The following is a 57,671-nucleotide window of genomic DNA, read 5'->3' on the forward strand; positions in this document are numbered from 1 at the left end:
CACCAGTCCGAATCAAAACACCGACGAACTAATGCACCAGATCGAGGGTATGTTCGTCTAACGTGCGAAGTCAAGTAACTAGACAGTGCCGCGGGGACTAAAATGGTAGAATTCTGAGAAAATTCTTATCTTGTTATACTCCAAAAACCAATCTAAGTGCTCGAAAAGGAGGCATACTGCCCGCGATGTGAAAAAGAACAGCCAGTGGTTAAGACGGTAAGCTGGCAGTCAGATATGTGTCGAGTGTGTAGTACGCCGATTGAGACTGAGTGAATTGACCCTTCTGCTTCAGGAATAAAATAATGGAGGGATTAATCTAAAGCGAAGAATGGATCAGGGTGATGGCTCCAGATCCGGTGATGTCAAAGCACCCTCGCTACATGCAATCATTAAACATTCTGTGGTAAATGCTTTGTGGCAGATTAAGTGAAAAAGTTAAGTGTATTCGAAATATAGTAAGTATGTAAATATTACATAAAGCAATAATCGTTCAGTTTAGAAATATCGTTGTATTGTGAGTCAAAGAGATCATACCTAGTCTCTCCCTTTCAACTTGATATGGGATTTAGTAAACCGGCTCGAGTCAAGCCCGAGACACTCGGCCTCAAAATGGAGGCAATTTTTCACGGGAGAGTAGCTTTGAAGTACTTTGGGATACTTCTTATAAATGCTGTGTGCCTGGATCGGTGTGGCACAGCTCCATGATACGAGATATTTGCTACATCGATTTTCCTCAAGTATGGGCACACAGCAATTGACATTCTCCCAGCGCTCAAGCGCGAGGATTACTCTGTGGGTGGTCTGTAATGCCAACTTCTCCAATTGTGACATCTATGTCTTTCACTCCAGATGAACATCGCTCTGTAACGAGATCATCTTGAACACAGCGAACACGTGCGATTAGTACCCAAAAATAGCCACCACGATAATTACTGAATATATCTATATTAAAATAAAATGGTCTGTAAACACAGGGAGAGAAGGGTCAAGTCAGTTCATCCATCTCTTAGCGCGTCGAAATCACCAAGGCATATTCGCTCTGTCAAAAGACAGCAATTACCTGCCCTGTTCCAATGGCAAACAAAATGACTCCAATGATGAACAGTAAGTGATTCATCGTGATTTGTGATCGTGTGATCTCCATGTGAAATCAAACCACGATACAACCTATTGTTATGCGTATCCTGATCAAGAAGAGCAGGTTACTAGTCCCCTTGAGTGTGAAAACTTGTAGCCGATATACTCGAATCCAATAGTTGGTAAAGGAGTTCAATCACATCCGGGATGATATCTTGATACGGTGGTATCTCTGGTTCAGATTCATGTTCCTCAGTTACGGTCATTGATCGCTTCGACTATTGGCTCATCTGTAGTTTGGGTTTCGTATTTCTACTGTGGAAGAACTACTCATATCCCAGAGATTATTTTATTAATACCCAATTTTCACTTTTAGTATTGACAGTACCAAAATTACATCTTACTGTGAAATTTTCTCTCCGTCGCATAATCTGTTCTAAGTTCAAGCAATCTACAACTACTCAGTGCGAATCAGGAGCTGTCTCACTGCTATCGAGATGGTTAGGCGTTCAAATATCGGAAAGTATATCAGAGTGGGTGTAAGTAATTGAATAACAACATAACCGTGAGTAGTTTACTACAAACACAACTGAGACGGCTTAGCAGAGGTGGTGAAGATGTCGTTCTCTGATCGGCTAGGTGCGGGAATCATCAAGCACAGTCGGCTACTTATTGTAGCACTGCTTGTTTTTTCATTGATTCTCGGATCGGGTGCGTCGATGGTAGGACAATCATCTTCTCTGGATTCGTTTCAAAGCGATAGCAGCCAAGCAGCAAAGGCCCAGAGTTATATCAACGAAAATTTTTCAACGAGATCAAACAACACAACGAGCGTTCAAGTAATTGTTCGGGATAACAATACGCTATCAAAAAGATCTCTCCAAAACCAGATCAAATTACAGCGAAGACTGAGGAATAACAGCACAGTAAACGAGACTCTTACAGATGAGTCACCAACAATCGGTATTGCAAATATTCTCGCTTCGACGGTTTTTCAGCTAGATAAGGCTCAAGAACTCAAATCGAAGGCTGATGACCTCCAGCAACGACGAGAAAACCTCACAGAGTGGGGCAAGCAACTTCAAAATCGCTCTGAGCAGCTTAACGAGAGCAAGAAGGAACTTCAGCAACGGGGCGAACGTCTGAAAGAACGCGGTGAGGAGTTACAGGCACATGGCGAAAAGATCCAGCAACGGTCTGACGAACTCAACGAGAGTAAAGAAAAACTTCAACAGCGTGGAGAAACGCTCAAGGAAGCAGGTGAAAGCCTCCAGCAACGCGCACAACAGCTTCAACAGCGGTCCGATGACTTCAACGAGAGCAAAGCACAACTACAAGCAAAAGGCCAGGAACTCCAAGAACGAGCTCAACAGCTCAATGAAAGCAAAGCACAACTGCAGGCAGAGGGTCAAGAACTGCAAGAACGGGCCCAACAGCTCAATGAGAGCAAAGCTCAGTTGCAAGAGCGTGGCCAAGAGCTCCAACAGCGCGCACAAGAACTCAATCACAGTCGGGCTGAACTCGAACAGCGCAGAGCAGAGTTACAAGAGCGTGCCGACGAATTGAATCAGACACAGCAAGAACTGATCGTACGCGGTCAAGAGCTGGAAGAACGACAGGCTACGATTGAGGAGGCTCATCAAAACGGGACTCTGAATGACACGGAATACCAACAACAGCTTGCTTCCCTCCGCGAAAAACAAGCCGAATTAGAATCTAACCGAGCTCAGCTCGAGAATGAATCAATTGCTCTCCAACAGGATCAACAGGAGCTCACCGAAGATGCTCAACAGCTTGAGCAGCAGGCAACCGAACTCAAATCAGACCAAGCAGAGCTCAAAGAGCAATCTGAGCAACTTAAGCAGAAAGGTGAACAGCTGCAAGCTGATCAAGCAGAACTCAAAGAGCAATCTGAGCAACTCGAGCAGAAAGGCGAACAGCTGCAGGCAGACCAGGCTGAGCTCAAAGAGCAATCTGAGCAATTGAAACAAGAAGGTAAAGAATTACAGGAAGCCTCTATCGAGCTCAAACAGGATAAAGAAGACCTGCAGGCGAAGCAGGCCGAGCTCAAAGAGGACTCTCAAGAGCTCAAAGAGCGTGGCCAACAACTCAAAAAAGATTCTCAGCAACTCCAAGCAGAGTCTGAAAAACTGAAAAAAGCTCAGACGGAATTGGAGAATGATTCTGAACAACTCAAAGAAGAGGGTAAACTGCTTCAGAACCAGTTCGAAGAGTTTGAAGAGGCTCAAAAATCCCTAAAAGAGGATGGTCAAGAGCTCAAGAACGACCAACAAAAGCTCCAGAACGGAACCAATTTTACGCTTTCCAAACAACTGGCGATTCTTAAATCCCATAATCAGTCGGAGATCGATAACGCGACTACGACTGTTCTCGCAGAAAACGCCAGCTTTGGTGGTTCCAGTGCTGGTGGCAGTGGTGCTTTCGCGTTCATGCCAACCAGCTATAAAGCTGGCAGCACAGATTCAAATGCGACGATGATCATTGTCTCCCAAAAGGGAGGAAGCAGTACCAGTAGCCAGTCGGCAAGCGATCGGATCATGAATTCGCAGCTTGTTATACAGACGATCGCACATGAACAATTCGACACGAAGCAATCAAATGCGCTTGTCTTCGGTACCGGTATTATCTCTGATGAAACCCAGCGCTCGATGAGCGACAGTATTCTGATTGTCGGCCCTCTGGCGGTGATCTTCGTTCTCGGTGTGCTGATATTTGCCTATCGGGATCTTCTCGATATCATCTTGGGGCTCTTCGGTATCGCCCTCGTCCTCGTTTGGACGTTCGGCTTTATGGGCTGGGCAGGTATTAACTTCAATCAGATCTTCATCGCAGTGCCGGTGTTACTCATCGGGCTGTCGATTGACTATGCTATTCACGTCTTTATGCGACATCGTGAAGAGCGAGACCGCACTGAGGGCGTGACAGCATCGATGAGAGATACGTTATCGAGTCTGGGTATCGCGTTGATCCTGGTGACCGTTACTGCAGTAATCGGGTTTCTTTCGAACCTTGTTAGTGACGTACCCCCGATTCGGCAGTTTGGTATCGTGAGTTCGGTTGGAATTACGGCCGCACTCATCATCTTCGGTGTACTGATTCCGGGTATTAAAATCGAGCTCGATTCATTCTTAGAAGCTCGTGGTTGGGATCGGCAAAAGAGGGCCTTTGGGACCGGCGGTGGACGGCTTGGTGCGATACTCGCCGGGGGTGCGACAGCAGCTCGCAAAGCACCACGTATCGTACTTGCTATCGCCGTAATTCTCACCGTTCTTGGTGGCGTTGGCGCATCACAGGTCGACACAAGCTTCTCACAAGAAGACTTCCTGGCGAGCAATCCTTCAGGAGTAATGACCGAGTTACCAGAGCCATTCGCTCCGGGTGAGTATACAGTGAAGTCTTCACTGGAATATGTGAACAACAACTTCCTCCGTCAGGACTCGAATGCGGAGATACTGATACGTGGGGACATAACACAGCCAACGACACTCAAAACAGTCGAAAAGGCGGAAAATGAGGCAGCGAAAAAAGACTCGACAGTTGTTCTATCGAATGGAGAGCCGGACATCCAGAGTCCGCTATCGGTTATGCAGTCAGTCGCAAAGGAGAACGAATCGTTCAAAACAACATTCGAGAATGCAGATACCAACGGGGATAATGTCCCTGACCGTAACCTGAAATCAGTATATGACAGTCTATTTACGGTTGCACCAGACCAAGCGAAAGGTGTCCTCTACCGGACAGATGGCGGTCAGTACAAAGCAATCCATATGACGGTCTCAATTAAGGGCAGTGCTAGTGATGATGCCGTCAGCAAACAGATGAAAACCGTTGCAGGTACTATCGAACAAAGTAGTAATCTCAGCTCAGTCGCAACGGGCCAGTCGATCATCTTCAAGATCGTTCAAGATCAGCTGCTCAACTCTGTCATCGAGAGTCTCTTGATCACACTTGGTGCAACATTCGTCTTCCTGATGATCACATACTACTTCCTGCATGGGAGTGCGACGCTTGGGTTCATCACGATGCTCCCAGTGGCGTTCAGTGTCTCTTGGATCCTTGGAACGATGTTCGTCCTCGGGATCCCGTTCAACGTGATCACCGGGCTAATCACCAGTCTCACAGTAGGACTGGGCATCGCCTACAGTATTCATCTCAGTGAGCGCTATATCCACGAACTCGACGAGCAGGCGTCCGTGTGGGTTGCGATGCGTAAGAGTGTCACTGGGACTGGAGGGGCACTTCTCGGCAGTGCGGCGACGACCGTTGGTGGCTTTGGTGTCCTTGCGTTCGCCATTTTGCCACCACTCCAGCAGTTCGGCATCATTACAGGGCTTACTATCATCTACTCGTTCCTAGCGAGTGTCTTTGTGCTTCCAAGTCTTCTTGCCCTCTGGACCCGGTATTTGGGTCCCGGTGGTGCAACGACTTCTGAATCGGCAGATAAATCCACTATCGACGATGTAGGTGTAACAAATGACTAACCCAACACAGGCTGATGCGGCTGCCGCACTTCAGCGGCTTGGACTCTCAAAGTATGAAGCATTAGTCTTCTGTGCTCTGCAACCGATCGAAAAGGCGACTGCAAGTGAAATCGCGAATAATAGCGATGTGCCTCGCTCACAAGTGTATGGCGCTGCTGAAGGGTTGGAAGACTCAGGACTCGTGGATGTTCAGCAGTCCAGTCCACAACAATTCCGGGCAGTGGGGCTTGATGAGGCACGTGCACATTTACAGGCACAACTCGAACGTGAGCAAGATCGTGCGTTTGATGCACTCAGTTCCCTGCAACAACAACCGATCGACGAAGCTGAAACCCAAGAGGATATCTGGACAATCAAGGGTCAAAAGACGATTAGTGATCGTGTCGCTCAACTCATCAGCAGTGCGAACCAGCGGATTATTTTTGCCGCTCGCGAACCGTCAATGGTAACCAAGGATATAACTGATGCACTTCGATGCGCGAAAGCTGCAAATGTTGACATTCTCATTACAAGTGGAAACCCAGCCGTTTGTGAGCTCTTTGAAGACCGAAATCTGGAAGCGCATCACACCTCGATCAAGCCTAAAGATGGGACTGACGATCGGAGCGGACGAGTTCTAGCAATCGACTCAAATATTATCCTGATGAGTGTCCTTGTCCCAGCCCAGCGGGATGAGACGCAGAACGAAGTTGCCTTCTGGAGTGATGGTACGGGGTTTGCGAGTATCTTGATCAGCCTTCTGGAGACTTGGTTTTCGAAATTCATCGAGGCGTGACATCCTCCCCGCCGTTAACGGTGGGGGAAAATCGCATTGAATTCTAGGTGCAATAGTGGAAAAAGATATACGAGCAAAGAACCGATGGCTACCCATGTCTAATAGATTCACGACTGAATGGCTCCATCTCACCGATGACGAAACCATTCTTTGGAAAGGTCATCCCAGTCTCTATCTAAGCGCTCCATCGATTATCATAAGTCTGTTACTTGTAGTCGGCGGTATTGGATTGATGGCGTGGCTCCCACGTGATTCAATTATCTGGTGGATTGGTCCTATCCTCTCTATCGGAGGAATAATCTTCCTTGGATTCACGTATCTCCGCTGGCGAAGCCAATGGTACGTGTTGACAACGGAAGAGGTATACAAGAAAAGCGGGCTGCTATCGACAGATGTGGTGCAGATTCGTCTTGGGCGTATTCAGAACACGACCTTTTCACAATCATTCCTCGAGAAATTGCTCGCACATGGCGATGTGACGATTTATACGTCCGGCAGTAGTACGATTGATCTTGTATTCAAGGATATTCCAGAGCCTCAAACCGTCAATCGTCTCCTTACTGAACAGCTTGATCAGGTTAATTAACTCCGGATCAAGCCCGGTCTTCTCGCTTCAAAAGCGTCTGCTAGGGGACAGGATCGCAGTCAAGAAAAAGTTTGAGGCGTGGACGAATTAGAAATGTCACAAGTCTGCCAGCTGTGAATCGACTCGGGGCATTCTCCTTGCACTTCTGTAAAGAAACAGTTCGTCGCGAGGACTCGTTGACGTGCCCGGGTGGTTTCAAGGTACACGCTGATTTGGTGGCATCGGAATCCTTTCTGAAACGGCAGAATGAACAGCGAGTCAGAAAATTATCCACCTCCACGACCTAACGGACGTGGAATCTCCTTTGGGGTATCGGCCAGCGTCCTTCGAGGTTTCAACCCGTACTTTCACAGGAACCTGCGATACAACGAGGGAACCTTACAATTTGACTCCCGTGATAGGATTGTGGCCCGGTCAAACAGGCCTCATCTCAGACCGAGTCATCGGCATACGTGTGTTCTCTGGTATGACTCACTCCCTAGGAGTAGCAGATAAAAACGGGCAGTACGGAAGCGCATACGTACCGATGTGCGAGATCTGCCCTGGCCATCGATGACGGTGTGTCGGCCTGGCCTATCGTTCAATCTTCGCCTGAAGCAAAGGTCTGCACTACAATCTCTTGTCAACATCCGATAGCCATGAGAAATCGAACACGTTCTAACGAATGGTCCCCGAGAACTTCCTAGTAGGCCAACGACAACGAGACACCACTACAGAATGACTGTTTTTCTGTATCAATACATTTATCCGACAGTATTGACGGAATCACTGGTATCGGAGCATATCTTCGATCGCGAGTTGAAGATACAGAGTAATCCGAGAATACGGTTTCACAGCTTTATCTACAGAAGGTAGTGACAGGGAGTCCGTTCGTTCTATCGGGATTGAAAAGTGGAGCAGGAGACGGTAGTATAGAATCAGCGCTCCGAATACCACTCCATTTTTCTGTTGTCCTTCTTGTGCTGTCCGTTATTCTCGACCACCTCTTCTAGCTCCACGATGCGCTGTTGAAGTTCGTCAATCTCCTCGGTAAGCGTGCTAACTGTTTCGCCGAGAGCCCCAATTACTTTCCGCGTTTCGGTCTCAATACCCCGTGTCGCTTGAATCTCGTTCAACTGCTGAAGTAATTCCTCATGTGAGTCTGCCATAGGATGAGTTTGAATAGGACTGGTACAAACCCTTTGATGTGATATTCATGAATAAACAACCACGGATCGGGTGACCGGCGGCTTTTCTAATTCCTTCAGTTCAACACCCCGTGCTTCGCAGTATGCACGGATGAGGTCGGACGGTTTACGCTGCGCACCGACCCGCACAGGCTCCAACCTCACCGATGGCTGGGTTTTGCGAGTGCGGTAATTATCGTCCTGTTCATCGTCACTCGATATACGCCGAACGCCACGCCATGCAACGTTCACGCTCGCGTTCCGGTCGGAATGGTCCTGTTGAAGCGAACAGTCGTCGTTCAGGCACGTGAACCGGCCTTTCCGACGAGTACCACGTTCACTTGTTCGTACAAGTGGACCCGTCTCACAGTCCTTTAGAAGTCGCCAAGCAATTCAAGGGGTACTGGGGAAAGACGATACTGGAATGACACCCTGAGCTGAAAGAGGCATACTTCTGGGGGAGTGGTCTGTGGAAAGACGGCTACTACGTCGGAACAACCGGAGATATTTCGGATGATGTAGTACAACGGTATATCGACGAAACCCATCACGCATGAATGGACGAATCAGTGTACGCGATTCACCCACGGGTCAGGTAACCCGTGGAACTCTCGCTATATTTTCTTTAGAAACCACGCAGACAGCGCTCATTTGGTACAAGGACTCGTGAGGGTGCCTTCCAAACTCCCTCACGAAATGTCGAGTAAGCTAATGTCTTCGTGATCTACCCGACAATAGGTTGTCATGGGCAAATAGTTAAATCTTTTGTGGTCTCGGTAAGGTTGACTGTGAGTTTCAACTCGATCTGTTGCTTTTCTGTTTTTATTTGTCCGTAGGAGGCACTCCAAAGAATGGACAATTATTTGCCAATATCTGGGTTTATACTCACACAATGTTCGTGAGTGGTTGCCCTCACTAAATACCGGGATGGTTAGGCAGATCAGACTTCTCCCGACGACAATGACTCTGGACTGGATTATAATACCGGTTTGCATATTGGCAAAACACAGTCCACATGACCGTGATCCGGATTTTCTCTTGCCCCACGCGGCCTGAACGAAACCGCAATTGAGATCCGTTACGTGGGAACTTTATTCTTCGTCCCTACTTTTTGAGGAATATCGAGATAGGACCAGATGTATACACTAATCGTGTATGTCCTGTTTTATACTCGGATAGTCATAGTTCTACGACAATATTATCCTGAACAGCGCAAACGCACTCGATTGGCAACTGGAAGAAACCATCCTCATCTGAAACTATTTCTATCTCCTCCTGATCGATTTCACTATCTGGTATTGTCAGAAAATTCAAAACCGTTCCCGTTTTTGTATTTGTTGTAATATCAGAAACTTCTCCAATAATGGTGCCTTGCGTTTCAACTACTGTCTTCCCAATTAAATTCATGGCGAAAACCTCTGTCATTCACTCCGAATATTAAAAGTACTAGTACAAGTAATCCCCACATCCACTTTTCTGTTATGAATTCTGACAAGTGCCAAGGCTACAATATTGGTGAAGTCGAAAGCACCACATATCCGAGGACGATCCTCCACGGAATCAAAGAAACGCTCAATTACCTTGCCTTCCTTCTGTAGACGAACGGCGACCCCTGTGCGAGCGTCACGTCGAGACTCGCTCCCCCGTTGGACCGTCTGTAGGTGACGGACCAATCGCCGTAGTTGGCGACCTCGACCAGAACACCGTCACCGATGCGCGTATGAGAAATCCTGAGGTCAGGTGCGATGGGACCACCGCTGGCATCTGGCGAGGAAACCAACTCGGCGAAATCGTCGGTCCGCTCGCCCCAGGTGAAAGGAGCATCATCGACCTGCCAATCGTCGGGATATGTCACAGCGAGTGAATCAGATTCATTCACGAGGTCATCAACAAGTTTGCGGACACCACCTGTCTCGACCTCGCCAACATCGACACCGAGTCCCAGCACCTCCATATTCCGCTTCAAGCGAAGTCAAAAAGGTGGTACGCTCGTAGGTGGCTTACTTCGGTGGTGCGCCACCGACGGCGTGCATGTACTCGTCGATTTTCTTCGCTATCCTCTCTGCAAACGCATCGGTGTTAATATCTGAATCCAGTTCGAGCAGTTCGACTTCGTCGGGGTGTTCCCTTATTGACTCGAAGAGTCCTGCATCCGCGTCCGGGTCGTCGAAGTCTTCGCCCTCGACGTCAAGCATGGAACCCCACCGAGCGGTAACGCAAGCGTCGTTGGGCCGGATGCGTCGTTGAGTTTCTCAGGACGATTCGTCCAAGTTCGCCGTTCTCCTCGGCAGTGGTCTGCATCAGCGTTATCTGTGGATTATGGATGTGGAACTGTCGCCCTTCGAATTCCTCAGGGACTGAATCAGGAAGCCCGAAGTTGACCATATCGAGGGTACCCGTGGAGACGACTTGTGGGATTCCAACGTCTCCTGCCGCTTCAAGACGCTCTGGACCGGCGTTCAACACACCACCGACCAGTTCGTCTGTCCACTCGGTCGTGGTGACGAGCCTCAACGCGGATAGCCACTAAGCCCATGACGCTCACTGTCCGTCAGCGACGAGAAAGTTGTCTGCGGCTGCTTGCAAGAGCGACAGTCGACTTGCGATTCAATGTTTGCACGCCCAATCATAATCTATATCAATAGACATCCAAGGGAAAGGGAATCCCATTGCAGATATTGATATGCTCCCGCGCCGAAAGACGCGGGAATCCACGAAGTAGATAGTAAGCTTGCGCGTTTCCCCAGGAGCGACGGACGCTTTCGCGTCCTCCCTCACTGGTTCCCGTCCAATTATGACCAAGGATGTGGCATTGCGCCCGTTAAACCTGTAAAGGGGTATTCGTGCTCAGCGATGATTTGTCAGACTCGCGTTTCAAGCGCGAACACCCCAGGCCGTGACTGTAAATTCGAGTTCTTCATACTGGGGACTTTCTTGACTTGTTAACGATGAATCAATTAGGACAGAGCGTAGTCGTGACTCGACAGATGGTCTCCACAGGGCACATAAGAGGGGCCATACGCCCCACAGGGAACGGAAAAACGAGGATAGTCGACAGAGATGCTGATCGATAGTACCGTCAAACTCTTTGTGGTCGACAGCTCTCCGGTTAGTCGCTCATGCCTTCGCTGTTGGTGGACTGAACGTCGTCGAGAACGGTCGGTTGATCCACATTGTCCTCGGGATAGTAGCACGCAGCCATGTGGTCTTCCTCACGAGCCTCGTCGAGGCCGGGTTCCTCGCGTCGGCACTCCTCGGACGCTTTGGGACACCGAGGGGCGAACGTACATCCTGTCGGGAGGTCGACGGGGTTCGGCGGTTCCCCGTCGAGAAGTACCCGCGTCCGGTCGATGGAGGGGTCTTTCGCAGGTGTCGCCGACAGAAGCGAGTTCGTGTAGGGGTGTTTCGGCTTGTCGGCGATACGGTCGACGTCCCCCGTCTCGACGAAGCGACCGAGATACATGATTCCCAGTCGGTCGGAGACCTGAACGAGACTGGCCAAGTCGTGAGAGATGTAGATGATTCCGATGTCCTCCGTATCGGCGAGTCGTCGGAGCAGATTGAGGAGGTTGACCTTGAGTGAGACGTCCAACATCGAAGCGGGTTCGTCGCAGATGAGGAAGTCGGGGTCGACGATGAGCGCCCGAGCGATTGCGACGCGTTGACGTTGCCCCCCAGACAGTTCGTGTGGATACTGGTCGAGGAACTTCGTTGCGGGCGTCAAGCCGACCGTTTCGAGCGTCTCCGTGATCGCCTCGATCTTCTCGTCGGTTCGATAGTCGTGGATGGTGAGCGGTTCACCGACGAGGTCGCGGACGGTCTGTCGAGGGTTCAACGAGTCGAACGGGTCCTGAAAGATTATCTGAAGGTTCCGGCGGAACTCCTTCATGTTCCCATCTTGGTAGTGCTCGTGCGATTTGCCGTTGAACGTGATTTCACCGTCGGTCGGCTGTGTGAGCAGCGCGATAGTCTCACCGAGTGTTGACTTTCCGCAACCGCTCTCGCCGGCGATACCGAGGATTTCAGACCGACGGACGGACAACGACACCCCGTCGACCGCCCGCACGTGATTGGGCTCATGGCCACGGAATTTGCTCACAAGGGACTGGCTCTGTTCATACCACTTTTCGAGACCCTGCGTTTCGAGGATGACCTCCCCGGTACCGGCGTCTTCTTTCTCGTCGACGGTGATTCCCCACGTCTCCGGTTCCTTCGCATTGCGTCGCATCGTCGCGGCTTTCGCGACGTGGTGACACGCCGACCGGTGATTTCGGTTCGGGAGGTCGACGAGGTCTGGATGGGATTGTCCGCACTCCTCCGTCGCGAACGGACACCGGTCTTTAAAGACGCAGGCCGTCGGTTCTCGGTTGAGGTTTGGCGGCGACCCGGGAATTGAGACCGGTTCCTCGCTAGATTCTATCTCCGGGAAGGAGTTCTTGAGCCCCATCGTGTAGGGGTTCGTCGGGTTAACGAGGACGTTGTCCATGCTCCCCTGTTCCATCACCTTCCCGCCGTAGAGGAGGGACAGTTCCTCGCAGGTTTCCGCGATTACACCAATTTCGTGTGTGATGAGCAACAGCGAGCTATCCATCCGCTCTTGGATTTCGAGTATCTTATCGATGATCTTGTCCTGAACGATGACGTCGAGTCCGGTCGTCGGTTCGTCGGCGATGATGAGATCCGGTTCGAGCGCGAGCGCCATGGCGATAGTGACGCGCTGGCGCATCCCGCCGCTGAACTCGTGTGGATAGTCGTCGATACGACCCGGGTCGAGTCCGACGAGGTCGAAGAGTTCACGGACACGCTCTTGTGCCCCTTCCTTCGTAACGTTGCGGTGCGTCTGGATGGCTTGTCGTATCTGTGCCCCCGTCGACATCACCGGGTCGAGGGAGTCCATTGCGCTTTGGGGAATGTATGCGATCTCCTCCCACAGCACGTCACGACGTTCGCTCGGCGACAACGAGGTCAGTTCGCGGCCCTTGAACTCGATGGATCCCGCATCGACGTGTCCGTTGTCGGGGAGCAGGCCGAGAATCGCCTCCGCAGCGGTCGATTTCCCGGACCCAGACTCCCCCGCGAGGCCGTAGTTGACACCCTCGTCGATGCTGAACGAGATGCCGTTGACGGCGTGGGTCTCTTTGTCTCCGGTTCTGTACGTGACTTCGAGGTCTTCGACGTCTATGAGAGTCATTTGTCTGATCGTATCTCCGGGTTGATTATCTCCTCGTACGCGCGTCCGATGAGGAACACCGATGTCGTCACCGCCGCAATCGCGAGTGCCGGTGGGAGAACCCACCACCAAGCGACGCGGAGGTTCCCCGATTCGAACACCTGCCTGAGCATTCGCCCCCAACTCGTCGTCGAGGGGTCACCGAAGCCCAAGAATGCGAGACTCGCCTGCGCGGCGATGCTCCACGAGACACCGTATGCCGTGTAGAGAAAGCCGATGGGCAACACGTTCGGTGCGACGTGGACGAACATCGTCCGGAAATCGGAGGCACCGCTCGCACGTGCCGACTTCACGAACGTCCGCTCCCGGACGGTAAGCACCTCGGAGCGGACGACCCGCGCGGGCATCTTCCAGAGGAATCCCGCGAGGATGAACGTGATCAGCCAGATGTTGGGCGTGACGAACGTCAGGAGCAAGAGGGCCATCGGCATAAATGGCAACGAGAACGTCAGGTCCGTGAGCCGCATCAGCAGTTCGTCGACCCAACCGCCGAAATATCCGGCGAACAGACCGACCAAGAACCCGATGATTCCCGTTCCGAGGCCGCCGAACAGGCCGACGATGAGCGTCGGTCGGGCACCGGCGAGGAACTGACTGAAGATGTCTTTCCCGTAGACGGTCGTCCCGAACGGTGCCGCCGGGTTTGGACTCTCCAATCGCATGATGGAACCGCTACTCCCGTGGACGTTGTACTCGATGGGGTCGTGCGGTGCGAGCATCGGGCCGAAGAGCCCGAGGAACACGAACACCCCGATAACGATGAGTCCGGCGAGAGCGAGTCGGTCCCGCGCGAGGAACGTCAGTTGGTCGGTGGCTTGGTCGATGCGCGACGAGGCACGCTCCTTCCAAGAGACGGTACTCATCAGACACCACCTCCGGCGGCCGAAACAGTCGGGTCGAAGTACGCGTAGAGGACGTCCGCCAGAAGGTTCGCGATGATGACCGCGAGAGCCATGATGAACACCGCCGCCTGTACTAACGGGTAATCCTGCTGTTGGATCGCGAGAACGAGGGCTCGTCCGATACCCGGCCACGCAAAGACGACTTCGAGGAGGATGAGCCCCTGGAATATCATCCCGAGACGCAGCGCGAAGTACGTGATGATCGGCAGCAGGGAGTTCCGTCCCGCGCGCAACAGCTGTTCGTTCTCCGAGAGCCCCTTCGCGCGGTGGAGTTTCAGGAACTCCGACCCCTTCTTCTCGATGACGCCGTTGCGTGCGAGCAAGAGGAAATCCCCGCTGTAGAAGAGGACGGTCACGACGAACGGGAGGAAGTAATGCCGGAGGAAGTCGACGGAGAGGTACGTATCCGCCAGTCCATCGGGCGAGGCGGTAACGCTTCGCATTCCGAACGCCGGGACGAGGTTCAGCCGATAGGCGAACAAAATGATGAAGAGGATTGCCGTGATGAACACCGGCGTCGAGCGGAGGAACGTCGTCGCCACGATGCTCGTCTTCTCGGTCTTCGACCCACGATTCCACCCGACGTACATTCCAGCGAGCGAACTCAGAATCGCCGTCGTAACGAGCGCGGGAACGAGCAGGATGAGCGTGTTCGCCAGTTTCGGAGCGAGGATGTCCATGACGGGGCGACTGCGAAGGATGGAGTAGCCGAAGTGGAACGTGAGCAGGTTCTGCAGATACGTGACGTACTGCACCCACATCGGCTGATTCAGGCCGTACAGCGACTTGATTCGGTGAACCTGGTCCTGTGTGAGGTTGCCGGACGTGACGAGCGCCTCGAACGGCGTCCCCGGCAACAGGCGGAGGACGCCGAAGATGATGGTCACGGCGATGAACGTCAACAGCGCCGCGATAGCGACCCGCTTGAGCAGAAATCGGCGGAAGCTGCTCATGCCGACACCTCCTCGTGTCGGTCGAGAACCGTCCGATACTGATCGACGATAGCCGTATCGAGGAAGATGCCGTCCACGACGAGGGAGTCGCGCTCGTCGTCATCGAACGTCTCGACAAACGTCCGTGCTCGCTCGACGTCCTCTTGTGTCGGCGTGAACACGCCGTTGAGTGTCTCGATTTGGGCGGGGTGAATCGCTTTCATCCCGACGAAACCGATTTCGCGGGCCCGCTCGGCACATGCTCGCAGTCCGTCCTCGTCTCGGAAGTCCTGATACACGGACGCGAGGGGGTCGAGACCACCGACCGCGGCGGCTTCGACCGTGGTGTGTTCGAGTCGGTCCCGAACCGAATCGGGACGACCGGTCGCACCGATGGCCTTCGTGTAGTCACCGAATCCGTACGAGAATCCAGTTACGGGGTCGAGTTTCGCCGCACAGCGTGCGATGTCGTGGGCCGCAGCGACGCCGCGTGGCGTTTCGGTGATGACGAGGAGTTCGGGCGTCCGTCCGTCCGCCGTCCGCGCGACGTTGGTAACGGTTCGGAGTTCGTCCGGCGATTCGACCATCGGAACGATGACCGTGTGGACGCCGTCGGCGGTCGTCGCAGAACGCAGGTCGGTCAACCAGTGGTTCGTGTGCGAGCCGTTGATACGGACACACACCTCCGTCGTCCCAAAGTCGGTGTCCTCAGTGACGGTAGCGATTCGCTCGCGTGATTCGGGAACCGCCCCCTCGGGAATCGCGTCTTCGAGGTCGAAGATGACGGCGTCCGCGTCGGTCGTCGCCGCTTTCTCCATCATTCCACGGTCGTCGGCCGGCGTGTACAGAAGCGACCGCCGAAGCCGGTCAGGCATCGTCACCCTCCCGTTCCGTCGCAGTGACACCGGCGTCGGCGAGTTCCCGAACGTCGGACGCGGTGGCCGACGTCTGTTCGGTGAGCACGTCCAACGCGTCGGCACCGAGTTCGGGGCCGACGTGGTCGATGGTTCCAGGTGTTTCCGACAGTTTCGGAAACACGCCGCGCATCGGAAGTCCGCCCTCCGGCGTGTTCGGATTGTCGTCGCCGACGGTGATGATGGCGTCCCGTGCCTGAAAGTGTTCGTCTTCGTAGATATCTTTCATGTTGTACACCGGCCCGATGGCGGCCTCGTGTTCTTCGAAAATCGTGACGACTTCCTCGCGCGTGTGTTCGGCCATCCATTCGGCGATGATAGCGTCGAGTTCGTCGACGTTCGTAAATCGGTCCTCCATCGTCCGGAAACGGGGGTCGGCGACGAGTTCCTCACCGCCGACGATTCGGAGGATGCGTTCGGCGATGCTCTGGGCGCTCCCCGAAATGGCGACCCAGCGGTCATCGGCCGTGCGGTAGGTGTTCCGAGGGGCCGTTCGTCCGCTACGATTCCCGGAGCGCCGATGGTCGATGTCCTTGGTTCCGTGCTCCGTGACGTGGTCGCCCAGAACCCCGAACATGGCCTCTAAGATAGCCGCATCGATGTACTGTCCCGTCCCGTCACCGACGTCGCGCCAGTAGAGTGCGAGCATCACGGCGAATGCGGAGTGGAGGGCACAGACGGTGTCCGCCATCGCGACCGGAGGGAGGGTCGGCGGTCCGTTGGCCTCTCCGGTCGCGTAGGCGTAGCCGCTCATCGCCTCGGTCAGGGTGCCGAATCCGGGGCGGTTCCGGTACGGTCCGGTCTGACCGAAACCGGTCGTCCGAACCATCACGAGTCCGGGGTTCACCTCGGAGAGGTCGTCCCACCCGAGATTCCAGCGTTCGAGCGTTCCGGGGCGGAAGTTCTCGACGAACACGTCGGCATCGGAGACGAGTTCACACAGCAAGTCTTGGGCGCGCTCGTCGTGGAGATCGAGCGGCACGCTCTTTTTGTTTCGATTGACCCACTGGAACGACAGTGGTTCCTCGTAGTCGCCGAACTCGCGGAGCGCGTCGCCGTTCACGGGGTGTTCTATCTTCAGCACATCAGCGCCGAAGTCGCCGAGATACATCGCCGTGAGGGGGCCCGCATACAGGGATGCACAATCGACGACCGTGACGCCGTCCAATGGTTGTATCTGTGACATTGTATGATGAAATGTGGTGAGGGGTTTACGAGAAGTCCTTCTGACCGAGGTCTTTTCGCCGCTTGTGGGCGTTTCCGTTTTGGATTCGTTCGACGAATGCACCCCACGCTTTACCGTTCGGGAACCGGAGGTTGCCGTTACCGTCCCACGTGTATCCCGCCTTTTTCAGGATGCTCTTTGCCGTGTCCGCGTCGTATCCGTAATCGGTGGTGTTTTCGTTGTACCACGGCGTCAGCGGAGAGATGGGGTTCTCGCCGTTCGGTATCGTCGCGCGGCCCTGCAGGACATTCTTCACGAAGCCCTTCTTATCGGTCGCCTTGGCGAGCGCGACGCGGAATTCCTTGTCTCGGATGAGCGGGCACGACCACATGAGTTTCACGTCAAGAGGAGCGAAGTTCTTCGAGACGACTTTCTCGATACTGCCCGTGGACGACGCTCGTTGAGCCTGCTGGTTGGAGAGCGTCGTCGCGATGGCGTCGATTTTGCCCTGCTGGAGTGCACCGATCATCGAGTCGATGTTCCCGACGTTCACCCAGACGAAGCCGTCGATTCCCGGGCCGGACGCGGCTTGGTCGCCGAGGTGTTTCGCGCGCCAGTCGTCGTCGAACATCCAGTGGTCGTCGTTTCGAGTGACTTGGAATTTCGACCCCTGGTCCCAGTTCCCGAACTCGAATGGACCCGTCCCGACTGGTTGCTGTGGGTTGTACTGCGAGGGGTTATCGACGTCCTTCCACTTGTGCTTCGGAATGATGACGCTCCGAACGACGCGCTGGGTCATGAAGGCGGCATCCGGACGCTTCAGGTTGAATCGAACCTTGTGTTTGCCGAGAACATCGGTGCTTTTTATCGGTTCGTAGAAGGCCGTTTGACTCGTCGAGGAGTGTTCGATGAAGAGGTCGGCCGTGAACTTCACGTCCTCGGCGGTGAACGGCTTGCCGTCGTGCCACTTGACGCCCTTTCGAAGGTCGAGTTCGACGGTCGTGTCGTCGACGAAGCCGCCGCCAGTCGCGAGGGCCGGGACGACTTCGAGGGCGGGAGTCGCGTCGTAGAGACCGTCGTAGATGAACTTGAGCCGCTTTTCCTCCGGCCCGCCGGAGGACCACGGTAGGTTCAACGAGTTCATCGAGGTCGTCGACCCCTTCACGTACGTCTTCTGGTCCGTCTTCGGCTGGAGGTTTACCTCCGTCCACTGGAAGGAGTCCCCGGTCGGCCCGTTTCCGGGCGTTTTCACGTATCCCTTCCACTTTTTCGTGTTCACGGCCGTGATGACGTTCGGGAAAATGCTGATGAGACCGCCGACGTCATCGGCGAATATCTTCTCGGCTTTGTCGACGAGTTTCTTCCGTTTCTTCTCGTTTCCGGTCACCGTCCGCTGTTTGTCCAAGACCTCGTTCAACTCGGGATTGAAGTAGTTATCGTAGTTGGAGGGACTGTCCTTGGAGCGTCGCATCAGGAGCGGATTGGGGTCGAGACCGCGTTGCGGGTCTGGCCCGTGCGTACTCATCGACACCATCGCCTGGAGACCGGGCGTATTCCAGCTCTGTGCGTAGAGTTGGTTGAGCGGCCGGTCGTTGAGCGACACCGAAGCCCCGAGGTCGCCAAACGCGCGTTTGATCATGAGCGCGTGTTCGCGCATCCACGGGTCGTCTTCGCTCGAAAACTCGACCGGAATCGGGTCGAGGGCCGCACCGGCCGTTGCGGTGTACTCAAGCGGAGGGTTCTTCGCATCGACCGTCGTCCAATCGTGCCAGTATTTCGTCTCGACGCTCTTCGGTGTCCCGTCTGGTACGTTCGCTTTCGCGTCGTTGCCCTTGCCGTCCGCGTTGTCGTTCTTGTTACCGTTACTTCCGTTGCAACCTGCCAACGTCGTCAGACCCGCGGTCCCTACGAGCGTGGAGAGTCGTAGGTAGGTCCGACGGGTGGTACGCGTGGGTTTCTCTGCCATGGTCCACCCGGGTAGTAGAAGGCCATTTCAATGGTATTACTCACGTATCTATTCGATATATATCGCACTTTAAATACTGATCACCGGTTCAGCATTATTGTTGACCATATATCAATTCGAAGAGGTTCCGTTCCGCGCGACGCAAGCGCTCACTGAATGTCGATTGGCTAATATCAAGCGCTTCGGCGACCTCGGCGGAAGATTTTTGCCGTGGAACGTCGAAATATCCCATCTCGTAGGCGGTTCCAAGCACGGACAACTGGTCTTCCGTCAGTTTGTTCACGAGGAGTTCCGAGAGTCGCCCGCTGTCCAGCGGCTCCCCCGGATTCTCGATTTCCGAGACGCTTTTCAGCTCAAACCCGTCGAGTTTCTCCTGAACTTCGTCGGCGATTTTGCGGAACAGTTCCCAATCCCGTGCCGTCGCGATAACGTCTAACGTCTCGCCGGTGAGGACGATGCGGTTCGGAATCGCCTCTTGACGGAGGACGATGCCGAGAATAAAGGGATACGGTTCGTTTGCAACGAGCATCACCCGGTCCACGTGCACGTTACTCGGTCCAGTCGGGATTTCTCGGGCGTGGATGAAGTCAGCACCCGAGATGTCCGAACAAACGTCCTCGAAGTCCACACGCTCGGTCGTCGAAACAGTGAACGACTCGATCCAGTTGCCATCCTCGATGTAGAACGCGTTGTCGAGTTCGATACTCCGAACGCCCTCAATTCGGGACGAGACTTGCTCTATGATTCCGTGGGGTATCGTTCGGAACTCGACACGAAGCATGCCGGTACGTTTCCCAGGAGCGGTAACTAAACGTTCTCCTTTGACTCGTCGTTCGAACGGATAGCATTCCAGGAAGAGACATCAAGGCAATACTCGAAATCAAGGCTTCCGTTCAAACCAACAGCTACAATGTCCCGGTGGAGTATTGGGAGATCGACAGCACAGGAAAGTCGATAGTTATCGACATCGATTGCACTAACAGAATGATCGGAGAGGGCATCACCCCAAACTGACATCGAGGTATAACATTACGACCACGCCAGCCATGACCCCGAGCGTAGCAATTCGCTCGTACCCGCGGGTGTGGGTCTCGGGGATAATCTCGTCAGAGATGACAAAGAGCATCGCCCCCGCGGCGAAACCCATCGCATACGGGAGTAATGTTTCAACCATACTCACTGCCAATGCACCCAGTACCGCAAGTGGGATTTCTACGATTCCCGAGCGAATCCCGGCGAAGGCCGCGTAGAAACGTTCATCTAGGCCCGCATTGATCGCAGCCACCGAGACTGCGAGCCCTTCCGGAATATTTTGAATACCAATTGCGAGCATGAGGGGTATCGCGTTCTCGACGTTACCAGAACCAAAGCCGACACCCACGGCCAATCCCTCTGGCATATTGTGGAGCGTGATCGCCAATATGAACAAAATGACAGGAGTCAACCGCTCGTTATCGAGCGGGAGGGACGTACTCGGGTGAGCCTCATCCGCTCGCGTACGTCCGGTCAGCAAATAATGTGCATGTGGAACGAGTCCGTCCGCCCGGTCAAGGAAGGTGACACCGAGTACGACGCCGACGAGTGTAGGAACCGGATTCCCACCGGAATACTGCTCGATGCCGGGAATGATGAGACTCGTGAAGGCCGCAGCAAGCATCACACCTGCTGCGAATCCGAGCGCGCCATCCAGGGCGCGCTCTGAGGGATCCCGCCAGACGAGTACGAGCGATGCGCCGAACAGGTTCATTAGCGCGATAACGATTCCTCCGACGAGTCCCTGAAGTACTGGATTATCGCCGACGACTTGGACGAATAGCTCAACTACAGAGATCATGATTCCACATCAATATCGTTGAACATAGTCGTCATTCTGTCTCTCCTCAAAAACCATTTCTATACCCTACTCAGATGATAGTAGAAAACCCACCGATTCAATGAGCTGATCGACAGCGATTGGAGCCTTGTGTATATCTGTCCTCCTGAACGGACATTTGGTGGTCTATCCGCAACATCCGCTCGTTAGTTACGGTTCATAGACCATCATATAATGTACGTGTTCGAGATGCCACGTTGAGATTTTTCACCGTTCGCGACGTATGTGCCAGGTAGTAGTGGGGAGACTACCGTGGGAGGCACTAATCGACACTGATGACAGCAGCTCATAAAAAAGCCGAGTGACGACACGAGCACGCATCACACGAAAGAACCATACACGGTGGTGGTCGCCACGAAACAAGAGGGCATAGCTATCGTTCTGTATGGGTTATCGGCTGACCAGACGGAACAAACCGCGACTCGGAAAATCGAGAGACGGACGGGGACATCGAAGTCCATGCACTGCCTGAGAGACAGATACTGGAGGCTCACATGAACCTGCATCGTATACTTACATCGTGAGTTGTGTAGAGAAGAGACGAACGGGGGTGGAATCGAACCACCGGGGCCACAGAATGGCCGCCATCGACGTAGTGTCGATGGTGCTTCTACCAACAAGCAACCCGTTCTCATCTGGAGCTTGCTCGGGAGAGCATGGTCGTGCCCACAGTTCAGGCACGACCATGTCGGCGTGAGTATGACGTTGGACACAGCGTTGATTGATCGTGTTCGAGCGCGTAGGAATTAGGCGACTCGGGAGGCTACCTACAACGCCCGCAATCCATCCAATGACCGCATCCGGTATTGTTATGCGGTACCTTCTGTTAAATTATCGATCATGAATACACCAAAACAGTCTTTGATTCGATACTCGATTGGCTAAATCTATGTTAGATAATTTAAGTATATGTCTACTGTCGTGGTAGGCGACAGAGACGTTCAGTTATATGGGGGTCCAATAAAGCTGCCAATTCTTAATACGTTGAATTTGAAAGGGCAGATACTATGCCACTCTCCGCCAGGGTTCGGCGGTGGTTGTCTGAAGATGAGAATATCATTTATGAGTGTCGACAGTGCGGAACGACGCTCATGACCGCAACCCAACGGTGTCCGACCTGTGGGTCGACAGAAACAGTGACGTTTGACGTCTCCTAGGCTCATTACGAGGTGAGTCGGTATCGAAGCAGTCGCTTCTACAGAGTGAGTTTAGAGACAGGGGATCAAAATCTCGATGGTAGCAGAAGCGGCTATTTAATATATAACCAACAGGTGGATGAATATCACGCCGACATTGTTGGTTAAGGTAAACCTATTGACGAGCATACCAATAAAGCCTCGGTCCGCAGATCTACTGCCGAAATACATCGTCGAAGAATTGCAAAAACAAATCAGGCAGACGGTAGAAGCCGTTGTGAACTAGGCAAAAGAACTACGTGTCAAACGAGCCGCGCAAGCGAAAGCTGACCGAACAGCCGCTGGCAACACCGGTTACATTGCACAAGCGACGACCGATGAGCCACCGATAAAGCATGCACAAGGAGGGTTCCGGAGGATGTCGTGGATTGGAGCACAATTATTACAAAATTGGGAAATTTCGAAAATATCGATCGTGATGAAGACTCTTGATGATCAGTCTCGCTACTCCCAATGGAGAAAGGACGACCGCATTAAGTCAGAATATCTCGCATCAGTTAACCCACAATAGCGAGCCTCTCCAAGACGTTTCGTGTCAGATGAGATGGGAGGGACGCAGGTATTTACCCAACAAATATATAACAATATTGTAGGTTAAAATAAAGACGAGGTGCTGTTGCTTATCAACGGTCAATAGTGAGGAAAACGAGAAGCGACGCTATCATCAAAAGTAGAAAGCCCACACTTACTGTAACACTATCCGTCGGGTCGAGACGATCCAGTAATCGATGGAACCAGAACAGGTTAGTATACACACTTTCGTGAAGCCATTCTCTGACTGGTAGAAATTGGTGTGCATCCGGCACGAGCGACCAAAGACCACCAAATATCGCGACGACGCCGGGATGGCGAAGCCTCCGGTAAAGGCCGCTAACAAGAAGGAACGTGATCATCCCTGCAACCCCAAGGGCAAAGTGCCCGATGGCGAGTGACATTCATCACCCCCTCAGACGAATCGACACCCACTATCTTGAGCATGGCGTTCAATCTGGGAAAGATCCTCGTGAACGCACCTCGTGCTCAAGCCGCAGGGCTTCCTGCTTCTACGACGTGCTTTGCATCCACCCGCCCCGAATGACGAGCGAACGCACTGCCGAATGCAAGAAAGCTCACGAACGAGCAAGCGTACACGATTCTCAAGGACCGCCAGGAGCTTGAACAGCGTGCTGCCGAAGCTATCATCGAACGTCTCTACATGCAAGGCCACATCTACGAAGTTGAAGGAAAGCTTCGGCTGACAGACTACCGACCTAAATAGCGAGGATGGCCTCAGCGGCAAACCCCATTCAGCTCTTGAATCCGACGACTCCAACCCTACTCGTTTCTGAATTCGACTGCTTCGATAATGTTCGCTGCCGTCATGCGAATTCGTCCGAGCCGATCGTGAATTGCATCCGTATCATCGTCTTGCCACGCTGCGAGATAAAACGTTGACGCGCTCGTGTCCAATCCCATATATCGACCGACAATGTACGCCACGGCTTCCGCCTCGACCTCACGTTTCGATCGTTCACACTCTTCGTTAACATCGAAGTGCAACATTGCATGCGCGAATTCGTGGATCAGCGTCACAGCGAGATCCGCCTGATTTACCCGAGCTTTCGCCTCTACGATTGGCTTGAGGTCATACAGGCCCCGCTGTTTGCAAACGCCCTTCGCGGCTCCATGGTCCCAGTTGTGAGCGTCAACGATACGAACCTTCACACCGAGATCATCGGCTACATCTTGAAGGGTAGAAACGAGATTTTCGGTATCTCCAGTTGCTTCGGTCTCCAATTCGGGAAGTGGTTCACCCTCTGTCTGAGAAATATCGAAGACAGCAGTGGATCTGAATCCGACCAGTCCTTTCGACCACGCCTCAGGTGGTGTCTCGTCATATTCACACTCGTATTGCTCGTGGTAACTGGGCGAGTTCTCGCAGTCGGGACATTGTTTCGTGATGATCGGCGCCCAAATCCAAATCCCCTGTTCGCCTTCCCGAACGTGGCGATCGAACTCAGTCCGCCAGGTGTTGTAGCCTGCCACCTTTGTCGCGTTCGAACACTGGAGCGTGATCAAGAGCGTGTTCCGATGGGAGTATTCGTGGAATATCGACTGGACAGTCAACCAGTTTTGGAATTGCTTACTCGCTTTTGCCTTGTTAGTCAAGGTAGTGAGCTCATCGATCCATTGTTCAATCGTGCTGTGCATCTCGTCACGCCGGGTGTCATAATCCTCAAACGACACCACAGAGGTGGTACTCTGAGTCATTGCTTATCGAATACGGACGCTTTAATCGAGCGCCCCGCACCCCTTGGGGGCTGAAAAAACACTGGTGGTGTCCTTGATTAGGTCCTACCAGTCCTTTGCGGGAGAGATCTCTTCTGGCTTTTGGGATCAATTTTGACTGTGAGTGTGGAATTGAAACGCCAATGCTCTAAGTCAACTGAAAAGTACCAGAGGCATGGGTTTCAGTGCTGATCAAGTATCGCATCAATTTAATAATTAATTGAAAAGTGGCCAGGCTTTTTAATATAGTACGTCAGAAGGAGTAGTTAATATGCCGTTCCCTGTCATTGTACGGCGGTGGTTCTCTGAAGGTAAAAGCGTCATTCATGAGTGTCGCCACTGTGGAACGACGCTTGAATCTACGGAACATCTATGTCCTCTCTGTGGATCAACTGAGGTAGTGTCATTCGACATTTCTTGATTGTCTCCCCCACCGTGAAAGGCGAGAATTCCCGATCGCCGTTCGGATAGTAGCTCAAAAAGTATTTTACCTGAATTGAGGCGCTAAGGCCCCTTCCTCAACGAACGAGGGACGCGAGTGAGTAGGGAGGGGGATACAGCGCCGCACAGTTCTCAAACACGTTCGACGCTCGGCCCACAGGCCTACGCTCCTATCCGACAGTGGGTGCGTGGTTCTGCCCTGCTGACTCGAAGGTATCTTGTTTTACGTCGGTTAGCATCCAGTACGCCCACAGACGACGTGAATCTACTGTGCGGCGATTCACGCCCGCTATCAACGGCGGGATTCTCTCGCCGAAGAAAGATAGTCCACAATATGGCCGAGATACGCTATTCACCCGGTCACGAACTGGAATATGCAGATATGCTTGCACAAGAAACTCTACTCAGCACCCATTCTGTGGATGAGACTGTCTTGGAAGCACCCAACTCTGTTTGTGACAGCGGTTCATGTTAGTTGATTATTACGAGAGAGAATTCGTTAGCGACTGTTTTCCTAGTAGTGGACGTCCGCTGGGATGATCCAAACCTGCTTGTCGGCATCAAGTACATGCTCAAGATGGTCACGATTGCGAATTGCATCGCCGAATTCGGTGTACAGGTACAGCGATGGGCCACGATACGCGCCCAGATTATAGCAGGCGTGGCGGGCAAGATCTTTGTCGTGCATGAGTTCGTCATCGCTGAACTCCGCGACCGCCATTCTTACGCGTTGGAGATTTCGTTCGAACTCCTGTTTGGTTGCCTCCCAGCCCCGTTCTAAGAGTTCTGTTCCCTCGTTGGAATCGACTGGTGCGGCGACCGGAAGTTCGCCCCACCGAGCCTTCCCTCCGACGGTCGACTTCTCCTCATCGAACGTCACGTAGTAATCAAAAACAGCGGCATTGTCAGGGTCGGCGCCGACAAGCCGATCGAACGCCGCTTTTCCGCATGCAAGTGCGGTGTCTTCAGTCGATGCTTCTACAAGTGCGTAAATTACCTGGTGCATATTGGTCACCTCGCCGACGCATTGGTTCGACACAACTCTATCACACAACACTTCATTTGTGCGCCGGCACCCATCGCCGGCGCCAATAAAATCACTCTGCGAGAAGCGCAGACTCGCACTGGATTCGCGCTATCACCTTGGAAGATTGCGATTGCCTACTGTTGCTCCCATCCTGGTCTTGGTACCCCCGGAAGTTCGTCTGTCGCGTCGAGTAACTTATCCTCGGTTGTCCAGGGGTAACAGCGGCTGTGTAGTTCGAAGAGACGGAAATCATTCAGATGCACCCAGCTGTACGAAGGAACCTCGATCTCTTGCTCTTCGAGTTTATTAACAAGAGCATCAACAGTGGTGTCGACATCAGCTTGTTTGGCGCGTTCGACGAGCGCCTCGAGTTCTGCAGTTTTCGCCTCCTCGTTGATGTCCGTGGCAGCCATGAGTTGTGCAGCCGCAGCGAGTACAGCGCGTTCATCCATGAGATGCGCTTTAGTTTCCCAGTGGTAGGCCCGAGGGAACGCGTACGCTTTCTCAAAGTACTCGGTTTCACTGACTTTACCGAGCTCGTTGACTTCGCCGCCCGCGTCCTGTTCGAACACGGCTGCAACGTAGTCACTAAGCGTTGCCGTGATATGGAATTTCACGCGAAATTCGGGGAGTCGTGGAATGTCGATGTCCGTGAGATCGCCAATGAGAAATGCATAGGTTCCATATCGGCGGTTCAATCGGTCACTGACCGCCCGTACTCGTCGGAGGTACGGGTCACGATAACTTCCGAGTACGAGATATGCGGTCTGATCCCGATCGTAGATCGCGGGTGTCTCATTATTTGCCCATGAGAGGATTTGGACCGCTTCCGTAGATCTAACATCCAATCCTCGTAACGCTCGCTGCACAGCTGCCATAATCTTCCCAGCATTCGGCGGAACGGATGGAGCGCTCATACATCTACATGCGATTAACTGAGTAAAAGACGTTTCTAATTGAGTCAATTGTATCGCGATTCTAGTGACTTATTTGACCCAAACCATTAAGCGCCCGAGAACACTACTGTGAAGTATGAGCGATACGGCCCCCGAAGGATTCGAGGATCCTTTTGCAGAGCAACGAAGAGTGCGTGAGTTGCTCTCACAGGAGACTCGTCACCTCATCATTCAACTGATCCTTGGCCATCCAGCTCACCTCATGTCACTGGCTGAGCTCGACTATATGATTCCAAAGAACGAGGCTGCAATCCTCGACCAACTCGAGACGTTACGAGAAGCAGGCATCCTTGACGTTTACGTTCACGAACCGAATGTGCCGACGCGGAATCTTCCCTCGAAGTTCTGGGGGCCGACTGAACGTGGCGTTGAGATCCTCTATGAACACAATTTCCTTCGGGGTGTTCCGGTTGCACGTGCTGTGTACGAGGAGACGCAAAAATCAGAGCGGGTAACGCGTCATGAGAGCGCACCGCGACCAGCCCTTCCGGAGACCGTCACGGAAGCCCTCGAATTTGACGAACCTAAGGTATCTGACGCACTCTGATTCCATCGTTAGGGTCTGAATCTAGCCTTCGATAGCGTTCCAGAACCTGTACTGAAAATTGGTTCAGCACACGTGAACTACCCCGCCCTACGCGCTTCGCGCGTTGAGGACGGGGCTTCCTGCTTCCACGACGCGCTTTGCAGACACAACCGTGTCCGTAGGGAGCGCAGTCTCCACAGGCGTTCCTTCGGAGCATCCCACTCCTACTGTGGTGATACCGCGAGCAAGGATATTCCACGCCGCATTCGCGTCCCTGTCCGCCTCGAACCCACAGGCGGGACAGGAGTGTTCACGGACCCACAACGGTTTGTCCGTCGAAACGCCACAGGATGCACACTCTTTGGTCGTCCCTCGTGGGTTCACTGGAACGTAGTGCGTGCCTTCGTGTTCGCACTTGTATTCAAGCAACGAGAGGAACGTCCGCCATGCCGATGACGCCGTGTTTCGACTGTTTGACGGTGATTCGAGCATGCCCTTGACGTTCAGGTCTTCGACTGCTACAAGGTCGTACTCTTTCGCGTAGTAGTTCGAGAGCTTGTGTAAGAAGTCACGACGCTTCTGTTTCAGGTCGGCGTGACACTCCGCGACTCTCCGTCGTTGCTTCTCGTAGTTGTTCGAGCCGTGTTGCTTCCGCGAGAGCTTTCGTTGCTCGCGTTCCAACCTGCTACGTTCCTCGGAAAGGTCAAGTGATTCGACCGCCGTCCCATCGGTGTCGTGAGCGTACGTGAGAATCCCTACGTCGATACCCACCACGTCGGTGAGTTCATCGGATTTCTCGGGAGGTTTGCGGTCTACTTCGATACCGAAGGTGGCGAACCACTCGCCTGTCGGTACCTTCTTGAGCGTAACCTGCTTGATTTGGGCGTCGTCAGGAATAGCGCGGTGGAGTCGTATCGGGATCTCTGCGAGTTTCGAAAGTGACAGTACTGTCTGACCGCCCTTGTTGTCGAGCTTGAAGCCAGATTGACTGTACGTGAAACTGCGGAACTCTCGTGGCGGCTTCCACTTGAGCTGACCGACGTCGTATCCGTTCTCCTTGAGTGCCTCGAGCGACTTGATGTTGTCCTCAATCCGCATAACAGCAGTTTGCAGAACTGTCGAGTACACGTCCGAGAGTCCATTCCACCAGTCTTTGAGGGTGGGGATTTCATCACGGATGGACCGAACGCGCTGGTTGAGAGTACCTACGTCCTCGGGGATTTGGTTGAAGCGGTAACGCGCGTGGTTGTAGACTTGCCTACAGATATCTCGGTGTCGGTCCAACTCCTCTCGGTGGGCGCCGGACGGTTTGAGACGATATTTGTAGGCGTAGTACATCCGCTACTTGTTCTCCTCGATATGCTCATCCAATTTCTCGCGGATGAACGACGAGAGGTTAAGATGGTGCTCTTGCACCCATTCGAGTTGGTCCTCTCGAATCGTGATTGTGGTACGCTTCACCGTATATACGATATGCATTTGTCCTAGCTTAAACATACCGGCTGCGTGGGCCTGTGGGCCTGCAATAGAACAGTGTACGAACAGATGATGACGGCGTTGACGAGACGCGAAGGGTCTCGTTCGCACACAAGAGCTTTGCTCTTGTGAACGCTGTATCCCCTCCCTACTCGCGCCATTCGGCGCTCCCTGAGGAAAGGCGCTTAGCGCCTGCAATCAGCTAATCGAGCAAAATGTCTAGTCGGATATAAGACGATGAGGAAATGGAACTGACTTGATGTCTGTTTGAGTGATAATACATACCAGTCGCACTATAACGCGATTTCTGGTTGTAAGTACCACCTCAAAGATGTGTGCTGTAACTGGGCACCGTAAAGACGTTTACAGATACCCAAGTTCTTGGAGTCGTCGTTCGCTCGCGGGGTCTAGCACTATCTCCTCGCTCTCATCGTGTTTCGCCATCGCTTTTGCCTCCTCGATCGGAATCTCGAAGAATTCGGCTTCGATATCAGGTGTCCTCTCTCCTGACTCACCCTTCGATTGCCACGATGGGCGATTGGGCTGGACTTCGTATTCCGACCAGTTACCGAGCGAATCCCACACCGTTTTCGTCGTTCCATCATACACACAGCGAATCATGCGATCCCAGTACTCGTAATCGGATGACGGCTCAGGCCCCGCGCTCATGCCCACTAATTCTGCTGGTAATCGGTCTCGAAACACGTCGGGAGTTTCCCCGCAAGCCAATCCAACGATGAGATCCCCGAGGTCGAGGTGGGACACATACTCATTTTCTTCTGTGTCGTAGCCCGCCGGTGGGTTGATGAGCAATAGTGGAACGTGAATCAAGCTCTCCGAAAGGCTACTTTTGTGATTCGAGAGATATTCGTCGGCTTCACTTCCGTGGTTTTCACCGTGGTCTGCGGTGACGATGATGGTTGTTTCCCGGTCTGTCGAATCGAGAACGTCGTGAACGAACTTCGCGAGAATGCGATCGAGGTAGTCGATGCTCGCAGCATACACCCTCTCTCGGTTGTGCCAGTACTCGGTATGTTCGTCGGTCTCGTCAATCAAATCCCAGAAGTCGAACTGCTTCGACGTCCACGAGGAAGGAACGTTTGCGAGATCGGCATCGTACTGCACGCACCGCTGAAGCGGGGTGTGTGCCTCCATCAGATTGCAGAAGCCAAAGTAGGGCGAGTCAACTTCGTTTATGTGTTGTTGCACGGTACGGAGTACTCCTGCCGAACCGTCATCGACCAGCTTCGGTAGTGGACCGTCCTGCATGAGATCGTTGAGATATCCATACGTGGTATTCTTGAAGCTCAAAAACGGATAGTCGTCTTCTAACGCTGCTCGCAGGTATCCGAAATACTTGTCTGGCCCTTCTTTCCCTCGACCGACCTCCGTTAGACTCGTCGCTTCCGGATATCGGTGTCGCGGACTGATGACGTCAAATGAATCGAACCAGGTATCGAAGCCGTACGCAGGGGCCGCCCACGTGTTTGAACTCACTCCAAACGTGGTATAACCATCGAGATCAGCGAGAAACGTGTCCGCTCGCTCGATGGTGTCGAACCGTCTGTTATGAGTGTGAACGCCGTGTACTGACGGCAATTCGCCGGTAAACATGCTCGCGTGACTTGGAATTGTCCAGGAACTCACTGCACGGCATTGCGTAAAGGAGACATCAACCATTTGGTGGAGATGATTCGCATGCTCACCAAAGACATCCGCACGTACCGTATCGAGACAAACGAGGAGTACGTTCCGTGGTTTCGGGTCGCTTGGATCCCTTTTCTTGGAGGACATCGGTTCTGTAGATACAAAACTATAGCAAATAATTATTGGCCATTGTTTTAAATCAGTAAATCTGAACGAAGACTGTGACCGATACTGTGTTGTGTGACATCCTCTCCGCCGTAAACGGCGGGCTTCCTAGTATTCCAGAGCAAAAACGGCGGGAGTGGGTGCGAAACCGACGACAGCGACCGAATTTCTTTGCAAGGAAACTCTCATTACAAACGATAGGACAGTGTCACTGAGAACGATCACTGGTGAACACGGATTCTAGCTCGGATGGATCATCAACCACACTAAGCGCTAGCAAGAGCTTGATCCGCGCTTTGTGAGCAGGAAGATCGTCACCAAGTAGTGCACCGTGATCAACCAGGGTTTGACCACCGCCTCCGGTTCCATACACCGGAGCTGTCGCCCCGGCATAACACCGAGAGGTTACAACGACGGGAATATCAGCAGAGAGGGCTTGCTTTACCGCGTTACCAAGTGCTTTAGTCGTATTCCCTAATCCAGTGCCTTCGAGCACCAACCCATCTACACCTTTGTCGAGTGCTTTATCGATCTGACTGGCATCGATTCCAACACCAGATTTGATCATTCGAACGTCAGTGTTCGAAGGGTCGCCGTCGAGATCAACCGAGTAGCTCCTGGGCTCTCGATAAATTCGAACCTCGTCACGAGTGATCACTGCAATTGGTCCTTTTCCAGGGGATTTGAAGGTGTTTAGCTTGCGTGTATGTCGCGAGCCGCGTGCAATTCCTCGTCAAACACGATATAGACGCCGTTCGACTTTCGAATCTGATTTTCGCTCAGTACTCTGACTGCCGTCAGCAAGTTTGCCGGGCCGTCCGAACTTACTTCATCAGGGCGTCGTTGTGCGCCAGTGAAGATAACCGGTACATCGATGCCAAGGGTGAGATCAAGATAATATGCCGATTCTTCCATTGTGTCGGTTCCATGTGTAACGACGATCCCATCTGCGCCATTGGCAACGACGTGCTCTACCGTTTGTCGAAGCGTCTCGAGTGTGGAGAAATCCATGTCAAAACTCGGTCGTTGGGAAACTTCGCGGACGTCGAGATCAGCATAGTCGTCGAGTTGTGGGACAGCCTCGACGAGCTCTTCACTCCGCTTACTGGGTCCAGCTCCGGTCGCACTGTCTGTACTGGCGATAGTACCACCAGTTCCGAGTATCGTAATATGAGGTCGTATACTTTGTTTGTCGACTTACTCTTGTAAGAGTCTGTTTTCTACGCGCCGATTATAGCTGTCTCATACACTGTTAAAATTGTATACTAATAGAGTACTATTATACGAGATTATGGGTACAAGCAACACCCACGGTTTGGCATACGTCTAAGCACCTTCGCGTTCTAGTTCGCATTTACAACCATGAGTGATATCGATGTGGCAATTGGCGTTGATGCTGATTGTGTCGCAGGCTGGCTTGGCTCGTATGGTGGCGAGGACTCTCCTGCCGATCTCTCTCGCGGGATCTCGGCAGGCAAAGAGGGCATTCCTCGACTGGTTCAATTATTCGAGGACGAGAATATCGAGACGTCGTGGTATGTCCCTGGACACACGATTGAAACATTCCGTGATGAAGTAGAAGCCATAGCGGCAGGCGGACATGAGATCGGTATTCACGGCTATTCACACGAGAATCCCACCGATCTCGCCCGCGAACAGGAAGATGAGATCATCGAGACCTCCATTGACCTCGTTGAGGACGTAACCGGTGAGGAACCCGTAGGCCACCGTGCTAGCTGGTGGGAATACAGCGAAAATACCCCTGACCTCGTTGAAAAACACGGCTTCCTCTATGATAGCAGTCTCATGGAGACTCAGTTTGAGCCGACATGGATGCGAAAAGGCGATTCCTGGGAGAAGATTCAATACGACCAGGCTCCGGAAACGTGGATGGAACCCTATCAGTACGGCGATGAGACGGATGTCGTTGAAATCCCAATCAGCTGGTATCGGGACGATATCCCACCAATGTTGTTCGTTAAACAGCCACTCTACCATGCGGGATATAAGAACCCCGCGATGATGTATGAACAATATTACAAACAGCAGTTTGACTTCCTATATAACCGACGTGGTGCTGGCGTTTACACATTGACAATCCATCCTGACCTTCATGGGCTTCCGCACATGATCTCCCATCTCGAAGAGTTCATCCAGTACATCAAAGGCCACGAAAAGGCTGAATTCAAGACCCTTGAGGAGATTGCACGGAAGTTCAAGAATGATCCATCTGTGTATGAGAGTCGGGGAGACTACGTCTAGACTGCAACCTCGTCAATTCATATTCGACCGCGGTTACTATCGTTGCTGTACGAGCTCGATTCGTTCGAGTTTTCCCCCGCATTCAGGACAGATAATATGTGATGTCGCCGCAGAGGCTGTTTCACCGCATACTATACACTCATAGAGTGGCTCCTCCGATTTCGGCGAACGGTACCGCTTGATGATCGAGTCGAAGATGGACATTTTCTTTCCCTCGGATTGAGAGTTCGAGGAGCCATCTATAATATTTATTGGCTATGTTAGTCTCTAGCAGAGTAACTCGGCTCTATTCAGTGCAAGATGGACTACTGATGGAAAACTGCTCTCGTCACTCACCAGCATTCATTGCAGGGAGTTTGGTTTTGATATCATCGATCTGCTCATCGATGGTCTCAAGGAACGATGTCGTCTCATCAGTCGTGATTGCCCCCTGTTGTGTAGGGTCGATCAGATTCGCCTCTTCGAGTAATCGAAGCGAATAGCGTATTTCATGATGGGCATACCCAAATTCATTTGACAGTTTCACTATCCCAATCGGTTCATTGCTATCAATTATCAGAAGGACATCCAGATGGCGGCCGAGCATATCAACTTCTTCTAGAACCCCATCGGTCAGCATATCTGGGTTCATGTGGCACAGCACAATAATCCTTCTTACCATCTGTGTGTCACTCAGGAACCCCATTATAGCGGTTCAGATCGAGATCTCCACATCCTGGTATCAGACACTGAGTAATTCGTCGACGGCGGCACTGTCTAGATAAGGACGAGCAGGTCGAAGAGCTAGTTGTTCATGCTACTCTCAAACCTGCTCAAAAAGAGTTTAGACACGGCTACGCTTGAATGTTGGGAGCGTGAGCGGACGGCAACGCCCGTCAGGGCGTTCGCCGCCCGTCTCCACGCGACCGGTTGTTCACTCAGGGAAACAAAAGCAATTCTTGCGCTTCTCGGCGTAAAACGGTCGCATCAAGCGATCTTTCAAAGGGTTCATCGGGTATCTGACACCGTGTCCGACCCGCTGTCGGCATCGCCGACGCGGGTCGCAGTGGACGAAACCGCTGTCAAAATCAACGGCGAGTGGTCTTGGGTGTACGCTGCAATAGACACTGAAACAAAACTGCTGCTCGATGTCAAAGTGTTCGATCGGCATGGGACCGATCAAGCGGCTGCGTTTCTCGACCAGTTGACCAAGAAACACGATCTTTCAGACGCGGTGTTTCTCGTTGATGGCTACGGCTATCGGACTGCCATCTTTCGAATCGGATTGAGCGGTCACCTTGACTATACCGAACGAAACCTCATCGAAAAATGGTTTCACACGCTCAAACAGCGCATCGACCGCTTCCATACGTCGTGGGTGGGCAGTCGCCCCAGCGTCCAGCGGTGGCTTGAACAGTTTGTACATTACTATAACCATCAGAGACCCCACTAATCGCTCGACAACCGAACACCTGTCGAAGAGGAGCCAAACTAGACAGTACCTCGGCGGCGATGGTATCGCTAGTACGAACAGTTACGAGAGAGTCCTCGACTGCCGATCAGATTCGATGCTTCCCTTTTTGATGTACTCGCTGCGACGATGATATCTTTAGACTCAGGTGGATCTCATTCGTCTTGTAGCAACGCGTCATCGCCATACGTCTGGCGAAGTGAACGTAAATACTCACGTTGATCCCGCAATCGATCGGTTGGTTCAGCGAACGTATAATCGAACATCTCATCTGGATTGGCATCGTGTCCTTCCACTGGTTCGATCAGATTCGCAAGCGTATCGTCGATTTCAGAATCGATACGGCTGATCTCGTCGTCATCGAGGCGATCTGTGTTGCAGAGGAACGTTTCGAACCGACTCAGTGGATCACGCTGGCGCCAGCGTTCGACGTCTGCTTGGTCACGATACACCGAAGGGTCATCGGCAGTCGTGTGTGCGCCGAATCGGTATTGAACTGCTTCGATCAAAGTCGGCCGTGGGCGACCGTCTGTCGGTTGGGTTGCCTTCTCGCGAGCAGCATCCGTTACGACATACATCGCAAGCGGGTCCATGCCGTCGACCTGTATGCCTTCAAAACCATAGGCATGAGCCTTCTGTGCGAAGGTCGCACTAGCAGTCTGGCGCTCAGTGGGGACTGAGATAGCCCATTGATTATTGTTGCAAATGAATATCGCCGGAACGTCAAACACACCTGCAAAATTGAGCGCCTCGTGGAAATCTCCTTCCGATGTAGCACCGTCGCCAAAGTGAACAACCGTCACGTGGTTATCATTTTGTAATTTTGCCGCCCATGCCATCCCGACTACGTGCGGGAGATGATCGCCGATAGTGATGTTGAGTGGCAGAATGTTCTTCTCTGCGAGTGCTGCGTTCCCGTGTTCATCACCTGCCCAGTACAGTAGATACTCCCATGGGAATCCTCGTGCGACAACAGCGCCGTGTTCACGGTATTGGTAAGAGATGACATCATCGTCGGCCAGTGCATACGTCGAGCCGATTTGTGCACCTTCTTGGCCGGCTAATGATGAGTAGGTTCCAAGACGACCCTGGCGCTGTAAACTGATGATGCGTTCGTCGAACCGACGACAGAACAGCATATCGCGGTACATTGCGACGAATGTCTCATCATCGAGGTCGGGTACGAACTCTGGTGTGACAACGTGGCCGTCAGCGTCCAATACTTGTATCCGATCACTTGGATCGCGTGATAGTAGTTCGGTTGTGAGTCTCATTCACTATCGAATACGTTGCTCGACCGGTCACAAGAAACGTGGGGTCGACACCGACGGAGTTGATCGTGTAGTTCCGAGCACAAACAAAGTAGCCAATATTCGCGCTGTCTTCGGTGAACCGCCTCGGGGTCAAGCCCCGAGGCACTAGCCTTGTTTTCTCTGTAGAAACAGGCAGTGTATCGGCTCGAATATACGGATACAAATGACCCAATCCTACCAAATCGTGTGAGTGTTCACTCGGCGTTAGAATCGGGGCGAGTCGTTCCTTCGTCAGTGATGCCCCATTCGATATTGAAAAGAGGGAGGTGCTGGCGGAGGTCAAGTTCTTCGCTGCCGATAACGGCGAAGCCAGCAAAGACGACGAGAAAGCCAGCGACCGTATAGACAGAGACATGTTCGCCAAGGAGGACGGAACCGCCGACGGTAGCAACGAGGGGGATGACGTAGTAGACGAGGTTGGCGCGGATAGGGCCGGTGTCGTCGAGGAGTGCGAAGTAGGCGATAAAGGCGCCAGCACCAGCGAAAACGCCAACGTAGACGAGAGCGATGTTGCCAGCGAGAGTCCACGTGACGGCGGCGAGGCGTTCGCCCACACCATAGGCGAGACTGTGGCTGAGGAGCGCGCCCAGGGGGAGTGCCCAGGCGGTACGGGCGGTGCTGTCGAGATTGGCGTCGGCGCGCCGGATGAGAACGCTGCCGAGCCCGCAGCTAGCGGCGCCGCCGAGAAGAAGGAGTTTGCCGACGCCACCATGGAGGAGGGTTGCAGGCGTGGGGTGGACGACGAGACCGACACCAAGGAGGCCAAGGGTCATGCCGACAGCAGTACGCCGGGAGAGGCGCTCCTCGTTGAGGAGGAACGCAGCGAAGACCGGCGTGAGGATGGGGTTGAGGCTGAAGATGACGGCGCCGATGGCGCTCGTGGCGTACTGCTGGCCGACAAAGAGGAAGGCGTTCGTGAGTGCGATTGATGACACGCCGGCGGCGAGAATGGCAGCGACGTCACTACGTGTGCGTGGCACAAGGTCGTCGATCGAGCGGGTAGCGAGAACGTACGCAGCGAGCGAGACTGCACCGATGTCGAAGCGAAGAGAGACAAACAGAAGTGGCGGGAAGTACTGGAGACCGTACTTCGCGCTAACGAACGTCCCGCCGAAGAAGAGGCTGGCGGCGAGGAAAGCCACAGCGGTACGTCTCGAGACCACTAGCGAACCACCTTTGAGGCGATCGGGGTAGCGACTTGTCGGCTTGGACCGTCTTCATCCCGTGGCACAGTGTCTGTGTGAGGTGTTGAGTTCATCCTACTCGGTGGTAGATTGCCCACGGGGATAGTTTCTTTTAGAAAATATTTCATGTGGGGGAAATGGTGCGCGGCGGTGGTATCCGGACAGGGGGTGCAATTGTTTCACGGTGGGAAAGCAATTACTGGGAGGGGGCAGACATGAGGACATGGAATCCACGCTGGAGGAAGTCGAGTTCCTCGTACGCTCGCCGAACCGCGTCGACGTCCTTCGTCTCCTCGCCGAAGATCGCCAGACGCGCAACGACCTTGCCGCCGAGACGGACGCATCGCAGGCGACACTCGGCCGCATCCTTACCGACTTCAAAGAGCGGTCGTGGGTACGCCAACTCGGTGCGGAGTACGTCGCAACAGGCACTGGCCACCTCGTTGCGAGCGGCATATCGGACCTCCTCCAGATCATAGAGACGGAACGGGAGCTTCGAGGAATCGTCGAATACTTGCCGACACACGCGATGGACTTCGACCTTCGCCACCTCGCAGACGCAACGATTGTCACGCCGAGTCAGACGCGACCGGATGCACCCGTGAGCCGAGTTGTCGACCTCATCGAGATCGGCTCGGATGTCACCGTCTTCTCGCATGCCTTTAATCACCAGAGCTTAGCGGCCGTCCACGAGCGTGTTACTGCGGGCGAGCAAACCTTCCGCGGTGTCTTCTCCGAGGACGCAGTCGAAGCACTCGCCGACGACGCGACGCTAACTGGCTACCTCGTGGACCTCCTCGACGCAGAGGATGCGGCCCTCCGTGTCCGAACGGAAGACATCCCGATCGCGGTCACCACGGTGGACGATGTCGTCCATGTAATGCTCCGTGATGATAACGGCGTCCTTCAGGCGTCACTCGACACCGACGACGACGCTGTTCGCTCGTGGGCTCGTGACACCTTTGACCACTACTGGCGCACGGCCGACCCATTCAAACACGCTGATCTCGACTAACGATAAGGTCGACCAGTCTATTTCAGTCATCATTTGTGTGCAAGACTATGCCAAGAGAATGCGGCCGAGCGGGAGCGTTCATGTACAAATTGGATTCTATGTGGGGTTTTTTGGCTATTCGAGATGTAGAGGTTCGTTGGTAGTAGAGAGACTACCGTGGGAGAGACTAAGCGACACATATGACACCATCACATAAAAAGCGGTGCGACGGCACGAGTACGCACCACGACACACGACCATACGCGGTGGTGATTGCCACGAAACAGGAGGGGATAGACATCGTTTTGCATGGGGTATCAGCTACTCAAGCAGAGCAAATCGCAGCTCACAAAAATCGTGAGATGGATGGAGAATCCTCTGTCCATGCAGTGTCAGAAAATCAAATGTGGGAGGCCAACAAAAACCTACATCGGATTATCACGTCGTGACGATTCAGGTCTGCTGATTTCTTTTTAAGGTGAGTGAACGACGCCATCCGATCGCGCTCAAGCTAAGCCACTTAGAATGGAGTGAACTGCCGTCGTCTATCCACTGGGATTTCACGTCCACTTCGGTGGGAGTTCAAATTCGAGAGTCAGAGGATCCGACGTCGGAGATAAAACACCACTAGCTTGATACACGCATACAACGAATCTACTTGGCGATGAGCCTCATCACTGCAATTGGGATATTCATCGTGGGATTTCTCTCAGGGACAGTAACGCAATGGTTCGCAGGATTAGCAGCGATTATTGCACTCGTTTTAGTCCTCATTGGCGGTGTCGCACCTGCACCCATTCAATCATTGGTCAATCACGTCATCCACCAGTACTACGTAGGGAATGAGTTGTTATTTCTCTCGGGATTCCTGTTTGGCATCGATGCAAAAAAGACGAAGAACGTCGTTGTCGAACGTGGTGCCTCAGGAAGCTAACCACAGACGTGGTCTTCATTGGTTCCGTTACCGGGAAAATCCACATAGTCGCCACGGGCATTGTTGAAATTTTTCAATATGTGTTGATTTACTATATAACCTTTTTAACCCCTCACAATAAAAGCTCTATTTGGTAGTGGCAGTCTACCACGGTAACAGCTAGCAACACCCGTGACAGCAGTGCACCAGCAACGGTCTACAGAGACGAATACGCACCGAGAGTCAGAACCATATGCAGTGGTGGTGGCCACAAAACAAGAGAATATCGAAGTCGTTCTGCGTGGGTTATCGGCTGACCAAGCGGAACGAATCGCTACTCGAAAAAATCGAGAAATAGGAGGGGAATCTTCGATTCATACGTTACCAGAAAAAGAATTGAGGGGAGCGAAATATAACGATCACCAAACGATCACATCGTTGTAAGTTCGGCATCCGTCAGGTGTTCGACGGGAATGGGATCTACTTTCTCGTAGTACAGAAAGGAACCATAAAATAGAGCATCGCCACGAACGGGGGTGGAATCGAACCACCGGGGCCACGAAGGGGCCGCCACCGACATGGTGTCGATGGTGCTTCTACCAACAAGCAACCCGTTCTCACCTGGAATCTGCTTCGGGAATTGCAAAATGATCGTGCCGGGATCGTGGGCACGACCATGTCGGCGTGAGTAAGACGTGCGACACGGCGTTGGTTATCTGTGCTCAAGCGTGTAGGAGACATGGCGACTCGGAAGGCTTCCTACGACGCTTGCACTCCATTCAATGACCGCGTCTGGTATTGTTATGGGGTGCCTTCTGTTGAATAATCTAATACGAACACACTGAATCCCTCTCTACCTTAGTACGAGATGACGCTAATCGCTACTCAACGTTCCCTGTGGGAGTTAGTAGCTCGGTTGGGTCCGATGGTTCAGTACAAAGAAAAGGCTTACACAAATCTTATTCGCCTATTCAAGAGACAGGAGGAGGTAATGAACCGAAGAGCCTTCGTGAAAACGCTTGGAGCGGCTACAGCTGTGCTCCTCGGAAACTCCACAGCCACTGCGATATCGCCCTCGTCCTCAACAGTCGACGAATGGCCCCGTCCGTGGGGTACAAGCGGACATACGCATGCAACCCAATCAAAGGGGATAGCTACCAGCGAGGTTGACGTTGCTTGGACTTCTGACTATGTGGGGTTTATGGGTAGTACACCCACCGTGAAAGACGGGTTGATTTACACCGGCGTGCGAACTGATGACAGGCGATTGTCGGGTGCCGTTAAGGCATACGATACAGAGACTGGCGACCGAGTATGGACAAAAAACGGCCCGGCGAATAAGACTGATCGACATGGGAATCCTGTAGAGTATGGAAATGTATCCGACGCTCCAGCCGTTGAAAACGGTCTTGTATACTTAATTGCAGGGGATGTAGAAGAGTATACAGGAGACAGTGTCGTTGGAGGGGTATTCGCACTCGATGCGAAAACGGGCAACGAAGCGTGGAGACGCGACGATCTTCGTGCAAGCACCTTCACCGTCGCAGACGATACAGTCTTTATCACTCACAAAGGGTACCTCATCGCACTCGGCGCTTCAGCAGGGGAGACACGATGGAAAACATTGGATAACGTGCATGTCATCGGCGCTGTTGAGGAGACACTCTATACATACACCGTTGAAGGTGGTACTCACGCTCGCGCTGATAAAATCATAGCCTATGATACAGAATATGGGACAATCCAGTGGCAAGCAAGTATCCCAGATGCGATCAGTGGATCACCAAGAGCTGTCGATGAGGAGTTGATCTATGTTGTTGGTCCGAAAGAAAGGGAGGAAGGCGGGCCACCGGAAATCAGCGCGCTCTCAACGACTGACGGATTCGTCCAATGGACAAGAAGGCTGTCCGTCCGAGAAGGGACCGTCGAGGTGAGTTCCCCGGCCGTAGACGACTCACGCCTATACGTATTCACACGCGGGGATGAACACTTCAACTGGTATCGCCACAGAGATGAGACCCTTGACGCTGTCGGAACCGTCTTCGCCCTTGATCGAACCACTGGTGAAGAACAGTGGCGATTCGAAACGCCAGCAGAGTTAGCCGGTGTGCCGGTAGTGGACGCAAACACAGTGTATGCCGCAGCTCGCTATCGAACGTGCCCCGAGTCACCGTCCGAGGATATAAACGGTGGTCTCTACGCACTTGACAAGACAACTGGAGAGGAGCAGTGGAATATCGCACCATCAGGTCTGCTAAGTGTGTATCCTCCCGCAATTGGGGACGGGGCGGTGTATCAAGCCACCGACGACGTTGGCCAGGGCGAAGATGCATATCTTCTGGCGTACACCGGCAGTGAACATCCACCTGACTGTACTCGGAAGTTTGCCGGGAGGGAGAAAACTCGAACCGTTCCGACGCCCGACATGGAAAAGTCAACGACGACTACAGAGCCAGCGACAACTTCGACTCGCACGGAACGAGAGGCGACGAAAACAACTACTACCGAGACTTCTACATCGACGCAGATAACGACCACTACGCAATCGACAACCGAGCTATCACCGACCAAATCCGCAACTACAGCGGGAACCCCACCGAATAGAAGCACTGCCACATCAGAAACAACGGTTGATGATGGCCAACCGGGGTTCGGCATTAGGACTGCACTCGTAGGATTCGTGGGAACAGGGTTGTATTTACTGCGTAACCGAATAGATTGTGAACAATAGCTCATTAAACGTCGCTGTCCAAGTTTGTATCAGAGTCCATTAAACAAGTGGAGATTCGGCTCGAACACGAAGCCCACTACCATTGGATTGCGTTCTCCGTTGTCGATTATTCAGGAAATCTCTTCGATCAACCGAATCCATTTTCGAATTTTATCTGTCCTTCGAATCCTCGAGTGAGGAAATTGGAATACCGGCTGGTTGGACAGCCAGTGGTTCACTTGTTCGACCGTCGTGAGGGTCGGTTCGCCCCACGAGAACAGGTTGGTGACATCTTCCCCACCCCAAAGGGCGAGGATTCCACGAAGCGTACTATCCAACTTCAGGGAATCTTCGGGTTTCAGCGCAAGGAGGATATCAATCCCGGCTTTCCCTCAGCTCAGACCTGCCCAATGGCGAAGTTCGATGCGTTCCAGCAGCTGGCGAGCTGTCGCGAGGGCAGTGAGCCCTGGATGATCGGTGTCGAGGTCAGCATAGACATACGCTGTAAACAGTTCTTCATTCGATCTATTTCGCTGACGCAAATACGATTGCTGATCGTATGTCAACTCATCGAGTTGCTGCTGAATCGACGTTAATCGATCATTGCACTCGTCAAACGCAAATTTTCCTCGTTCGATTGCAGCGAGCTCATCACCAACGTCAACAAGCGAACTGTGGAGTTCTTCGAGTTGCTGACCTTCTGCTGTCATCAGCGAGTATGATTGCTGGCGAATGTCGATAGCTTCCTCAGCGGCACTCTTGATTCGATTCCACAATGGTTGTGACCACGTTGCTGACCCACCTGCTAAGCCTGTTGCCACCTCGGGTCCGAATTCATTTTTGATGCTCTCCAGGGCGGTTTTCTCTCCGTATTCGTCTTCCCAGTGATCAACTGAAAGGACGGTTTCACAGTAGGCTTCCTGAACCGCATTCGGGAACGTGTGTGTGGTGCGCGATCGCGATGTGACTGGTCCATGCAATGAACCGCCATCTGCTCGATAGGGATGAGGTGGGATTTCGTCAAGTCGGTCGAGAAAGTCCTCGAAGGCGTCGCTTTCAGCTTGGATCTGGACTTCTTCCTTGCTGGTGAGTTGCTCTGCGCGTGGCAGTGATGTGTGGTCGATTAACGGTTTTCTATCCTGTTCCATTGTTACTTATTAGCACGATGGTGAGGGGGGTACTATACTTTATTGGCCATAACCAAACAACGAATTGAAGGGTACAAACAGCTTGCACCATCACTCACGTCATATCGAGGGGCGAATCAATTAGCTCTGGTTAAACCGATTCCCCGCCCTCTTCGTCATCCGGTACGGTCCTCAGCACGCGGTAGGGTGGAGTCTCCTTCCTCAACGAACGGAGTGAGTAGGGAGGTGAGGAAACCCGTTCGAGAAGGCTTATTACCGCCGAACTCGTACAATAATCCACTACTGCCGTGGCACAAGTCCAGGACAGTAGGTGCCACCAGTAAACTGGCACCTGTGGTGCGAGCGTATCGCATCCTACACTCGGGAACGACGACCGCGAACGGGTTCAATTCCCTACCCAATTGGGTTTGAGCGTGAGAACACCGGGAATTAAATCGGCGGGACAATCCCGGCCTTCGGTCGGAGTGAAAAGCATCAAACAATGCACCCACGCCGAAGGCAAGGACGGTAAGAGGAAGCCGGGCCGCGTCCATGCATGAGGTCGCGGGGCACAATGTCGTTGCGGTAAAGCCCCGTCCTCAAGGAGTGACCGACCGCCGCAAGACGGAAGGGAGCGAGTAGAGCGGGGTAGTTTACTAGCTTGACGGTGCCAACGCTTCGATTGTTCGCTCAGTCATTTCCTCGTCGGCGTTGCTCGGGATTGTCACCATCGGCCGAGTGATGCAGTCAATATCGGTGATTGTCCGAAACTGCTCACGGGCCTGTTCCGGCGTCCCCGCGACACCAAGCGCCTTGACCATATCGTTAGTGACGTTCCCTACGGCCGTTTCACGGTCGCCCTCACGCCACGCCTCGGCGACGGCGGCCGCGTCGTCCGGAAATCGCTGTGCAACCGATTGCTCGTAACCCCGACCGTTACCGACGTAGTAGGCGACATGGCCGCGGATGGCATCCTTGGCCGCCTCGATATCGTCGCTGACGGCGGCAGGGATGTACGGTGCGACGTCAATGGCATCATCGCGTCCAACCGCCGCCGCGTGGTCAGCGATGTACGCGAAGGCATCCTCGAGGTCTGGAAATGGCACGTTGTGAGGAATCCAGCCATCACAAAGCCGTGCGACAACGCGCCGATTTGCCTGTCCGAGCGCGGCGTGGTAGATGGGCACGTCGGCGTCCAGTGATGGAAAGTCCTGCACCGAAAAGACGTCGCCCTCATAATCCACGCGGCCGTCGTCACTGAGAAATTCCTTAGTCAGTTCAATAGTCTCGTGCGCCCGTCGAACCGGGTTAGGGTCATCCCAGTTCATGCCATGGAGGTCTTCGATGGCCTTCTTTGTGGACGTCCCGACGCCGAGCCGAAACCTGCCGTCGGAGACCCGATCAAGTGTGGCTGCCGTCATCGCCAAGACGGCGGGGGTTCGCGAGAAAACGTTGACGATTGCTGTCCCGAGATCAACCGTCTCAGTGTGAGCGGCGATGTCAGTGAGCTGGACGACCGAGCTCGTCCCCCAGAGTTCGCCGAGCCAGAGTCCATCGTAACCGAGTGCTTCGGCGCGGACGCTGAGTTCGGTCTGGTCGAGGGTCGTCACCTGTGGCAACAGTAGATCGGTTGGCATAGTTTTTCACATGTGCTGACGGGTAAAAACTGGGCTGGGTAGTTGGAATCATCTCGTCCCAGTTCGATCCGTGATGGTATTACGTTACTCGGCCGTTGTCTGATTAGTAGTACTGAATAGTCAGATTCACCAGTAATACTGTTCGGGCAGTAACATTGTATCCGGAACAGTCTCCGAGGAGAGTTCGATGGACGTCAACTACCCTCCCTACTTGCTCGCTTACGCACACCCGTGAGGGGTGGGACTTCCCGAATGTTCCACTTGCTCAAGTCGACATCCGGGCGAGTCTGGTACTCACACAGGAAGAAGTCCGAGTGGTGTTCTTTGAGATTGCGACCTTTCGAGAGGTGAACGCGCTGACTGGATTGGGAATGAAGGTCCGTGTAGCGTTCGTGGCCTTTGAGTTCGGCTTTGAGCTCCCCGTCATCGGGAATCTCGCCCGTCGTGTCCCATCGTTCTTGGGCGTAGTAGCGACCGACGTTCCAGAGTTTGGAGGCGGCCCATCCGAAGTGGTCGAGGTCGTCACTCACCTGTTATTGGTTAGTGAGTGTGCCCTCAAATGTTCGGACGGTTCACATTGGATTTTGCCTTCATAACCAGTTATTAACCGTAAAAAGGGAATATTATTGATTCAGCGTGGAATATCCCGCCCGGCAATCGACCGTGGGTGTGTAAGCAAGCGTACGGCGCGTATCCACGGCCTAAAAACCGTGGTATTGCACCTGTTCACTCTATAACCACTCTTATCGTCATCACCGACTCATGTCTATTATTAGACGATCTTAGATCTCGACGCACAATCAATGTCGTCAATGAGTGTCCACATCACTACAATGGGAAGCAAGACAGTCCCCTGCCTCGCAACTACATGGTTGGTATGCAGGGGAACTGCTGTCGAAGGAAGCGGACATGTGGCCGCTCGATTCGACATGTTTCAATACTAGAAGGATATGTATAAAGGCACTGCTTGCAAAAACTTTGGAAAATGCAAGGCTAAAATCTCACCTTTTAGAGCAGGATACAGCCGACAATTCCTGCACCACCCACACTCGTAACTCTGACAGGAGTTGAACTTGTTCAAACTTCTTAGATATTCTGATATTATTGAATGTTACGATTAAAACCAGAAACGTTGCAGTCGATCTCCGATCACAACCACCACAGCCGAAGAGGTATATCGTACAGAGTCTCATCATTGGGCATGATGATCACCAATACGGAAATTCGGCTCTAATTAGTGCGAGATGGACCAATCAACTACCCTACCCTGCTCGCTCACGGGATACACCACTTTCCTTTAATCCAAAGGCTCTACCTCAGGTTATGCTGATACAAATTCACTCTTGTTCTTGAGGATATGATTGGATTTTCGTCAATTTGATCTGAACCCCACTAAAATTGACGAGAATACCGATAGGTTTACGATCAATGAATTTATATAGTTAATCGGACGGATGGAGACCGTCCGATGGATCAACGGCGATTCTATTTGGCAGGGGAAACCCTAATTCCCCTTTCGGTCCATAATCCGGAACAAGCGGGTTGTTGTCGTTATTCCGGTGAGGCAGTTTAAGCACGATACCAGCTGTTTGCACCGCTCGTCGGAATCGTTTGTACCGCTAGTTCGTCGAATGACCGATCGCATAAACAGAACGCCGATTTGCCCCAGGATATCGCAATCTGATGTTTAATCTCATCAAGGACGAACGTCAGGGCATCGCGATTGCTCAAGGCTTCTTCTGTGGACTGTAGATTTTATTCGCAATTTATATGATTGGTAATAATGTAAACTGATATAAGACACCGAGAAATAGAAAGCACATGAAACGTCGCTGGTTTCTGGTACTCGGAATCTTCCTCATCGTTGGTCAACTCACAATCCTTGCAGCATTCGGCATTCCGATATCTTCTAAATCCAGTGCGATAGTAACGTTCTTGATCACAGGCTGTGCAGGCGTTCTGTACGCAATCGGCGGTACCGGAAGACAATTCAGGCCCATCAGATGGAATCAATTCATCGGAGCAGCTGACTTCCTCCTCGGTCTAATATTTGTACTAGGGACCGTATTTCCGATCTGGAACAGCACGTTGCCGTACGAGAATAGCAATCAACTGCTTTTTGCTGTCGCGGCTATCGGCGGTGTAGCGTCACTTCTGTTTATCGGAGTCGACTGGGTTCGTGGCGATCAGTACTTTAACCTCATTGCATACGAGTCCGGACCGATTCTCTCGCGAAAATAGGCCAGGAACTACCCCGCCCTACGCGCTCCGTGCGTTGATGACGGGGCTTTACTGCAACGGACAGTGTGCCCCTCGACCCCATGCATGGACGTGGCCCGGCTTCCCCGTACCTTCCTGCCACCGGCATAGATGTGTTTTTGACACGTCTCACTCCGACCGGCGACGAGGGTTGTCCCGCCGATTTAATTCCCGGTATGGCCAGAAATCCGAGATTTTTGGCTGCTAACCAGAACACAAAGCGTTCTAGTGATGTTCTCACGCTCAAACCCAAGAGTAGGAGAGGCACATGGCGGCACTTCCCCGGCGTCGTTCCGAGTATAGGACACGATACTTTCTCGCCACAGGTGCCAGTTTACTGGTGGCACCTGCTGTCTTGGACTTATAATAAGAAAGTGGTAGATCATTATATAATTTCGACGGTGATAAGACTTCTCGAACGGGTTTTTTCCTCCTCTCTTCACTTCGTTCGTTGAGGAAGGACCCCATCCTACCGCACGCTGAACTCTTGAGAATACAATCATCAGACATTTTCAGAACAGTAATATAAAAATAGATACAAAGTCTCGTCCTTTGGAGTGGTGAGGATGTCAATCAGTGGGATCCACAATCGCCATCTCTTCAGGTAGTCCAGTCACTTTCACTGGATAGTTCCCCTCGTCTTCAAGACAGACGAGCGCGTGGCTATACCCTCGTTCGCGAGTTCCGGGTTTCGCCTGTCGGCAAAACTCGGCTTCACGTTCGTTCAGTCCCAGTCGCTTTCGGTTCGCATCGGAGAGGCCGGGCAACCGCTGGAGGAGTTTGATCGACGATTCCTTGGCGAGCACTTCAGCTTTTTCGTGGACGAAGAAATCGCTCAACTCCTGGGTGACAAGATGGATGCTCAAATCGTGATGGCGGGAGTGGCGATATGCGCGCTCCAACCAGTCGAGTGAGCCCGCATTTTGCATCAGATAGTGTGCTTCATCGATGACGAGAATGACGCGCTTTTCGGTCTGTTTCGTACGCTCGTAGACGGCGTCGAACAACAGTTGCATCATCAAAGCGATTTCTCGGTCTGCCTCGCTCTGCTGAAGGTCGAGGTATGTAACTTTGGCATCATGGAAGTCGATATCCGACCGACCGGCGAGGTTCTCATACTCACCGTCACCCATGAACGGCCGCATTCCGATGCGAAGATCAGCCGCTTTGTCTTCCCATTTCGCCACTTCAACAGTGGTCGGCGCAGTTTCTTCGTCTTCATGTTCGAGAAACGAGCTTGCGTCTTCGGCCATCTGCCCGAGAATGTGAAAGACGTCTTGGATGGTTGGACTCTTCTTGCCATGCGTAGACGGATCACGCGTGATACCGCGCCACTCATAGGCTTCCTGGACGGCATGGCTCAGGACAGCACGAGCATTCGTATCGAGTCCATCACCACTCGTATCGACGTGCGCAAAATATGTCTCGAAAAACCCCAATACGCTCGATAATCGTTGTGCGTATGGGTCGAGGTCATCCGTTGATTCCAAGATGTGGGCGGGCGTTTCTTTAATCTGCATCGGATTCAGCCGTCGCGTGCCATCGACCACGATTCGGTCAGCATCGAGGGCGTCTGCGAGTGAGCGAAACCCTTCAAGCGGGTCGATCATGATGAGGATGGTGTCCGGATCGTTTGCGATTTCACGAAGGCTCAGGAGTTTGGCGGTCACGGATTTCCCAGAGCCTATTTTCGCGGCTGCAAGAACGTTGTACCCGTTTGGTCGTTTCCACCGATCGACGACAACCGGTGCGCTCGTCGTCGCATGGTAGCCATAGCGAATGCCAGTTGGTTCGAGCACAGTTGTCGTTGAAAAGGGAAATGCAGCACCCAATGCACCACCGAGCATCGGCGTTCGTGCGCTTGGAAGGGCATAACTGACGGCGTCTTCAGCGATCGGACTGCCACTGATGAGTCCATCTGTTTGAATGTAATCGATGGATTTCACCGTCAGTTGGCGTTTTGCGAGGTCAGTGGCGATACGCTGGCACGTTCGCTCGACTGCTTGATTTGTCTCACCACGCACCGTGATGTAAGTCGCAACATCGAACACTGACTGTGAGCCATCGGTCAGTTGGAAGAGAACGTCCTCGTGATCACGGATTCGGCGGTCAGTGATACCAATTGAGGGGTCGCCGTTTTTCTCCTTCCCGAGACGAACCGTCTGGAGATCGCGAATCGCGTCTTCAAACTCCTTGATGCCGCGTTCAGTCGGGCGAGGACTTGCATGAATCGAGAGATCTACATCCGCACTCGGGTGGGTCGTTATCGTCTCTAATAGTCCTGGATCGGCTGTATCCGGCCAGTCGATGACGACAAGGGTTTTCAACCACCGATCGCCCGTTTGTGTCGCTTTGGCGGTGAGTCGCGCACTCGACGGGGCGACAAGACGAGCATGGTGTTCGCTACCGTTGCCAAGCGGATACGTCGTTTCTAGTTCGTCGGATTTCCCTGTGAACGTCTCTTTCAGGGTGGTAAACAAGGACATGAATTAGTACTGTGTGGGGTTCGGCGTTTCTCGAGTCGATTCGTCCGACTCGGTGTCTTGCTTAGTGAAAGTATCCGCATTTAGTGTTGTTTGAACCGTTACGAGTGGCATTGTACGGACACGGCTTTCTGCGGTTCCGTACTCTGTGTGAGTGCCAGTCCAGAATGCTTCGATCCACTCCGCAAGTGTATCAGTCGAAACCGATTCTGCTTGGCACGTTTCAATTCCACGAATAGTATCTTGAACGGCGTGCACTCGTCCGGCGAGGACTATCCGTTGAGCCGTTCTGATTTCAGCGGGAGTCAGTCGCGTGCTTCCTGCACCGACCATGGCGAACAGACCGCCGAAGTACGGAAGATCGACAAGTTTACTGAATACGCCGTGTTCTGCGAGTTGAACTTCTTGAATGGTCACTGGAATGAGAATCTGATATTCACGGATGCTCGTCCCGCGCGCTTGAAACTCATGTGGAAGCCGTAATCGGTAGCTCTCGATGAGATTCCGCAGGGTTGCGTTTGAACGGACATCGGGGTCATCGATACGGTCTGTGTAGCCAGCGACGAGCTGGTCGGGATCAACGCGACGGGCAGAGGATCGGATTTGGAGATCAAAATCCAACGTGTTTAGCGCATTACCGAGCGTGTCGGCTGCGGCGTTCCATTCTGCCTCCGTCGCCAATGTCAAATTCGCTGGATCGATTCGGATGCCTGTAACGAGGGCACCATCGAGGCGTTCGAGAGTTTCCGTCTCAGGATGGAACCGCTTGATGTGCGTGAGTGGCTCGGTTCGCTCTGTCGGCCGTGTACTGAACAGGGTCAGGAGTTTCGGATGACGGACGAAGGAAACAATCAGTGAGAGCCATGTTTGTGGGGTCATGTGTGATGGTGAGATAAACACGATGAGTGCAGTTCCACCGAGGATGGCGAGACCGCCCGTAAGTCCAACGACGGTTGTGAGAAGCCCGTCTTGGAGAGCGAAGAGGAGAAACCAGCAGAGTGCAACGGCAGTTGATGGCAAGAATAGTTTCAAATCTGCCAGACTGTAATCGATGTCGATACCTGTGATTTCGTCGTTTGCACCGAACGTGTCAAGGATTTTTCGTCGTGGTGTGTTTCGAGTCATGGATGTTTTTTGTCGTAATCGGGGTCTGGTTCTGAGTCGATTCTATTTTGCGTAAAGCGAGTACTGACAGTCGTTCGAAGCCACATCGTTGCTGTACGTGGTTCCCACCCCGTTCGGCGTTCGACGATGCGTCGGAGCACGTAAATTCCACCTATCGTTGGCGGAATCCACAGGAGCATTGAGAGATCCGCTCCGAAATCGAAGAGCGTCAGAAGGGCATCGATGAACCCCAAACAGAACGAATATCGGCTGGTGAATACCCATCCTGTTGCCCAAACAGCAAAGCCAGCAATGTCACGGTCTTCTCGAAGCGCACTTCGGAGGAAAATCGCGGTGCCGAGAGCGCCGACACTCCAGAGAACGAACGCACCGACTAGCGACCCAGCGGGAAATCGACCGGTCTGAATCAGCGTCCAGTCAAGTGCACCAACCCATCCGAGCAGAGAAAACCCGGCGACGAACTGCCAGCGAGGTCGCTCATGAGTAACGGATTCCATTGTCGTTCCTCGTCGGTGACGGCGTTTTATGTGGCGTTTGTGTGCTTGTTCGCGTTCCCGAATGTGAGCGAAGTAGCCCACGCCACCGAGTACAGCGAGCGCCACCGAGTTCCTGCTAAGGATGCGAAGTAGTCCATCTGTTCTCCGCAGTACCATCAGTACCCAGTGTTGCCCGGAATCCAGTCCGAGGAAGAGTGTACCGACAATTGCGATGAGAGTTATCGCGATTCCGAAGAAGACAACGAATCCAACAACCACCGCGAGCATTCGCCGGATGAACAGAAATCGACCGGTATGGACGAATAGACGATTTTTCTCGATACACTCTCTAAGCAAGCGGTGAGCGTAGAGAAGCGTGAATCCTGGTTTGGCGTTCTTCAGTCGATTTGCCTTTCGAACCTTACTCTTTATAAAGTGGTCATCTTTCCATTCTATACAATCCCAGCAGACTACGAAGTTGTTAGAAATTGTATTTTTACATTTATCATCTGGCTTGTCCGAGTATAGGATGTATCCAACTTGTCCTTTAGGAGTCAGAGTTAGTCCACAGACTTGGCAATTGTGATTGTCCCGATGAGCGACTTGTAGAATCAGCTGCTCATGCTGGTCTGAATTGCTTAATTGGGCATCGACACTGTCACTCTTCGGGCTCATTTAGCCCACGTTCCTTGGACCGTGTCGATGCTGTTGCTGTGCTCTTGACTGTAACGTGCCTCTCGATATTTCCCATCAGTGGCAACATTACGTGCGTCATATGCTACCGAGTTCTCTTTATCGTATAGAACAACATCTGCGTCTGACCGGGCACTAGCTAACCAGTCGAAGCCACCTTCATCGATAAGCCACCCAGTGTTCGATGGACCTTGACTAAGTGACTGATATTTTCCACGGCTATCGAAATAGCCAGCATCGTACCGCTCCTTCGATAGCGCAGACCGATCCGATACCTGTGTGACGGTTATATCTGAAGGGACAGTATCGTATGTAGTTGGATTGGTTCTCTGTGCACTACTGTCTCCGCTGTGTGTTGAACCCGTACTTTGTTGGCTGTGACCAGCATCAGTTGCCCATCCCGACTCAGTTGTAGAAAGTGATCCAGACGTCGAACTTGTCGCTGCTTCAAGTTCACCCGCGATGGGTGTTCCGCCGAACCCACCGTCACCGCTGCTCGGTTTGAACGGAGAGCCAGCGATCGGATCGACACGACTGGCACCGGCATTCGGACTCGAAGTCGTCCGACTTGTGCGCGAGCGGCGGAGCCGATCCGTGAACGCGCCTGAGCGGGAGGCAACAGCCATGCCAGAGGCTGCACCGAGTGCGCCTGCTGTGAGGGCTGAAAGCGATCGCATTCGTCGATTACCGACGAACAAGAAGAGCGGCGACAATGCCGCACAGAACCACAACAGAAACACGAGGATGATGTACGTGAACGAATCGACGCCTGCAAAGCTCGACAGCCCACCGTCAAGCGAACTGGCGATGGCGTTGACGACGGGATAGCCTACACCAAGGATAACCGCCGCTGGAAACGGGATGAACGCACAAGGAACGAACAGCCCTTGTAGGCGTTCACCGACCGATGCAAGGGGGCGGAAAACCCACATCGCGGGGAGTGACAACGCGATGAATACCGGCATCGCCGGAATCAGCACGTACACTGCAAGCCACGAGAGGCCAAACACACAAGCGACGAAGAGGAATAAGACACCCGAAGAGATCCATAGCAGGAGGCCAGCAAGGCCTGCTGCAGTTGCACTATCGACGATACGGTCGAAGCTGGCGAAGATTTGCTCTCCAGACGGCGCGAACATGAGGGTGAGCCCAGTTGCCAAGTGGAGAACAAACGCACACCAAATCCATGATCCAAGAATGAAAAAGAGCAGGAACCAGCCCTTTAACGCGAGACTCCGCGCCCGCTGTGCGGAGACCGTTCCAGAAGGGAGAAAGACACTCGCACGCAAGAGCAATATTATCAATGCCCATACCGCAATTCCTGCTGGCAACCCGAGTGAAAACCAGAGGTCGTAGACGGTGTCCATCGGTGCGTTCGTCGGTCGGTCGATGAGTTCCATCTCCCCATGACGGGTTGGAACGGGGCGACTGACGAGAACGCTGATCGCCCACTCTGCGGCTCCGCGTGCGAAATCGAGGAACTGTTTTGCGACTTCCTTGATTGCACCGAGAATGCCATTACACATTCGACCGCTGATGACACCTAGTCCAGTACATGTTCCATCGAACGCGGCGGTCGAGTTCGAGAGAGGTTCGGAACCAGTGGGCCATGCTCCAGATGTTGTTCTCGTTGAATTCTCCGGTGTGGTCGTCGAATTCGTCACTGTCGTGGTCGTTGAAGAGCCATTTGGCGGAACTTGGGCTTGGCTCGGAAAACTCGAGGTGATGACTAAAAGGACGATGAGTACAGCCACCGTGACTGACCGAATGAAATTTGCCACCATTCGTCGTCAGAAGAATGGGACGATGTCCACACACCCAGCGAGGCCAACACCCGTCGATCGAATGAGCAGATCAAGAACGAAGGCAAAGAGGGGAGTCGTAACAGCCGCATACATCGCGCGATTACGCCAGGCCTTGATAGATTGGACCGATTGTGGATCTTTTGGGAAGGCAGCGGCGTTATGAAGTACGTATGCGAGAATCGACGACGCGATCATCGTAATACCGACAGCGAGGGGTGCGGCGAAGTTGATCGTCCTTGCAAGCGGCGTGCCACAGAGACCGGAACCGATGGTCTGTTGGGCTGAAACGGGATTGGTGAAGACGAACAGGACGACCGTACCTATAAGGAGACGACCAAGTGTTCGTATTCCCTTATGCCGCGATTTTGGAATCTGGTGTGATGATTTAAGGTAGTTTGTTTCAGTTTCGATTGAAGTCTTGTTTTGCATTTGTTCTCCACGCTAGTGGGGAGATCATGGCATTCGAGCGGTTGTTTTACCTCTGTACACCCATGCCATATGTTCCCACGATAGCGATACTACGAGCACCGAGCCAGAGTATTTATATCCATATTTAGGATCCACAATGATATTTAATAAGAAATTGAAAATTTGGAAAATCAGGAGTGAAGACAAAAATAATTAGGATAATTTGAAATTGATTTGGGATTCAAATATTCCGTCGTAGGAGAAATCACGCAAGTTGTGACACAATTGTACACCAATCATCGTGAGGTTGTGGCTGCCGACCGCAGAGCGGTCCGGGAGCGGTGGCTAGGGAGGAGAGAGGGTGATGGTGGTTCAAAGAGAATCCAGAAACCTGAAATCTACACTGACTACCCAAAGAGAGTAACGGGAATATCAGCGAACGACGGTACTGATTGATCGAGATAGCGAGAATCGTCCAGTAGCGGACGCTCGACAACCTCAGGCGTGTCGATCACTCGCGGTCAACACTCTATCGGCTGCAGCGAGCTGAACACTGGCTCGTCTCAAATCTCCACGAAACAGCTCTCTGACATCGGTTGGTATGATTAGTCGGGCAGGTCTTTGTAACCAGTCCGGACACAGTTCCAACATGGAAACCCGCCGAGTCCTTCGCATGAACACTTTCTATGGTTACCGTCACAGGTGCCCGCTGTCCGACTGTCCTGATCTGTTCTTACTTCTGGGCCACCATCAGCCGCGAGTTGTTGATCGACTGCCGCCTGCAGAACGGAGGTTCTGATAGCCACACCAATCCGGTGTTTGCACGCACCTTCGTAGTGTTCGTCCGCAGGACACTCACAGGTGATGGGAATGCCATCGCGGATAGTAACACGGTATTCGTGGTCTGCTGGGTTCGCGTGGCTCGCATTTCTAACGAGCACACCCTCCGGATCAAGAGTGAATTCGAAGGCTTCGTACTGGGCACGCTTTGCGATTCGCTTGCTATACGTCAAGTGCGAGAGAACGTGGTCGTGACTGGACATTCTATCTCCACGAGGCACTCGGGAGGTGCCCCGCACCCGTCAGGGGGCACAAAAAATCGGTGGTGCTGAAACACCGTATGGCATTTCACACGGCGGTTGCATCACGGAACTACAAGCGGCGGTGCGGTGAGAACATTATCCTTCTGTCGCTCACGTTGCAGTCGATGAGAAACGAATCTCCTTTCGGCACACCTCCGAACCAGTGCTCACAGTGGGTGTCGTCGATTTCGATGCTGTCTCCGATGTTTTTTGGATGATATGGAGATGGGGCATTCCGGTAAGTATCGCTGTTACGACGTTGATTTCTCACGTGAGTTTCGCGACTATCTCGATAACGAACGCTCTACACTTCCTGCCCGTGAGCGATCACCACAGTCGTGGTACCGTAGCTCTCCGAAATCGTTCGATGCCAACAGCTCGGAGAGATAGTTCCCATGCTCACAGGAAAAACGGAATCAGCTGTCAGTCGAACCGATAGATCGCAATCCCGTCGTGGCCACACTGAGGACACGCAGGTTCGTCGACCGCGACCTCCATACCACAGTGGCGACATTCGGCAATATACGTACTCCGAGTCCGTCCAAGAAGACGCTCAAACAGGGAGTTCATACGACCGTCTCCTTGTCGATCCCCTCTCGAATCGTGTCTCGCTGGACGCGTACTGTATAGGTGGAAACACCAGCGGTATCCGCGAGGTCAGTTTGCGTGATGGCGACATCGAACTCGTTCGCGGTGATGGCGAGACACCCAGCTGCCACACCCGCGGGATTACAACCGACGACGAGATTTGCATCAACTGCCTGGTTTGCGAGTTGTGTGGCACGATACGTAACGGCATGTGGAATATCGAGCTTCGATGCAAACTGGGAGATGAACGCTCCAGGTTGTGGTGGGTGTGCAGGGAGTTCGAGTTCAGCGTTCAGAACACGATAGGCTCGCCGTATCGTCTGTTCGTCGTGAATCGAATACTCGACGATCTCTGTAAGAGTGCGTGGCTGTCCGAGACAGCGAAGTGTAGCATAGACACACGCCGTTGCAACTGATTCGATCGATCTCCCACGCAGGAGGTCGTTGGTCTGCGCCGTTGTAAACTACCCCACCCTACTCCCTCGGCGCATACGCGCCTTGGTCCTTGAGGGTGGGGCTTTGATGTGGACTCCCAGCAATCAATCACCAGCAATTGGCCGGTGACTCTTGCCGTTCACCATCCCACCATTCACATGCACGTCTACTGGTGCGTCTACGCTCCCCGACGTGGGCGAGGACCGCAGTCTATGCTGTCGCTTTCGAGCATACCGTAACCCGATGTTTTTCGCCGCGTTATAGTCCGCGTTCACTTCGTAGCCGCACTTCTGGCAGTGGAAATGTTCGCCGTCGCGGTTGTCGCGGTGTGTGAACCCGCAGTCCGTCCGAGAACAGCGTTGGGACGTATGATTCGGTGCGACCTGTTTCGCCGTGACGCCGCGTTCCGGAGCCTTGTACTCGACGTACTCGAATAGACGCCGAAACGCCCAGATGTGGTGCCACTTCGCGTATGGAAGCCGCTCTCGAATATCGGTCAACTTTTCAAACACGATCACGTCACAGTCGTGTTCGACGGCTTCCGTGACGATTTTGCTGGCGACAGTGTGGATGTACTGCTTTCGCCACGCCTCTTCGCGCTTGCCGAGGCGAAGGAGCGCGTTGTGCGCGGCTTGGGTGCCGCGCTGTTGCATTTCACCACGCCGTTTTTCGAACTCATGGCACCAGTGGTCATACTCATCGCCCTGCCAGAACGTGCCGGTCGAAGCGACCGCAAGGCTGTTGACGCCAAGGTCGATACCGAGGACTGTTTGGTGCTCGGTATCTGCCGAAACCTCGGACTCCTCATCGGAGTCGTATTTCCGCGTCGTGATGTGGAAGTAGAACTCGTCGGTCGCCTTGTCGTATTGAAGTGTGCTCGCTCGGAACTCGTAGTCTTCCGAGAGAACGTATCGTTCGTAGGGCGTCGGACTGTCCGCCGGAAGTTCAAAGTCGCACTCGACGCGTCCGTTGACGGTTGAGAGGGAAACACGGTCGCGGTAGAACGTCGCGCTCCGCTTGTCGTAGACCATGCTCCATGACCTGAACTCCGGTCGACTCACTCGTTTGCCTTGTTTCCATCGTTTGACGACGCCTTTTGTTGCTTGCACGGCGCGTCGAATAGCTTCTTGAACAAGATTCGCGGTCAGGTCTGTTTCTGCCCGTAGTTTCTTGTAAAGTGCGTTTCGTGCTGTGTTGTTGGCAGTGATGCAGTTTTTGTAGCTGGTATCGTCCCAGCAAAACTCGCTCGCACGGTTTGCGCAATGAAGGAACTGGCGGGCGGATTCGTGGAGGTCGTCGCGCCGCTCGTCAGGAATGGTGAGTTTAACCGCTGCAGTTCGACGCACCCCCATATTTCAGATTGCAACCTATCGGTACTTAAGAATTCGGGAGTCGGGTAGCCACCGTGCTGCAGTTGTGTAATCCTGTGACGGTTTCCTCTCCGGCCTACTCGCTCACTTCGTTCGCTCCTTGAGGCCGGAGGCTCCACCTCGAATCATGCTGAAAAGAGTGCAGGCGTGGTCACGAACGGTTGGTGAGAGCGCGAGTGCACTCACGAGCCGTCGAATCTCAGAGAAGCCGTGGCCGAGGTTTCGATTTGCTTTCGATTCCCAACTCGCACGCCAGTGCTGGGTTCGAAGCCTGCGAATCTGCCGTCGTTTCGACGCCGAGATAACGTTTCCCTTGCTATCTGTACTGCCATAAATCGCGGTCGTCAGACCGTAGTCGTGAAGCGTCGGTGTTCGTGGACTTCCCGTTCTGACGCGTCGATCCTCATCGTCGTACCACTCCGCCCCATAATCGATACGATGTTCATCGAGGACCAAGCCACAGTCATCACAGATCGTTTCGTTGGAGTTTGTTCTGACGTCGCCATCACATTCGGGGCACAAGGAAGTTGTATCGTTCGGTACATCTTCGTCGAAGTCGTGTTCGTA

General features: G+C 53.1%; 43 protein-coding genes and 4 pseudogenes (1 of these 47 running past the window's edge). 11 read left to right on the forward strand and 36 right to left on the reverse strand.

All coding sequences use genetic code 11. The features are described 5' to 3' along the window. The first annotated feature begins 1,694 nt into the window (after positions 1-1,694). The 3 genes from AC1XDK_RS25805 (at position 1,695) to AC1XDK_RS25815 (ending at position 6,940) form a co-directional block, all read left to right on the forward strand. A complete protein-coding gene (locus AC1XDK_RS25805; protein WP_483352893.1) occupies positions 1,695-5,579 on the forward strand; it encodes an MMPL family transporter in 3,885 nt (1,294 codons plus the stop codon). Then, complete coding sequence (locus tag AC1XDK_RS25810; RefSeq protein WP_483352894.1) at positions 5,572-6,354, forward strand: TrmB family transcriptional regulator; 783 nt, start codon at positions 5,572-5,574, stop codon at positions 6,352-6,354. The genes AC1XDK_RS25805 and AC1XDK_RS25810 overlap by 8 nt, the downstream gene beginning before the upstream one ends. A gap of 94 nt (positions 6,355-6,448) precedes the next feature. Further along, the gene (locus AC1XDK_RS25815; protein WP_483352895.1) at positions 6,449-6,940 is read left to right on the forward strand and encodes a PH domain-containing protein; all 492 of its coding nucleotides are present in this window, start codon (positions 6,449-6,451) and stop codon (positions 6,938-6,940) included. A gap of 917 nt (positions 6,941-7,857) precedes the next feature. On the opposite strand, the gene AC1XDK_RS25820 is transcribed toward AC1XDK_RS25815, so the two are convergent. Next, positions 7,858-8,088: a hypothetical protein gene (locus AC1XDK_RS25820; protein WP_483352896.1), complete on the reverse strand. Its 231-nt coding sequence runs from the start codon at positions 8,086-8,088 to the stop codon at positions 7,858-7,860. Between the two features lie 350 nt (positions 8,089-8,438). Between AC1XDK_RS25820 and tnpA the strand changes: the two are divergent. Next, a pseudogene (tnpA, locus tag AC1XDK_RS25825) lies at positions 8,439-8,663 on the forward strand (IS200/IS605 family transposase); the annotation flags it as partial. Between the two features lie 622 nt (positions 8,664-9,285). Here the strand turns inward: tnpA and AC1XDK_RS25830 are convergent. From AC1XDK_RS25830 to AC1XDK_RS25895, 14 genes and pseudogenes are all read right to left on the reverse strand, one after another. Continuing rightward, positions 9,286-9,531, reverse strand: a complete 246-nt coding sequence (locus AC1XDK_RS25830; protein WP_483352897.1) for a PRC-barrel domain-containing protein — start codon at positions 9,529-9,531, stop codon at positions 9,286-9,288. Between the two features lie 151 nt (positions 9,532-9,682). After that, positions 9,683-10,054 (reverse strand): hypothetical protein, encoded by a 372-nt coding sequence (locus tag AC1XDK_RS25835; protein WP_483352898.1) that lies wholly within the window; start codon positions 10,052-10,054, stop codon positions 9,683-9,685. A gap of 52 nt (positions 10,055-10,106) precedes the next feature. Next, positions 10,107-10,611, reverse strand: a pseudogene (locus tag AC1XDK_RS25840) (Tm-1-like ATP-binding domain-containing protein); the annotation flags it as partial. A 604-nt stretch (positions 10,612-11,215) separates the two neighbouring features. Continuing rightward, on the reverse strand, positions 11,216-13,297 hold the full coding sequence (locus AC1XDK_RS25845; RefSeq protein WP_483352899.1) for a dipeptide ABC transporter ATP-binding protein: 2,082 nt from the start codon (positions 13,295-13,297) through the stop codon (positions 11,216-11,218). Beyond that, a complete protein-coding gene (locus AC1XDK_RS25850; protein WP_483352900.1) occupies positions 13,294-14,199 on the reverse strand; it encodes an ABC transporter permease in 906 nt (301 codons plus the stop codon). The genes AC1XDK_RS25845 and AC1XDK_RS25850 overlap by 4 nt, the downstream gene beginning before the upstream one ends. Next, the gene (locus tag AC1XDK_RS25855) at positions 14,199-15,191 is read right to left on the reverse strand and encodes an ABC transporter permease (RefSeq protein ID WP_483352901.1); all 993 of its coding nucleotides are present in this window, start codon (positions 15,189-15,191) and stop codon (positions 14,199-14,201) included. Before AC1XDK_RS25855 ends, AC1XDK_RS25850 begins: the two co-directional genes overlap by 1 nt. Beyond that, on the reverse strand, positions 15,188-16,045 hold the full coding sequence (locus AC1XDK_RS25860) for an HpcH/HpaI aldolase/citrate lyase family protein (protein WP_483352902.1): 858 nt from the start codon (positions 16,043-16,045) through the stop codon (positions 15,188-15,190). Before AC1XDK_RS25860 ends, AC1XDK_RS25855 begins: the two co-directional genes overlap by 4 nt. Further along, complete coding sequence (locus AC1XDK_RS25865; protein WP_483352903.1) at positions 16,038-17,270, reverse strand: CaiB/BaiF CoA transferase family protein; 1,233 nt, start codon at positions 17,268-17,270, stop codon at positions 16,038-16,040. The genes AC1XDK_RS25860 and AC1XDK_RS25865 overlap by 8 nt, the downstream gene beginning before the upstream one ends. Before the next feature lie 25 nt (positions 17,271-17,295). Further along, positions 17,296-19,215, reverse strand: coding sequence for an ABC transporter substrate-binding protein (locus AC1XDK_RS25870; RefSeq protein WP_483352904.1), 1,920 nt, complete (start codon positions 19,213-19,215; stop codon positions 17,296-17,298). Positions 19,216-19,309: 94 nt separating this feature from the next. Then, positions 19,310-19,957: a helix-turn-helix domain-containing protein gene (locus AC1XDK_RS25875; RefSeq protein ID WP_483352949.1), complete on the reverse strand. Its 648-nt coding sequence runs from the start codon at positions 19,955-19,957 to the stop codon at positions 19,310-19,312. Positions 19,958-20,215: 258 nt separating this feature from the next. Continuing rightward, positions 20,216-21,049 carry a ZIP family metal transporter gene (locus AC1XDK_RS25880; RefSeq protein WP_483352905.1) on the reverse strand — a complete coding sequence of 278 codons (834 nt, stop codon included), beginning with the start codon at positions 21,047-21,049 and terminating at the stop codon, positions 20,216-20,218. A 2,549-nt stretch (positions 21,050-23,598) separates the two neighbouring features. After that, complete coding sequence (locus tag AC1XDK_RS25885) at positions 23,599-24,534, reverse strand: ArdC-like ssDNA-binding domain-containing protein (RefSeq protein WP_483352906.1); 936 nt, start codon at positions 24,532-24,534, stop codon at positions 23,599-23,601. A 973-nt stretch (positions 24,535-25,507) separates the two neighbouring features. After that, positions 25,508-25,999, reverse strand: a complete 492-nt coding sequence (locus tag AC1XDK_RS25890) for a DUF7995 family protein (RefSeq protein ID WP_483352907.1) — start codon at positions 25,997-25,999, stop codon at positions 25,508-25,510. A 155-nt stretch (positions 26,000-26,154) separates the two neighbouring features. Beyond that, a complete protein-coding gene (locus AC1XDK_RS25895) occupies positions 26,155-26,937 on the reverse strand; it encodes a DUF8170 family protein (protein ID WP_483352908.1) in 783 nt (260 codons plus the stop codon). Between the two features lie 115 nt (positions 26,938-27,052). Between AC1XDK_RS25895 and AC1XDK_RS25900 the strand changes: the two genes are divergently transcribed. Further along, complete coding sequence (locus AC1XDK_RS25900) at positions 27,053-27,523, forward strand: ArsR family transcriptional regulator (protein ID WP_483352909.1); 471 nt, start codon at positions 27,053-27,055, stop codon at positions 27,521-27,523. An 87-nt stretch (positions 27,524-27,610) separates the two neighbouring features. Here AC1XDK_RS25900 and AC1XDK_RS25905 read toward each other — a convergent pair whose 3' ends face one another. From AC1XDK_RS25905 to AC1XDK_RS25920, 4 genes are all read right to left on the reverse strand, one after another. After that, a complete protein-coding gene (locus tag AC1XDK_RS25905; RefSeq protein WP_483352910.1) occupies positions 27,611-28,840 on the reverse strand; it encodes an RNA-guided endonuclease InsQ/TnpB family protein in 1,230 nt (409 codons plus the stop codon). Positions 28,841-29,341: 501 nt separating this feature from the next. Next, positions 29,342-30,772 (reverse strand): sulfatase-like hydrolase/transferase, encoded by a 1,431-nt coding sequence (locus tag AC1XDK_RS25910; RefSeq protein WP_483352911.1) that lies wholly within the window; start codon positions 30,770-30,772, stop codon positions 29,342-29,344. Between the two features lie 226 nt (positions 30,773-30,998). Beyond that, positions 30,999-31,448 carry a hypothetical protein gene (locus AC1XDK_RS25915; RefSeq protein ID WP_483352912.1) on the reverse strand — a complete coding sequence of 150 codons (450 nt, stop codon included), beginning with the start codon at positions 31,446-31,448 and terminating at the stop codon, positions 30,999-31,001. A 35-nt stretch (positions 31,449-31,483) separates the two neighbouring features. Continuing rightward, positions 31,484-31,972 carry an asparaginase gene (locus AC1XDK_RS25920; RefSeq protein WP_483352950.1) on the reverse strand — a complete coding sequence of 163 codons (489 nt, stop codon included), beginning with the start codon at positions 31,970-31,972 and terminating at the stop codon, positions 31,484-31,486. A gap of 180 nt (positions 31,973-32,152) precedes the next feature. Between AC1XDK_RS25920 and AC1XDK_RS25925 the strand changes: the two genes are divergently transcribed. Beyond that, positions 32,153-33,052 carry a polysaccharide deacetylase family protein gene (locus tag AC1XDK_RS25925; protein WP_483352913.1) on the forward strand — a complete coding sequence of 300 codons (900 nt, stop codon included), beginning with the start codon at positions 32,153-32,155 and terminating at the stop codon, positions 33,050-33,052. A gap of 36 nt (positions 33,053-33,088) precedes the next feature. On the opposite strand, the gene AC1XDK_RS25930 is transcribed toward AC1XDK_RS25925, so the two are convergent. Further along, positions 33,089-33,256 carry a rubrerythrin-like domain-containing protein gene (locus AC1XDK_RS25930; protein WP_483352914.1) on the reverse strand — a complete coding sequence of 56 codons (168 nt, stop codon included), beginning with the start codon at positions 33,254-33,256 and terminating at the stop codon, positions 33,089-33,091. Between the two features lie 124 nt (positions 33,257-33,380). Next, positions 33,381-33,668: a hypothetical protein gene (locus tag AC1XDK_RS25935; RefSeq protein WP_483352951.1), complete on the reverse strand. Its 288-nt coding sequence runs from the start codon at positions 33,666-33,668 to the stop codon at positions 33,381-33,383. 177 nt (positions 33,669-33,845) lie between these two features. Between AC1XDK_RS25935 and AC1XDK_RS25940 the strand changes: the two genes are divergently transcribed. Further along, entirely contained in the window at positions 33,846-34,484 is a 639-nt protein-coding gene (locus AC1XDK_RS25940) for an IS6 family transposase (RefSeq protein ID WP_483352915.1), read from the forward strand. A gap of 173 nt (positions 34,485-34,657) precedes the next feature. Here the strand turns inward: AC1XDK_RS25940 and pdhA are convergent, their stop codons facing one another. Together pdhA and AC1XDK_RS25950 are read right to left on the reverse strand one after the other, a co-directional pair. Continuing rightward, positions 34,658-35,776, reverse strand: a complete 1,119-nt coding sequence (gene pdhA / locus AC1XDK_RS25945) for a pyruvate dehydrogenase (acetyl-transferring) E1 component subunit alpha (protein WP_483352916.1) — start codon at positions 35,774-35,776, stop codon at positions 34,658-34,660. 233 nt (positions 35,777-36,009) lie between these two features. After that, entirely contained in the window at positions 36,010-36,978 is a 969-nt protein-coding gene (locus AC1XDK_RS25950) for a DMT family transporter (protein WP_483352917.1), read from the reverse strand. 244 nt (positions 36,979-37,222) lie between these two features. On the opposite strand from AC1XDK_RS25950, the gene AC1XDK_RS25955 reads away from it, so the two are divergent. The 3 genes from AC1XDK_RS25955 (at position 37,223) to AC1XDK_RS25965 (ending at position 41,637) form a co-directional block, all read left to right on the forward strand. Continuing rightward, positions 37,223-38,014, forward strand: a complete 792-nt coding sequence (locus tag AC1XDK_RS25955) for a helix-turn-helix transcriptional regulator (protein ID WP_483352918.1) — start codon at positions 37,223-37,225, stop codon at positions 38,012-38,014. A 643-nt stretch (positions 38,015-38,657) separates the two neighbouring features. Continuing rightward, on the forward strand, positions 38,658-38,927 hold the full coding sequence (locus AC1XDK_RS25960; RefSeq protein ID WP_483352919.1) for a hypothetical protein: 270 nt from the start codon (positions 38,658-38,660) through the stop codon (positions 38,925-38,927). A gap of 904 nt (positions 38,928-39,831) precedes the next feature. Then, entirely contained in the window at positions 39,832-41,637 is a 1,806-nt protein-coding gene (locus tag AC1XDK_RS25965; RefSeq protein ID WP_483352920.1) for an outer membrane protein assembly factor BamB family protein, read from the forward strand. A 371-nt stretch (positions 41,638-42,008) separates the two neighbouring features. Here the strand turns inward: AC1XDK_RS25965 and AC1XDK_RS25970 are convergent, their stop codons facing one another. The 3 genes and pseudogenes from AC1XDK_RS25970 to AC1XDK_RS25980 form a co-directional block, all read right to left on the reverse strand. After that, the gene (locus tag AC1XDK_RS25970) at positions 42,009-42,764 is read right to left on the reverse strand and encodes a DUF7260 family protein (RefSeq protein ID WP_483352921.1); all 756 of its coding nucleotides are present in this window, start codon (positions 42,762-42,764) and stop codon (positions 42,009-42,011) included. A 635-nt stretch (positions 42,765-43,399) separates the two neighbouring features. After that, the gene (locus tag AC1XDK_RS25975) at positions 43,400-44,380 is read right to left on the reverse strand and encodes an LLM class flavin-dependent oxidoreductase (RefSeq protein ID WP_483352922.1); all 981 of its coding nucleotides are present in this window, start codon (positions 44,378-44,380) and stop codon (positions 43,400-43,402) included. A 242-nt stretch (positions 44,381-44,622) separates the two neighbouring features. Further along, positions 44,623-44,910, reverse strand: a pseudogene (locus AC1XDK_RS25980) (RNA-guided endonuclease InsQ/TnpB family protein); the annotation flags it as partial. Positions 44,911-46,201: 1,291 nt separating this feature from the next. Here AC1XDK_RS25980 and AC1XDK_RS25985 point away from each other — a divergent pair. Further along, complete coding sequence (locus AC1XDK_RS25985; protein WP_483352923.1) at positions 46,202-46,621, forward strand: DUF7994 family protein; 420 nt, start codon at positions 46,202-46,204, stop codon at positions 46,619-46,621. A 587-nt stretch (positions 46,622-47,208) separates the two neighbouring features. On the opposite strand, the gene AC1XDK_RS25990 is transcribed toward AC1XDK_RS25985, so the two are convergent. The 10 genes and pseudogenes from AC1XDK_RS25990 to AC1XDK_RS26035 all read right to left on the reverse strand — a co-directional run. Beyond that, the gene (locus tag AC1XDK_RS25990) at positions 47,209-49,125 is read right to left on the reverse strand and encodes a VirB4 family type IV secretion system protein (protein ID WP_483352924.1); all 1,917 of its coding nucleotides are present in this window, start codon (positions 49,123-49,125) and stop codon (positions 47,209-47,211) included. A gap of 3 nt (positions 49,126-49,128) precedes the next feature. Then, entirely contained in the window at positions 49,129-50,247 is a 1,119-nt protein-coding gene (locus AC1XDK_RS25995) for a TraC-like domain-containing protein (RefSeq protein WP_483352925.1), read from the reverse strand. Then, entirely contained in the window at positions 50,244-50,744 is a 501-nt protein-coding gene (locus tag AC1XDK_RS26000; protein WP_483352926.1) for a hypothetical protein, read from the reverse strand. The genes AC1XDK_RS25995 and AC1XDK_RS26000 overlap by 4 nt, the downstream gene beginning before the upstream one ends. A 650-nt stretch (positions 50,745-51,394) precedes the next feature. Continuing rightward, positions 51,395-52,942: a TrbL/VirB6 family protein gene (locus AC1XDK_RS26005; RefSeq protein WP_483352927.1), complete on the reverse strand. Its 1,548-nt coding sequence runs from the start codon at positions 52,940-52,942 to the stop codon at positions 51,395-51,397. Between the two features lie 264 nt (positions 52,943-53,206). Next, on the reverse strand, positions 53,207-53,650 hold the full coding sequence (locus AC1XDK_RS26010; RefSeq protein WP_483352928.1) for a hypothetical protein: 444 nt from the start codon (positions 53,648-53,650) through the stop codon (positions 53,207-53,209). A 584-nt stretch (positions 53,651-54,234) separates the two neighbouring features. Beyond that, positions 54,235-54,672: an SWIM zinc finger family protein gene (locus AC1XDK_RS26015; RefSeq protein WP_483352929.1), complete on the reverse strand. Its 438-nt coding sequence runs from the start codon at positions 54,670-54,672 to the stop codon at positions 54,235-54,237. Positions 54,673-55,277: 605 nt separating this feature from the next. After that, a complete protein-coding gene (locus AC1XDK_RS26020; RefSeq protein WP_483352952.1) occupies positions 55,278-55,616 on the reverse strand; it encodes a hypothetical protein in 339 nt (112 codons plus the stop codon). After that, positions 55,605-55,748 (reverse strand): annotated as a pseudogene (locus AC1XDK_RS26025) (transcription initiation factor IIB); the annotation flags it as partial. The pseudogene AC1XDK_RS26025 and the gene AC1XDK_RS26020, both read right to left, overlap by 12 nt. 90 nt (positions 55,749-55,838) lie before the next feature. After that, complete coding sequence (locus AC1XDK_RS26030; RefSeq protein ID WP_483352930.1) at positions 55,839-57,086, reverse strand: RNA-guided endonuclease InsQ/TnpB family protein; 1,248 nt, start codon at positions 57,084-57,086, stop codon at positions 55,839-55,841. 102 nt (positions 57,087-57,188) lie between these two features. After that, positions 57,189-57,671, reverse strand: partial view of a TFIIB-type zinc ribbon-containing protein gene (locus AC1XDK_RS26035; protein WP_483352931.1) — the 3' portion only. The gene runs 18 nt beyond the window's last position; the window shows 483 of its 501 coding nt (coding positions 19-501); the start codon falls outside the window, past its right edge — the gene reads right to left on this strand; the stop codon is at positions 57,189-57,191.

The sequence above is a fragment of the Haladaptatus sp. HS23 genome (assembly GCF_056892285.1).

Excerpts from the sequence above, each read along its gene's own strand:
- AC1XDK_RS26000 (WP_483352926.1), bottom strand. The coding sequence starts at position 50,744 with ATGGAATCCGTTACTCATGAGCGACCTCGCTGGCAGTTCGTCGCCGGG.
- AC1XDK_RS25865 (WP_483352903.1), bottom strand. The coding sequence starts at position 17,270 with ATGTCACAGATACAACCATTGGACGGCGTCACGGTCGTCGATTGTGCA.
- AC1XDK_RS26010 (WP_483352928.1), bottom strand. The coding sequence starts at position 53,650 with ATGCAAAACAAGACTTCAATCGAAACTGAAACAAACTACCTTAAATCA.
- AC1XDK_RS25990 (WP_483352924.1), bottom strand. The coding sequence starts at position 49,125 with ATGTCCTTGTTTACCACCCTGAAAGAGACGTTCACAGGGAAATCCGAC.
- AC1XDK_RS25985 (WP_483352923.1), top strand. The coding sequence starts at position 46,202 with ATGAAACGTCGCTGGTTTCTGGTACTCGGAATCTTCCTCATCGTTGGT.
- AC1XDK_RS25995 (WP_483352925.1), bottom strand. The coding sequence starts at position 50,247 with ATGACTCGAAACACACCACGACGAAAAATCCTTGACACGTTCGGTGCA.
- AC1XDK_RS25885 (WP_483352906.1), bottom strand. The coding sequence starts at position 24,534 with ATGACTCAGAGTACCACCTCTGTGGTGTCGTTTGAGGATTATGACACC.
- AC1XDK_RS26015 (WP_483352929.1), bottom strand. The coding sequence starts at position 54,672 with ATGTCCAGTCACGACCACGTTCTCTCGCACTTGACGTATAGCAAGCGA.
- AC1XDK_RS25815 (WP_483352895.1), top strand. The coding sequence starts at position 6,449 with ATGTCTAATAGATTCACGACTGAATGGCTCCATCTCACCGATGACGAA.
- AC1XDK_RS25810 (WP_483352894.1), top strand. The coding sequence starts at position 5,572 with ATGACTAACCCAACACAGGCTGATGCGGCTGCCGCACTTCAGCGGCTT.
- AC1XDK_RS25830 (WP_483352897.1), bottom strand. The coding sequence starts at position 9,531 with ATGACAGAGGTTTTCGCCATGAATTTAATTGGGAAGACAGTAGTTGAA.
- AC1XDK_RS25855 (WP_483352901.1), bottom strand. The coding sequence starts at position 15,191 with ATGAGCAGCTTCCGCCGATTTCTGCTCAAGCGGGTCGCTATCGCGGCG.
- AC1XDK_RS25960 (WP_483352919.1), top strand. The coding sequence starts at position 38,658 with ATGAGCCTCATCACTGCAATTGGGATATTCATCGTGGGATTTCTCTCA.
- AC1XDK_RS25940 (WP_483352915.1), top strand. The coding sequence starts at position 33,846 with ATGCTACTCTCAAACCTGCTCAAAAAGAGTTTAGACACGGCTACGCTT.
- AC1XDK_RS25925 (WP_483352913.1), top strand. The coding sequence starts at position 32,153 with ATGAGTGATATCGATGTGGCAATTGGCGTTGATGCTGATTGTGTCGCA.
- AC1XDK_RS25870 (WP_483352904.1), bottom strand. The coding sequence starts at position 19,215 with ATGGCAGAGAAACCCACGCGTACCACCCGTCGGACCTACCTACGACTC.
- AC1XDK_RS25905 (WP_483352910.1), bottom strand. The coding sequence starts at position 28,840 with ATGTACTACGCCTACAAATATCGTCTCAAACCGTCCGGCGCCCACCGA.
- AC1XDK_RS25880 (WP_483352905.1), bottom strand. The coding sequence starts at position 21,049 with ATGATCTCTGTAGTTGAGCTATTCGTCCAAGTCGTCGGCGATAATCCA.
- AC1XDK_RS25860 (WP_483352902.1), bottom strand. The coding sequence starts at position 16,045 with ATGCCTGACCGGCTTCGGCGGTCGCTTCTGTACACGCCGGCCGACGAC.
- AC1XDK_RS25970 (WP_483352921.1), bottom strand. The coding sequence starts at position 42,764 with ATGGAACAGGATAGAAAACCGTTAATCGACCACACATCACTGCCACGC.
- AC1XDK_RS25845 (WP_483352899.1), bottom strand. The coding sequence starts at position 13,297 with ATGACTCTCATAGACGTCGAAGACCTCGAAGTCACGTACAGAACCGGA.
- AC1XDK_RS25975 (WP_483352922.1), bottom strand. The coding sequence starts at position 44,380 with ATGCCAACCGATCTACTGTTGCCACAGGTGACGACCCTCGACCAGACC.
- AC1XDK_RS25900 (WP_483352909.1), top strand. The coding sequence starts at position 27,053 with ATGAGCGATACGGCCCCCGAAGGATTCGAGGATCCTTTTGCAGAGCAA.
- AC1XDK_RS25965 (WP_483352920.1), top strand. The coding sequence starts at position 39,832 with ATGGTTCAGTACAAAGAAAAGGCTTACACAAATCTTATTCGCCTATTC.
- AC1XDK_RS25955 (WP_483352918.1), top strand. The coding sequence starts at position 37,223 with ATGGAATCCACGCTGGAGGAAGTCGAGTTCCTCGTACGCTCGCCGAAC.
- AC1XDK_RS25895 (WP_483352908.1), bottom strand. The coding sequence starts at position 26,937 with ATGAGCGCTCCATCCGTTCCGCCGAATGCTGGGAAGATTATGGCAGCT.
- AC1XDK_RS25850 (WP_483352900.1), bottom strand. The coding sequence starts at position 14,199 with ATGAGTACCGTCTCTTGGAAGGAGCGTGCCTCGTCGCGCATCGACCAA.
- AC1XDK_RS25820 (WP_483352896.1), bottom strand. The coding sequence starts at position 8,088 with ATGGCAGACTCACATGAGGAATTACTTCAGCAGTTGAACGAGATTCAA.
- AC1XDK_RS25930 (WP_483352914.1), bottom strand. The coding sequence starts at position 33,256 with ATGTCCATCTTCGACTCGATCATCAAGCGGTACCGTTCGCCGAAATCG.
- AC1XDK_RS26005 (WP_483352927.1), bottom strand. The coding sequence starts at position 52,942 with ATGTGTAATGGCATTCTCGGTGCAATCAAGGAAGTCGCAAAACAGTTC.
- AC1XDK_RS26030 (WP_483352930.1), bottom strand. The coding sequence starts at position 57,086 with ATGGGGGTGCGTCGAACTGCAGCGGTTAAACTCACCATTCCTGACGAG.
- pdhA (WP_483352916.1), bottom strand. The coding sequence starts at position 35,776 with ATGAGACTCACAACCGAACTACTATCACGCGATCCAAGTGATCGGATA.
- AC1XDK_RS25890 (WP_483352907.1), bottom strand. The coding sequence starts at position 25,999 with ATGCACCAGGTAATTTACGCACTTGTAGAAGCATCGACTGAAGACACC.
- AC1XDK_RS25805 (WP_483352893.1), top strand. The coding sequence starts at position 1,695 with ATGTCGTTCTCTGATCGGCTAGGTGCGGGAATCATCAAGCACAGTCGG.
- AC1XDK_RS25910 (WP_483352911.1), bottom strand. The coding sequence starts at position 30,772 with ATGTCCTCCAAGAAAAGGGATCCAAGCGACCCGAAACCACGGAACGTA.